This window comes from Ideonella sp., assembly GCF_044358605.1.
Lineage (GTDB): Bacteria > Pseudomonadota > Gammaproteobacteria > Burkholderiales > Burkholderiaceae_C > Ideonella.
The window spans coordinates 1-42,844 of record NZ_JBIKNQ010000048.1; the positions used below are offsets into that span (position 1 = coordinate 1).

At 64.2% G+C, this 42,844-nt stretch carries 36 protein-coding genes and 6 tRNA genes; 30 read left to right on the top strand and 12 right to left on the bottom strand.

The genetic code is table 11. The features are described from left to right. Positions 1 to 38: 38 nt before the first annotated feature. From leuC to ACIQ3Q_RS16195, 23 genes are all read left to right on the top strand, one after another. On the top strand, positions 39 to 1,451 hold the full coding sequence (gene leuC / locus ACIQ3Q_RS16085; protein WP_396270190.1) for a 3-isopropylmalate dehydratase large subunit: 1,413 nt from the start codon (positions 39 to 41) through the stop codon (positions 1,449 to 1,451). A 36-nt stretch (positions 1,452 to 1,487) separates the two neighbouring features. Further along, on the top strand, positions 1,488 to 1,619 hold the full coding sequence (locus ACIQ3Q_RS16090) for an entericidin A/B family lipoprotein (protein ID WP_396270191.1): 132 nt from the start codon (positions 1,488 to 1,490) through the stop codon (positions 1,617 to 1,619). A gap of 4 nt (positions 1,620 to 1,623) precedes the next feature. Beyond that, on the top strand, positions 1,624 to 2,274 hold the full coding sequence (gene leuD, locus ACIQ3Q_RS16095) for a 3-isopropylmalate dehydratase small subunit (RefSeq protein WP_396270192.1): 651 nt from the start codon (positions 1,624 to 1,626) through the stop codon (positions 2,272 to 2,274). A gap of 29 nt (positions 2,275 to 2,303) precedes the next feature. Beyond that, positions 2,304 to 3,395, top strand: coding sequence for a 3-isopropylmalate dehydrogenase (gene leuB / locus ACIQ3Q_RS16100; RefSeq protein WP_396270228.1), 1,092 nt, complete (start codon positions 2,304 to 2,306; stop codon positions 3,393 to 3,395). Positions 3,396 to 3,481: 86 nt separating this feature from the next. Then, positions 3,482 to 4,609 (top strand): aspartate-semialdehyde dehydrogenase, encoded by a 1,128-nt coding sequence (gene asd / locus ACIQ3Q_RS16105; RefSeq protein WP_396270193.1) that lies wholly within the window; start codon positions 3,482 to 3,484, stop codon positions 4,607 to 4,609. A 305-nt stretch (positions 4,610 to 4,914) separates the two neighbouring features. Then, positions 4,915 to 7,602, top strand: coding sequence for a FimV/HubP family polar landmark protein (locus ACIQ3Q_RS16110; RefSeq protein ID WP_396270194.1), 2,688 nt, complete (start codon positions 4,915 to 4,917; stop codon positions 7,600 to 7,602). Between the two features lie 106 nt (positions 7,603 to 7,708). Continuing rightward, positions 7,709 to 8,491 carry a tRNA pseudouridine(38-40) synthase TruA gene (gene truA, locus ACIQ3Q_RS16115; protein WP_396270195.1) on the top strand — a complete coding sequence of 261 codons (783 nt, stop codon included), beginning with the start codon at positions 7,709 to 7,711 and terminating at the stop codon, positions 8,489 to 8,491. Further along, positions 8,488 to 9,132: a phosphoribosylanthranilate isomerase gene (locus tag ACIQ3Q_RS16120; RefSeq protein ID WP_396270196.1), complete on the top strand. Its 645-nt coding sequence runs from the start codon at positions 8,488 to 8,490 to the stop codon at positions 9,130 to 9,132. The genes truA and ACIQ3Q_RS16120 overlap by 4 nt, the downstream gene beginning before the upstream one ends. Before the next feature lie 12 nt (positions 9,133 to 9,144). Beyond that, on the top strand, positions 9,145 to 10,431 hold the full coding sequence (trpB, locus tag ACIQ3Q_RS16125; protein ID WP_396270197.1) for a tryptophan synthase subunit beta: 1,287 nt from the start codon (positions 9,145 to 9,147) through the stop codon (positions 10,429 to 10,431). After that, positions 10,428 to 11,240, top strand: coding sequence for a tryptophan synthase subunit alpha (gene trpA, locus ACIQ3Q_RS16130; RefSeq protein WP_396270198.1), 813 nt, complete (start codon positions 10,428 to 10,430; stop codon positions 11,238 to 11,240). Before trpB ends, trpA begins: the two co-directional genes overlap by 4 nt. A 41-nt stretch (positions 11,241 to 11,281) precedes the next feature. Then, positions 11,282 to 12,154, top strand: a complete 873-nt coding sequence (gene accD / locus ACIQ3Q_RS16135) for an acetyl-CoA carboxylase, carboxyltransferase subunit beta (protein ID WP_396270199.1) — start codon at positions 11,282 to 11,284, stop codon at positions 12,152 to 12,154. A gap of 83 nt (positions 12,155 to 12,237) precedes the next feature. After that, positions 12,238 to 13,545: a bifunctional tetrahydrofolate synthase/dihydrofolate synthase gene (folC, locus tag ACIQ3Q_RS16140; protein WP_396270200.1), complete on the top strand. Its 1,308-nt coding sequence runs from the start codon at positions 12,238 to 12,240 to the stop codon at positions 13,543 to 13,545. Between the two features lie 154 nt (positions 13,546 to 13,699). Next, entirely contained in the window at positions 13,700 to 14,518 is an 819-nt protein-coding gene (locus ACIQ3Q_RS16145; RefSeq protein WP_396270201.1) for an SPOR domain-containing protein, read from the top strand. A 32-nt stretch (positions 14,519 to 14,550) separates the two neighbouring features. Beyond that, positions 14,551 to 15,078 carry a CvpA family protein gene (locus tag ACIQ3Q_RS16150; RefSeq protein WP_396270202.1) on the top strand — a complete coding sequence of 176 codons (528 nt, stop codon included), beginning with the start codon at positions 14,551 to 14,553 and terminating at the stop codon, positions 15,076 to 15,078. A gap of 34 nt (positions 15,079 to 15,112) precedes the next feature. Continuing rightward, positions 15,113 to 16,630, top strand: a complete 1,518-nt coding sequence (gene purF / locus ACIQ3Q_RS16155; RefSeq protein WP_396270203.1) for an amidophosphoribosyltransferase — start codon at positions 15,113 to 15,115, stop codon at positions 16,628 to 16,630. Between the two features lies 1 nt (position 16,631). Next, a complete protein-coding gene (locus tag ACIQ3Q_RS16160; RefSeq protein ID WP_396270205.1) occupies positions 16,632 to 17,876 on the top strand; it encodes an O-succinylhomoserine sulfhydrylase in 1,245 nt (414 codons plus the stop codon). Beyond that, on the top strand, positions 17,873 to 19,273 hold the full coding sequence (gltX, locus tag ACIQ3Q_RS16165; protein WP_396270206.1) for a glutamate--tRNA ligase: 1,401 nt from the start codon (positions 17,873 to 17,875) through the stop codon (positions 19,271 to 19,273). Before ACIQ3Q_RS16160 ends, gltX begins: the two co-directional genes overlap by 4 nt. An 89-nt stretch (positions 19,274 to 19,362) precedes the next feature. Further along, positions 19,363 to 19,438, top strand: a tRNA-Ala gene (locus ACIQ3Q_RS16170). 38 nt (positions 19,439 to 19,476) lie between these two features. Next, positions 19,477 to 19,552, top strand: a tRNA-Glu gene (locus tag ACIQ3Q_RS16175). Positions 19,553 to 19,640: 88 nt separating this feature from the next. Beyond that, positions 19,641 to 19,717 (top strand) — tRNA-Asp (locus ACIQ3Q_RS16180). 91 nt (positions 19,718 to 19,808) lie between these two features. After that, positions 19,809 to 19,884 (top strand) — tRNA-Glu (locus ACIQ3Q_RS16185). A 4-nt stretch (positions 19,885 to 19,888) separates the two neighbouring features. Continuing rightward, positions 19,889 to 19,965: transfer RNA gene (locus ACIQ3Q_RS16190), tRNA-Asp, on the top strand. Positions 19,966 to 20,123: 158 nt separating this feature from the next. Further along, positions 20,124 to 20,939 carry an HDOD domain-containing protein gene (locus tag ACIQ3Q_RS16195; RefSeq protein WP_396270207.1) on the top strand — a complete coding sequence of 272 codons (816 nt, stop codon included), beginning with the start codon at positions 20,124 to 20,126 and terminating at the stop codon, positions 20,937 to 20,939. On the opposite strand, the gene ACIQ3Q_RS16200 is transcribed toward ACIQ3Q_RS16195, so the two are convergent. The 5 genes from ACIQ3Q_RS16200 to ACIQ3Q_RS16220 all read right to left on the bottom strand — a co-directional run bounded on the left by ACIQ3Q_RS16200 (position 20,940) and on the right by ACIQ3Q_RS16220 (position 25,877). After that, positions 20,940 to 21,830 (bottom strand): DMT family transporter, encoded by an 891-nt coding sequence (locus ACIQ3Q_RS16200; protein ID WP_396270208.1) that lies wholly within the window; start codon positions 21,828 to 21,830, stop codon positions 20,940 to 20,942. It abuts the gene before it with no gap. Next, positions 21,827 to 22,366 carry a methylated-DNA--[protein]-cysteine S-methyltransferase gene (locus ACIQ3Q_RS16205; RefSeq protein ID WP_396270209.1) on the bottom strand — a complete coding sequence of 180 codons (540 nt, stop codon included), beginning with the start codon at positions 22,364 to 22,366 and terminating at the stop codon, positions 21,827 to 21,829. Before ACIQ3Q_RS16205 ends, ACIQ3Q_RS16200 begins: the two co-directional genes overlap by 4 nt. A 6-nt stretch (positions 22,367 to 22,372) precedes the next feature. Then, complete coding sequence (locus tag ACIQ3Q_RS16210; protein ID WP_396270211.1) at positions 22,373 to 23,887, bottom strand: DNA-3-methyladenine glycosylase 2 family protein; 1,515 nt, start codon at positions 23,885 to 23,887, stop codon at positions 22,373 to 22,375. 122 nt (positions 23,888 to 24,009) lie between these two features. Continuing rightward, positions 24,010 to 24,771: a LytR/AlgR family response regulator transcription factor gene (locus ACIQ3Q_RS16215; protein WP_396270212.1), complete on the bottom strand. Its 762-nt coding sequence runs from the start codon at positions 24,769 to 24,771 to the stop codon at positions 24,010 to 24,012. Next, positions 24,768 to 25,877 carry a sensor histidine kinase gene (locus ACIQ3Q_RS16220; RefSeq protein WP_396270213.1) on the bottom strand — a complete coding sequence of 370 codons (1,110 nt, stop codon included), beginning with the start codon at positions 25,875 to 25,877 and terminating at the stop codon, positions 24,768 to 24,770. The genes ACIQ3Q_RS16215 and ACIQ3Q_RS16220 overlap by 4 nt, the downstream gene beginning before the upstream one ends. A 213-nt stretch (positions 25,878 to 26,090) precedes the next feature. On the opposite strand from ACIQ3Q_RS16220, the gene ACIQ3Q_RS16225 reads away from it, so the two are divergent. Further along, on the top strand, positions 26,091 to 27,479 hold the full coding sequence (locus ACIQ3Q_RS16225) for a phosphomannomutase/phosphoglucomutase (RefSeq protein WP_396270214.1): 1,389 nt from the start codon (positions 26,091 to 26,093) through the stop codon (positions 27,477 to 27,479). Between the two features lie 24 nt (positions 27,480 to 27,503). Continuing rightward, a complete protein-coding gene (locus ACIQ3Q_RS16230) occupies positions 27,504 to 28,835 on the top strand; it encodes a 3-deoxy-D-manno-octulosonic acid transferase (RefSeq protein WP_396270215.1) in 1,332 nt (443 codons plus the stop codon). A 6-nt stretch (positions 28,836 to 28,841) separates the two neighbouring features. Here the strand turns inward: ACIQ3Q_RS16230 and ACIQ3Q_RS16235 are convergent, their stop codons facing one another. The 6 genes from ACIQ3Q_RS16235 to ACIQ3Q_RS16260 form a co-directional block, all read right to left on the bottom strand. Further along, positions 28,842 to 30,260: a TolC family outer membrane protein gene (locus ACIQ3Q_RS16235; protein WP_396270216.1), complete on the bottom strand. Its 1,419-nt coding sequence runs from the start codon at positions 30,258 to 30,260 to the stop codon at positions 28,842 to 28,844. 67 nt (positions 30,261 to 30,327) lie between these two features. After that, entirely contained in the window at positions 30,328 to 30,663 is a 336-nt protein-coding gene (locus tag ACIQ3Q_RS16240) for a rhodanese-like domain-containing protein (protein ID WP_396270218.1), read from the bottom strand. Next, positions 30,663 to 31,316, bottom strand: a complete 654-nt coding sequence (locus tag ACIQ3Q_RS16245) for a protein-L-isoaspartate O-methyltransferase (protein ID WP_396270219.1) — start codon at positions 31,314 to 31,316, stop codon at positions 30,663 to 30,665. Before ACIQ3Q_RS16245 ends, ACIQ3Q_RS16240 begins: the two co-directional genes overlap by 1 nt. Positions 31,317 to 31,367: 51 nt before the next feature. Beyond that, a complete protein-coding gene (locus ACIQ3Q_RS16250) occupies positions 31,368 to 34,520 on the bottom strand; it encodes an efflux RND transporter permease subunit (protein ID WP_396270220.1) in 3,153 nt (1,050 codons plus the stop codon). A 12-nt stretch (positions 34,521 to 34,532) separates the two neighbouring features. Then, positions 34,533 to 35,684, bottom strand: a complete 1,152-nt coding sequence (locus ACIQ3Q_RS16255; protein ID WP_396270221.1) for an efflux RND transporter periplasmic adaptor subunit — start codon at positions 35,682 to 35,684, stop codon at positions 34,533 to 34,535. Positions 35,685 to 35,686: 2 nt separating this feature from the next. Beyond that, positions 35,687 to 36,364 carry a TetR/AcrR family transcriptional regulator gene (locus ACIQ3Q_RS16260; RefSeq protein WP_396270222.1) on the bottom strand — a complete coding sequence of 226 codons (678 nt, stop codon included), beginning with the start codon at positions 36,362 to 36,364 and terminating at the stop codon, positions 35,687 to 35,689. Between the two features lie 115 nt (positions 36,365 to 36,479). Between ACIQ3Q_RS16260 and ACIQ3Q_RS16265 the strand changes: the two genes are divergently transcribed. Beyond that, positions 36,480 to 37,055, top strand: coding sequence for a hypothetical protein (locus ACIQ3Q_RS16265; RefSeq protein WP_396270223.1), 576 nt, complete (start codon positions 36,480 to 36,482; stop codon positions 37,053 to 37,055). A gap of 54 nt (positions 37,056 to 37,109) precedes the next feature. Beyond that, complete coding sequence (locus ACIQ3Q_RS16270) at positions 37,110 to 37,967, top strand: undecaprenyl-diphosphate phosphatase (RefSeq protein WP_396270224.1); 858 nt, start codon at positions 37,110 to 37,112, stop codon at positions 37,965 to 37,967. Here the strand turns inward: ACIQ3Q_RS16270 and trmB are convergent, their stop codons facing one another. Further along, the gene (trmB, locus tag ACIQ3Q_RS16275) at positions 37,968 to 38,597 is read right to left on the bottom strand and encodes a tRNA (guanosine(46)-N7)-methyltransferase TrmB (RefSeq protein ID WP_396270229.1); all 630 of its coding nucleotides are present in this window, start codon (positions 38,595 to 38,597) and stop codon (positions 37,968 to 37,970) included. 198 nt (positions 38,598 to 38,795) lie between these two features. On the opposite strand from trmB, the gene dacB reads away from it, so the two are divergent. From dacB to ACIQ3Q_RS16290, 3 genes are all read left to right on the top strand, one after another. Then, positions 38,796 to 40,253: a D-alanyl-D-alanine carboxypeptidase/D-alanyl-D-alanine-endopeptidase gene (gene dacB / locus ACIQ3Q_RS16280; RefSeq protein ID WP_396270225.1), complete on the top strand. Its 1,458-nt coding sequence runs from the start codon at positions 38,796 to 38,798 to the stop codon at positions 40,251 to 40,253. Continuing rightward, entirely contained in the window at positions 40,246 to 42,255 is a 2,010-nt protein-coding gene (locus tag ACIQ3Q_RS16285) for a putative bifunctional diguanylate cyclase/phosphodiesterase (RefSeq protein ID WP_396270226.1), read from the top strand. Before dacB ends, ACIQ3Q_RS16285 begins: the two co-directional genes overlap by 8 nt. A 57-nt stretch (positions 42,256 to 42,312) precedes the next feature. Next, positions 42,313 to 42,386: transfer RNA gene (locus tag ACIQ3Q_RS16290), tRNA-Gly, on the top strand. The last annotated feature ends 458 nt before the right edge of the window (positions 42,387 to 42,844 follow it).

A 42,844-nucleotide genomic window follows, 5' to 3' on the forward strand; every position in this document is an offset into this window, starting at 1 on the left:
GGGGCGCCCACCCCGATCACTGCAGACCATCTTCCGCCATGACCGCACGCACCCTTTACGACAAGCTGTGGGACGAGCACGTCGTCCACACCGAAGAAGACGGCACCGCCACGCTCTACATCGACCGCCATCTGGTGCATGAGGTCACCAGCCCACAGGCTTTTGAGGGCCTGGAGATGGCGGGGCGCAAGATCTGGCGCCTCTCGGCCAACTTGGCCGTCAGCGACCACAACGTGCCCACCACCGACCGCAGCCAAGGCATTGCTGACCCGATCTCCAAGCTGCAGGTGGACACCCTGGACGCCAACTGCGACCGCCACGGCGTGACCCAGTTCAAGATGACGGATGTGCGCCAAGGCATTGTTCACGTCATTGGCCCCGAGCAAGGCGCCACGCTGCCTGGCATGACGGTGGTCTGCGGAGATAGCCACACCTCGACGCACGGTGCGTTTGGTGCGCTGGCTCACGGCATCGGCACCTCGGAGGTCGAGCATGTTTTGGCCACCCAAACCCTGCTGGCCAAGAAGGCCAAGAACATGCTCGTCCGGGTCGAAGGGCAAGTCGCCAAAGGCGTAGGCGCCAAAGACATCGTGCTGGCCATCATCGGCAAGATCGGCACGGCGGGTGGCACGGGCTACACCATTGAATTTGCCGGTTCCGCCATCCGCGCCTTGAGCATGGAAGGCCGCATGACTGTGTGCAATATGGCCATCGAAGCCGGTGCACGCGCTGGCCTGGTGGCGGTGGACGAGACCACGCTACGCTATGTGCAGGGCCGCCCCTTCAGCCCGACCGGGGTGGAGTCGGAGCAAGCCTTGGCCTACTGGCGCACGCTGCACTCCGACGAAGGCGCCTTCTTCGACAAGGTGGTCGAATTGGATGCGGCGCAGATCAAGCCGCAAGTCACCTGGGGCACCAGCCCGGAGATGGTGCTGTCGATTGAAGACCGCGTGCCAGACCCTGACAAAGAGAAGGACGCCGTCAAGCGCGGTGCCATCGAGCGCGCGCTGCAGTACATGGCCTTGGAGCCCAACAAGGCGCTGGCCGATGTGCGTATCGACAAGGTCTTCATCGGCTCGTGCACCAACAGCCGCATTGAGGACATGCGCGAGGCCGCCGAGGTGGTCAAGCGCGTCGGCGGGCGCATTGCCGCCAACGTCAAGCTGGCGCTGGTGGTGCCGGGCTCAGGCTTGGTCAAGGCGCAGGCTGAAGCCGAAGGCTTGGACAAAGTCTTCAAGGCCGCAGGGTTTGAATGGCGTGAGCCGGGCTGCAGCATGTGCTTGGCCATGAACGCCGACCGCCTGGAGCCAGGCGAGCGCTGCGCCTCCACCAGCAACCGCAACTTTGAAGGCCGCCAAGGCGCGGGTGGTCGCACTCATCTGGTGAGCCCGGCCATGGCGGCCGCAGCGGCGATGGCCGGCCACTTTGTAGACGTTCGTCGCGTAGCCTGAACCAGGCCTCTTTCACGTTGATCAAGGAGTCTTTTCATGAGTAAGTTCACTGCATTGATCTTGACCGTGGTGCTGGCGGCTCTGGCCGGCTGCAACACCATGGAAGGCCTGGGCAAAGACATTCAAAAAGCTGGTGAGTCGCTGGAAGGCGCCGCCAAGAAGAAGTAAGACCATGCAAGCATTCACCCTGCACAAGGGCCTGGTGGCCCCGATGGACCGTGAGAACGTCGACACCGACGCCATCATCCCCAAGCAATTCTTGAAGTCGATCAAGCGCACGGGCTTTGGCCCCAACCTGTTTGACGAATGGCGCTATCTGGACGCGGGCGAGCCCGGCCAGGACCCCGCCACCCGCAAGCCCAACCCCGATTTCGTGCTGAACCAGCCGCGCTACCAAGGTGCCAGCGTGCTCTTGGCGCGCAACAACTTTGGCTGTGGCTCCAGCCGCGAGCACGCGCCCTGGGCGCTGGAGCAATATGGCTTTCGCGCCATCATTGCGCCCAGCTTCGCCGACATCTTCTTCAACAACTGCTTCAAGAACGGCGTGCTGCCCATCGCCTTGTCCGAGACGCAGGTGGCAGGGTTGTTCGATGAGGTGCATGCCTTCCCGGGCTACCAATTGACGATTGATCTGACGCGCCAAGTGGTCATCAAGGCCGACGGCAGCGAGTTGCCCTTTGAGGTGCAGGCCTTCCGCAAGTACTGCATGGTCAACGGTTTTGACGACATTGGCCTGACGCTGCGCCATGCCGACAAGATCAAGGCCTATGAGGCTGAGCGCTTGGCCAAGATGCCTTGGCTCGCCACGCGTCTGGTTGGTTAAACACTTTTCAAGAGATTCAAGTCATGGCGATGAAGATTGCAGTGCTGCCGGGTGACGGCATCGGGACCGAGATCGTGGCCGAGGCCGTGCGCGTGTTGAACGTGCTGGACCTGCCTTTTGAGATGGAAGAAGCCAAGGTTGGCGGTGCCGCTTACGAGGCATATGGCCACCCCCTGCCCGAGAGCACGCTGGCGCTGGCCAAAGCCGCAGACGCCATCCTCTTTGGCGCGGTGGGCGATTGGAAGTACGACACGCTGGAGCGCCGCCTGCGCCCCGAGCAGGCCATCCTGGGCCTGCGCAAGGAGCTGGGCCTGTTTGCCAACTTCCGCCCAGCGCTGTGCTACGAGCAGCTCACGCATGCGTCCAGCCTCAAGCCCGAGTTGGTCGCAGGTCTGGACATCCTGATCATCCGCGAGTTGACGGGCGACATCTACTTTGGCCAGCCGCGTGGCCGCCGCATCGCCACCGACGGGCACTTCCCCGGCGCCGAAGAGGCGTTTGACACCATGCGCTACAGCCGCCCGGAGATCGAGCGGATTGCCCACGTGGCCTTCCAAGCGGCTCGCAAGCGCAGCAAGAAGGTCACCAGCGTGGACAAGGCCAATGTGCTGGAGACCTTCCAGTTCTGGAAGGACGTGGTCACAGAGGTCCACAAAGAGTACCCCGACGTCGAGTTGGAGCACATGTACGTGGACAACGCCGCCATGCAGCTGGTGCGCGCTCCCAAGAAGTTCGACGTGGTCTTCACCGGCAATATGTTCGGCGACATCTTGTCGGACGAAGCGGCCATGCTGACAGGCTCTATCGGCATGCTGCCGTCGGCCTCACTGAACGCCCAAAACAAGGGCTTGTATGAGCCCAGCCACGGCAGCGCGCCCGACATCGCTGGTAAGGGTATTGCAAACCCACTGGCTACAATACTGTCTGCTGCCATGATGCTCCGTTTCTCACTCCAACAGCCTGAGGCTGCCGACCGTATCGAGTCGTCGGTTCGTGCTGTGCTGTCTGCGGGCTTGCGCACCGCTGATATTTGGAGCGACGGCACCCAGAAGGTGAGCACGCGCGAGATGGGTGATGCCGTGGTTGCGGCCATCACCGCTAAAACCATTACCAAGAGCTGATCGCTCGGTTTCGTCTCGTCCCAACCCCTGGACCCGGCGATACGAGCCGGGGATCAAGGGTCTGGGAATTTTCAAGGAATCTGAAAATGGCACTCGTAGGTTTGGTCGGCTGGCGCGGCATGGTCGGCTCTGTGTTGATGGACCGCATGGTCGCTGAGGGCGACTTCGATCTCATCGAACCCCTGTTCTTCTCTACGTCCAATTCGGGCGGCAAAGCGCCCGCCATGGCGAAGAACGAAACCACGCTGCAAGACGCGTATGACATCGCCGCCTTGAAGCGCTGCGACATCATCATCACCGCGCAAGGTGGCGACTACACCACCGCTGTCTTCCCCAAGCTGCGTGCTGAGGGCTGGAATGGCCACTGGATCGACGCCGCGTCGACCCTGCGCATGGAGAAGGATGCCGTCATCATTCTCGACCCAGTCAACATGCCGGTCATCAAGAATGCTTTGAGCGCTGGCGGCAAGAACTGGGTCGGCGGCAACTGCACCGTCAGCTGCATGCTGATGGGCGTGGGCGCGCTGTACAAGGCGGGCTTGGTCGAGTGGATGTCCACCCAAACCTACCAGGCGGCCTCTGGCGGCGGTGCCCAGCACATGCGGGAGTTGCTGACGCAGTACGGCACCCTGAATGCGTCGGTGCGGGCCTTGCTGGACGACCCCAAGAGCGCCATTTTGGAAATCGACCGCCAGGTCATCGCCAAGCAGCGCAGCTTGTCGGCCGAAGAGACGGCCAACTTTGGCGTGCCGCTGGGCGGCTCGCTCATCCCTTGGATCGACAAAGACCTGGGCAACGGCCAGTCCAAGGAAGAGTGGAAGGGCATGGCCGAGACCAACAAGATTCTGGGCCTGGGTGAAGGCTTTGGCTCGTCGCCCATCCCGGTCGATGGTTTCTGCGTGCGCGTGGGCGCCATGCGCTGCCACAGCCAAGCGCTGACCTTCAAGCTCAAGAAGGACGTGCCGGTGGCGGACATTGAAGCCATGATCGCCGCCGACAACCCCTGGGCCAAGGTCGTCCCCAACACCCGCGAGGCCACGATCAAAGATCTGACCCCCGTGGCGGTGACGGGCACCATGACCATTCCGGTCGGACGCATCCGCAAACTGGCCATGGGCCCAGAGTACATGGGTGCATTTACCATTGGTGACCAATTGCTCTGGGGTGCCGCTGAGCCTCTGCGCCGCATGCTGCGCATCCTGCTCAATGCCTGAAACTCCAATCCTGGCAAGCACTAGCGCCCGTTGTCCAAGGACAACAGGGCGCTGGTGAGCACTGCACAGAGTGACCGCTCCTCACGGGATCATGTGAAGCATGAGCTTGGCAGGCTATATGCTTGATGCTATGGTGTTTTCTTTGCATGCCGCCCCGAGGGTAGAGGCTGGTGTGCGTGGAAGACCGTTGTTGGCGAGTCTGAATCTCCATGTCGGATGATCAGCCTCGCCGGTCGCGTTTGGGAGACGCCTTGAAACACCCCTTGTTCCTGGCCAATAGGCCTACGCTTTCGGCAGTAGCCGCTGTGGCATTGCTGCTTGTTCATACGGGGGCCTCGGCACTGAGCCTCGGTAGGCTTTCAGTGCAATCGTCGCTGGGTGAACCCCTGCGCGCTGAAGTGGACATCACCAGCATTTCGCCGGATGAAGCCGCTTCACTGCGGGCCACCTTAGCCTCTCCTGATGCCTTCAAGGCTGCGGGCGTTGACTTCAACGCTGCCTTGGTAGGCGCTAAGGTCGCATTGGGCAAGCGAGCAGATGGGCGATCCGTGATCCGTATCAGGGGGGATCGCTCGATGTCCGAACCCTTTGTGGACATGGTGTTGGACTTCGCTTGGAACGGGGGGCGGCTGCAACGTTCCTACACCTTGTTGATCGACCCGCCCAGCCGTGTCAATGAAGCCCCTTCACCGGTCTTGACTTCGCCTGCGCTGTCTGCGGCGCCGGTGGCGGCTACGCCGCTGCCGCCGGTGGCCTCTTCACCCAGCCGTGTGCCAGCGCCTGCTGCGCTTGCGCCAGAGCCCGTGGATCCCCCTGCACCCAAGGCGCCAGCGAAAGCCAAGGCTAAGCCCGAGCCCAAGCCCACCCCGGTGCCCAAGGAAGTGGACGCTGCTGCGCCAGCCTCGGTCACGGCGGACAGCTATAAGGTCAAGCAGGGCGACACCTTGTCAGCCATTGCGGCTCGCCATGCCCAATCCGGCGTGTCTCTGGACCAAATGCTGGTGTCGCTGTATCGAGGCAACCCGCAAGCCTTTATGGGCAGCAACATGAACCGGCTGAAGTCTGGTGTGGTGTTGAACGTGCCCGATGCTGCGGCAGCGAACGAGGTGAGCCAGCCCGAAGCGCGCAAGGTCATCCAAGCGCACAGCGCTGATTTCGCGGCTTTCCGTCAGCAATTGGCTCAGTCGGTGCCCTCTGTGCCCGTCAAAGAGTCGCCCCGTCAAGCCAAGGGCAAGGTTGAGGCCGCGGTCGAAGACCGCAAGGTCACGGCGGCCCCAGCCACGCCTGACAAGCTGACTTTGTCGAGGGGCAATGTCGCCGCCTCTGCGGCTGAAGCCCAGCTGTCCAAAGAAGCCGAACGCAAGGCGGCCGCTGCTCGCATGGCTGAACTGGCCCGCAACGTCGATGAGCTCAAGAAGCTCTCCGAGAAGCCTGCGACACCCGTGGCGTCCAACACCGCCAAACCACCGGCCACACCCCCGGTGGCAGCACCTACTGCGCCCGTGCTGCCGCCAGTGGCGACGGTCACCCCAGGCATGACGGTGCCGAGTTCAAAGCCGACGGCTCCTGTGATGCCGCCTGTTGCTGCACCGGCTACAGTACCTACACCACCCAAGCCTGCGGTCGGCGCATCGGCGCCGGCATCCGCGCCTGTGGCCAGCAAGCCTGAGCCAGCGGCTTCTGCGCCCGCCGTAGCTGCCTCAGCGGCTTCAGTGCCCAGCGCGCCCGTGCCACCCGTGCCAGTTGTGGCGTCTGCGCCTGCGATGCCTGCTTCTGCCGCCGCATCCTCGGCTGTGGCAGCAGCGCCTGCCGCGCCTTCAGGCCTGTCTGAGCCCACCTTCTTGGAGTCTCTCACCAACAATGACTACGTGCTGCCTGGCGCGGTAGGCGTGGTGGCCTTGTTGGCTGGTTTGGGTCTGATGCGCCTGCGTCGGCGCTCGCAAGAAGGCAGCGAGACCTCCTTCTTGGAAAGCAAGCTCCAGCCTGACTCCTTCTTTGGTGTTTCTGGCGGGCAACGCGTTGATACGCGCGATGGCGCCAATAGCGCTGCATCCTCCTCGCTGAGCTATTCACTCAGCCAGTTGGATGCCATTGGCGATGTGGACCCGGTGGCCGAAGCCGATGTGTATTTGGCCTATGGCCGCGACCTGCAGGCCGAGGAGATCCTGAAGGAAGCGCTGCGTACCGACCCGAACCGCTCGGCCATTCGCCTCAAGCTTTTGGAGGTGTATGCCAAGCGTGCCGATGTGGCGGGCTTCGAGTCGCAAGCGCTCTTGCTGCGTGATGCGATTGGCGAGTCGGGCGACGACTGGCCCAAGGCCCAGGAGATGGGCCGCAGCATCGACCCAGGCAATCCGTTGTATGGTCATGAGGGCAGCGGTGCGGTCGATTTGGACACGTCCATGCGGGCCCCTGCGGACTTGCGCGACCCTGCACCAACCCAACCCGCGACCGATTTCATGCCTGTCGAGGAGCCGGCGGCACGCCTGTCCGATGACATGGATATCGATCTGGACATCGATCTGGATACGCCGCCTGAGAACACGGGCTTGGAGGCCACTCGTCCGGCTGACCCCGACATGATGTTGGGCCTCGACACCTCGGCCAGCAAGCCTGCCCCTGCCCCTGTCGTAGACACCAAGCCCGGCGACTTGCCCGATCTGGACTTGACGCTTGACTTGCCGGACGCGCCGGCCTCGGTGTCGCCGGCCCCAGATAGCGGTTTCGACTTTGGCGATATTTCGCTGGACCTCGATCCGGTCAAGGACGACGCTGCTGCGACGCCGTCGCAGTTGCCCGACGCCCCGCAAGCGCCTGAGGTCAGTGATAGCGAAGACGCCGACGACCCTCTGGCCCGCAAGCTTGAGTTGGCCGACGAATTCCGCCGCATCGGCGACATCGAGGGCGCCAGGGACTTGCTGGACGAGGTCATTGCCCAAGCCAGCGGCCCGATGAAGGCCCGGGCACAAACCATGTTGGGCGAGCTTGGCTGACGCCTCTGTGATGCCGCCGGGCGCTGACCCGGCGGTTGCTTCTCTCCCATCGCAGCCGGGCCAAGCCCCGGCTGCTGTCTTTTCTGCATCCGCTGCAGCGCCCACCATGCGCCTGGCCTTAGGCGTGGCCTATCGTGGCGAGGCCTATCACGGCTGGCAAAGCCAGCCCAGCGGCCGCACGGTGCAAGACCATTTGGAGAAGGCGCTCAGCGCCTTTGCGGCCATGCCGGTCAGCACCCTGTGTGCGGGCCGCACCGACACTGGTGTGCACGGCCTGAACCAGGTGGTGCACCTGGACACACCCTTGCAGCGCGAGCTGTTTTCGTGGGTGCGGGGCACGAACCGCTACCTGCCGTCAGACATTGCCGTGCAGTGGGCGCAGGTGGTGCCGCCAGATTTCCATGCCCGCAATTGGGCGCGTCGCCGCCGCTATGCCTACTTGCTGCTGGAATCGCCCGTCCGCCCGGCGCTGGAGCGCAACGCCTGCGGCTGGGTGTTCAAGCCCTTAGACGGCGAGGCTATGAGGGCCGCCGCCGCGTATTTGATCGGCGAGCACGACTTCTCATCATTCCGCTCCATCGACTGCCAGGCCTTGTCGCCCATCAAACGCCTGGATGCCATCACCATCACGCAGCGCGGTGCGTACTGGCGCTTTGATGTGGCGGGGGTCGCCTTTCTGCACCACATGGTGCGCAACATCATGGGCTGCTTGGTGGCCGTGGGCACGGGCAGCCGCCCGCCTGAGTGGATGGCCGAGGTGTTGGCTGCACGTTCACGTGACGCCGCCGCGCCCACCTTCGCAGCCGATGGCCTCTACTTCATGGGCCCAGGCTACGACGCTCACCTTCAACTGCCGGAACACACCCCGGCCATGGATTGGTTGCCATGACTCGAATCAAGATTTGCGGCCTGACCCGCGAGGCCGACATCGACGCTGCGGTGGCGGCGGGTGCAGATGCGCTGGGCTTTGTGCTCTACGCCAAGAGCGCTCGGGCCGTCACTGCGGATCGTGCCGCTGCCTTGGCTCGCCGCTTGCCACCCTTTGTAACGCCGGTGCTGCTCTTCGTCAACGCTACGCCCAGCGAGGTGGCGCAGGGCCTGCAGGCAGTGCCCAATGCCTTGCTGCAGTTTCATGGCGATGAGTCACCCGAAGACTGCGCGGCCGCAGGCCGACCCTACCTGCGGGCCGCACGCATGGCGCCGGGCTTTGATTTGCTAGACTTCGCCACTCGCTACCCCCAGGCCCAAGGCCTGCTGTTGGATGCCCATGTCGAGGGCTATGGTGGCGCTGGAAAGGTGTTCGATTGGTCGCTCATTCCCGCAAACGTGGGCTCTCCCCTCGTTTTATCTGGTGGGTTGAATCCTGCAAACGTGATCGATGGGATCACGCACGTCCGGCCCTGGGCCGTTGACGTGAGCTCTGGCGTGGAGCAGGCCAAAGGCATCAAGGATGCCGGCCAGATGCGCGAGTTCTGTGCTGCTGTGCGTGAGGCCGATGAACGGCTGGCGCGCGAGCCCAAACCCCATTGACAGGATAGACCTATGTTTGCTTATGACCAGCCCGATGCCTCGGGCCACTTTGGCCGCTACGGCGGCAGCTTTGTCTCTGAAACCCTGGTGCATGCGCTGGACGAGCTGAAGGCCGCCTACGCCCACTATCGCAAAGACCCGGCCTTTGTGGCCGAGTTCAAAAAGGAGCTGGCGCACTTCGTGGGGCGGCCCAGCCCGATCTATCACGCCGAGCGCATGAGCCGCGAGATTGGCGGCGCGCAGATCTTCTTGAAGCGCGAAGACTTAAACCACACCGGCGCGCACAAGGTCAACAACACCATCGGCCAAGCCCTGCTGGCCAAGCGCATGGGCAAGCCCCGCGTCATCGCCGAGACCGGTGCGGGCCAGCATGGCGTGGCCACGGCCACCATCTGTGCCCGTTATGGCTTGGAATGCATCGTTTACATGGGTGCCGAGGACGTGAAGCGCCAAAGCCCCAATGTCTATCGCATGCACCTGCTGGGCGCCACCGTGGTGCCGGTGGAGAGCGGCAGCAAGACCCTGAAAGACGCGCTTAACGAGGCTCTGCGTGACTGGGTCACCAACGTCGAGAACACCTTCTACATCATCGGCACGGTCGCGGGCCCAGCCCCCTATCCCGCCATGGTGCGCGACTTCCAGCGCGTGATCGGCGACGAGTGCCTGCTGCAAATGCCCGAGATGACGGGTAAGCAGCCCGACGCAGTGATCGCCTGCGTGGGCGGTGGCAGCAATGCCATGGGCATTTTCTACCCCTACATTCCGCACGAGGGGGTCCGCCTCATCGGCGTGGAAGCGGCGGGCTTGGGGCTGGAAAGCGGCAAGCACGCGGCCAGCATCTCGGCGGGCTCGCCCGGCGTGCTGCATGGCAATCGCACCTATTTACTCCAGGACGCCAACGGCCAAATCATCGAGACACACTCAGTCTCGGCGGGTCTGGACTACCCTGGCGTGGGCCCTGAGCATGCTTACTTGCACGACATCGGCCGTGCCGAATATGTGGGCATCACCGACGACGAAGCCCTGGCTGCGTTCCACCGGCTCTGCCGCACCGAAGGCATCATCCCCGCGCTGGAGTCCAGCCATGCCGTGGCCTATGCCATGAAGCTGGCCGCCACCATGCGCCCGGATCAGCAGTTGCTGGTCAACCTCTCGGGCCGTGGCGACAAAGACATCGGCACGGTGGCCGACCTCTCCCAGGCAGAGTTCTTCTGCCGCCCGTCCTGCAAAGGCCAGTCGGTCAAGGGCGGGGCCGAGCATGCCGTGAGCCTTCAAGCCTTGAAGGGGCAAACAGCATGAGCCGGATTCAAGCCACCTTCGCCGCATTGGCGGCGCAGCAGCGCAAGGCGCTGATCCCTTACGTCTGCGCGGGTGACCCGTTTGGCGATGCGACCGTCGAGATCATGCATGCCCTGGCCGCCGGTGGGGCCGATGTGATTGAGCTGGGCGTGCCCTTCTCTGACCCCATGGCCGATGGCCCAGTGATCCAAAAGGCCGCTGAACGCGCGCTGGCGCGCGGCGTGGGCATGGCGCAAGTGCTGTCCATGGTCAGCGAGTTCCGCCAGACCAACGCCAACACGCCCGTGGTGCTGATGGGCTATGCCAATCCGGTCGAGCGCTATGACGGCCAGCACGGTGCCGGTGCGTTCGTGCGCGACGCCGCTGCGGCCGGTGTGGATGGCGTCTTGATCGTCGACTATCCACCCGAAGAGTGCGTGGAGTTCGCGGCCCAGTTGCAGGCGCATCAGATGGACCTGATCTTCCTCTTGGCGCCGACCTCCACCGAGGCCCGCATGCGCCAAGTGGGCCAGATCGCCACCGGCTACGTCTACTACGTCTCACTCAAGGGTGTGACGGGCTCGGGCGCCCTGGATACCGATGCGGTGGCCCAGGCCATTCCCCGTATCCGTCAGCACGTCAAGGTGCCAGTGGGTGTAGGCTTCGGCATTCGCGACGCCGCTTCGGCGTCTGCTGTGGGCCGGGTCTCCGACGGGGTGGTGATAGGCTCGCGCCTGATCCAGATCCTGGAGGCCCAAACGCGCGACAATGCGGCTTCAGCGGCCCGCCAATTCATGGCGGAGATCCGCACCGCATTAGACGCGCTGTGAATGACAGTGCTGTGACTGACGCACCAGAAGGAGCTTGATCCATGAGTTGGCTGGAAAAACTGCTGCCCCCGAAGATTCAACACACCGACCCGGCGGACCGCCGCTCGGTGCCCGAGGGCTTGTGGATCAAATGCCCCTCTTGCGAGTCGGTGCTCTACAAGACCGACCTGGAAGAAAACCTCAACGTCTGCCCCAAGTGCGACCACCACCACCGCATTGGCGCACGGGCTCGGCTGAACACCTTCTTGGATGCCGAAGGCCGTTACGAGATCGGTCAAGAGGTGTTGCCCGTTGACGCCCTGAAGTTCAAGGACAGCAAGAAGTACCCCGAGCGGCTCAAAGGTGCCCTGGAGTCCACCGGCGAGACCGATGCCATGGTCGTCATGGGCGGTGCCGTGATGAGCGTGCCCGTGGTGGCCGCCTGCTTTGAGTTCGACTTCATGGGCGGCTCCATGGGCTCGGTGGTCGGTGAGCGTTTTGTGCGCGGCGTTGAAACTGCTGTTGAGCAAAAAGTGCCCTTCATCTGCTTCACCGCTTCAGGTGGCGCCCGCATGCAAGAGGGCTTGTTCAGCCTGTTGCAAATGGCCAAGACCAATGCTTCTTTGACCCGCCTGGCCAAGGCCAAGTTGCCCTACATCAGCGTGCTGACTGACCCCACCATGGGCGGTGTGTCGGCCAGCTTTGCCTTTGTGGGCGATGTGGTGATTGCCGAGCCCAAGGCCCTGGTGGGCTTTGCCGGGCCGCGCGTGATTGAAAACACCGTGCGCGAGAAGCTGCCCGAGGGCTTCCAGCGCGCTGAGTTCCTGATCACCAAGGGCGCCGTGGACATGATCCTGGACCGCCGCCAACTGCGCGAAAGCATTGCCCGCCAATTGGCCATCCTGCAGCGCCAGTCGGCTGACGCTGTCGCCTAAGAGGCGCTTAGTCTTCCGCGCTTGCCCTCGGGTGAGTTCACGCCCCACTGCTTGTTGGGGCGTTTTTATTGGAGAGGCACGACATGCCGACCACTCTGGCCGACTGGCTGGCCCATGCCGAAAAGGCGCACGCGGTGTCCATGGAGTTGACCCGCGACAAAGTGAACTTCACGCTGGAGCGCGTGCGAGCCGTCAAAGACCGCATGGGTCTGCGTTTTGATTGCCCCGTCATCAGCGTCGCGGGCACCAATGGCAAGGGCTCGACCTGCGCCATGCTCGACAGCATGGTGCGCGCCGCGGGCTACAAAGTGGGCTTGTTTTCCAAGCCGCACTTGGTGCACTTTGAAGAGCGCTGCCGGGTCAACGGCGAGATGGTGTCGGGCGAGAGCTTGACCGAGCACTTTGCGCGGGTCGAGGCTGCTCGCGGCGACACCGTGCTGTCCTACTTCGAGTTCACCTTCCTGGCCATCGTCAGCCGCCTGATCGCTGAGTCGCCGGACCTGGTCATTCTGGAAGTGGGCCTGGGCGGGCGCTTGGACGCCGTCAATATCTTTGATGCCGATGTGGCGGTGATCACCAGCATCGACCTGGACCACGTCGAGTACCTTGGCCCCGACCGCGAGAGCATCGGTCGCGAGAAGGCTGGCATTCTGCGGGCGGGCCGTCCCGCCATCGTGGCGGACCCCCTGCCGCCTGACAGTGTGGTGGCGGTAGCTGAGAGCCTGGGTGCTGACCTGTGGCTGGTGGGGCGCGACTTCAACCAGGCGGGGGACCGCCAGCAATGGTCCTGGAGCGGCCGGGGTCGGCGCTATCACAGCCTGGCCTATCCGGCCTTGCGAGGGGCCAACCAACTCCTCAACGCCGCAGGCGCCATTGCCGCGCTGGAGGCGCTGCGGGACCGCCTGCCCTTGACGGCGCAGGCGGTGCGGCTGGGGCTGGCCACGGTGGATTTGCCGGGGCGCTTTCAGATCGTGCCCGGTCAGCCGACCATGGTGTTGGACGTGGCGCACAACCCGCAAAGCGTCTCGGCGCTGGCGCTCAACTTGGATCAAATGGGTTTCTTCCCCCGCACCCGCGCGGTGTTTGGGGCCATGCACGATAAAGACTTGGCCGGGGTGCTGGCCCGCATCGCTCCTTTGGTGGACGGCTGGTACCTGAGCGACCTGCCGCTGGCGCGTGCCGCCAAGGCTAAGGATTTGGCTGCCATGGTGCGCGGCTTGACGCCTGCGCCGCAGTGGGTGAGCACCCACCCCAACCCCCCGGATGCCCTCTATGCTGCGCTCTTGGCCTCTGACCCGGCTGATAGAATCGTGGTCTTCGGCTCGTTCTATACCGTGGGCGGCGTGCTGGAGAAGGGCCTGCCACGGCTCAGTGCCCCACATCAGGCCTGAGCCGCAGTCGCGCTGCAAGCACATGTCAGCTTTGCGGGCGCTTTGGCGGCCTTCAGTGGGTCTTTTTGAAAGGCTTGCTGGTCCGTGTGGGTGACCAGGCTGATCGCTCAGCCTAGACACTTGCGGTGTTAGCCCCAAACGCACGCTGCCACGCATGGGATTCCTCTCCAAATTCGGCTTTAGCACTTCCTCCAGCCCTGCGGCTTCACACGGGGCTGACCCTGCGGAAGTGGTTCGCGTGGCGCGTGTCAGCGCGCGCCGTCGCCTTATCGGTGCGGCGCTGCTCTTGGGCGTGGGCATCGTGGGCTTCCCGCTGCTGTTTGAAACTCAGCCCCGGCCCATTCCGGTCGACATCCCCATCGATATTCCCTCGCGTGAGTCGGCCGCCCCCTTGGTGACGCCAGCCAGCCGCACAGCGTCTGCGCGTACCGATGTAGTGCGTGTTCCGGTGGTCGAACCGGCTGCCAGTCCGGCCGTCAGAGCGGCGTCCACGCCAGCCGCCGCCCGGCCACTGCCGGTGGCCCCGGCCCCCACGGTGCCCGTCCGCGCCAGCGAGACCAAGCCTGAGCCTAAGCCGGTGCCCAAACCGGAAGTCAAGCCTGAGCCCAAGCCTACCCCTAAGCCCGAGCCAAAGCCTGACCCCAAGCCAGTCAGCAAGCCTGAGCCCAAACCCGAGCCTAAACCTGCCCCTAAACCCGCCGACACCAAGCCCGCGCCCAAGCCCACAGAAGTCGCGGCTGACAATGGCCGCTTTGTGGTTCAGGTCGGGGCATATCTGGAAGTGCAAGCCGCCCGTGATGCACGCCAGAAGCTCGAGGGCATGGGCTACAAGACCTACACGCAAGTGATTGAGTCGGACACCGGGCGCCGCATTCGCGTGCGTGTTGGCCCCTATCCGACCAAGGCTGAGGCGGACAAGATCGCCACGCGCATCAAGTCCAGTGGCATGCAAGCGGCTGTGCTGCTCCTCTGAAGGCCTCATTGATGCAGGAGGCACTGCCCCCTTTGACGAACTTGGATTGGGCGGTGCTCGCAGGCTTGCTGCTGTCCGTGCTGATCGGGTTGTGGCGCGGCCTGGTGTTCGAGGTGCTGTCTTTGCTGAGTTGGCTGCTCGCTTGGTGGGCGGCGCAGTCCTTCAGCGGTTGGGCGGCGGCACAACTGCCTTGGGGCGCAGCGGATTCCGCTTGGCGCGCCATGGGCGCTTATGGTCTCGTCTTCACCGTCACGCTGCTGGCCTGCGGTTTGGTGGCCCGGCTGGTGCGGCTCTTGGTGGCCGCCACACCGCTCTCGGTGCCTGATCGTTTTTTCGGTGCCGTCTTTGGCGCGCTGCGCGCCGTGCTCATCGCACTGGTCATCACCACCTTGGTGCTATGGACGCCGCTGGCCAAGACAGACGTTTGGATGGCCTCCTGGGTGGCCAACACCTTGACCGAGTGGGCCCGCCAGCTGCAACCGTTTTTTCCTCAGTGGCCGGGCCTTGAAGCTTGGCTGCCTGAAAAGTTGGAGGTGCCCGGCGCACCTTCCTTGTTCTGACCTCGTGTTCTCTCTTTAGAAACGGAATTTCCCCATGTGCGGCATCGTCGGCGTGATCTCTCCGCAGCCCGTCAACCAGCTCATTTATGACGCGCTGCTGCTCTTGCAGCACCGTGGTCAGGACGCAGCAGGCATCGTCACCATGCAAGGCACCAAGTGCTTTATGCACAAAGCCCGCGGCATGGTGCGCGATGTGTTCCGCACCCGCAATATGCGTGCGCTGCCCGGCAATGTGGGCCTGGGGCAGGTCCGCTACCCTACCGCTGGCAATGCCTACAGTGAAGAAGAGGCGCAGCCTTTTTATGTGAACGCACCCTTTGGCATTGTGTTGGTGCACAACGGCAACCTCACCAACGCCCATGCGCTCAAGGCTGAGCTGTTTGACATCGATCGCCGCCACATCAACACCGAGAGCGACACCGAGGTCTTGATCAACATCCTGGCCCACGAGATCGAAATGGCCGCGCGGGACCTGCCACTCAGCCCCGCCGAAATCTTCAAGGCCGTGGCGGCCGTGCACAAGCGCATCAAGGGCTCTTACGCGGTGGTGGCGCTGATTGCGGGTTACGGCTTGTTGGCCTTCCGCGACCCCTATGGCATTCGCCCGCTGTGCTTTGGCGAGGCCAATGCCAGCGGTGAGGTCATGGTGGCGAGTGAGTCTGTCGCCCTGGAAGGCACGGGCCACAAGTTTGTGCGCGACGTGGCGCCTGGCGAGGCCATCTTCATCGACATGCAAGGCCAACTCCATGCCCAGCAATGCGCCGAGTCGCCCATGCTGGCGCCGTGCATGTTCGAGTTCGTCTACCTGGCGCGCCCTGATTCGGTCATCGACGGCATCTCCGTCTACCAAGCGCGCCTGAACATGGGCGAGACCCTGGCTCAGCGCCTGATCTCGACCATGCCGCCCAGCGACATCGATGTGGTCATCCCCATTCCGGAATCCAGCCGCCCCAGTGCCATGCAACTGGCTCACAAAATCGGCAAGCCTTATCGCGAGGGCTTTGTGAAGAACCGCTATGTCGGCCGCACCTTCATCATGCCGGGCCAGAGCGTGCGCAAGAAAAGCGTGCGCCAAAAGCTCAATGCCATTGGCGTGGAATTCAAGGGCCGCAACGTGCTGCTGGTGGATGACTCCATCGTGCGCGGCACCACCTCCAAAGAGATCGTGCAAATGGCCCGCGAAGCCGGCGCGCGCAAGGTCTATATGGCCTCGGCCGCGCCCCCGGTGAAGTACCCGAACGTCTACGGCATCGACATGCCGACGCAAGAAGAGCTGATTGCCCACGACCGCAGCTTGGAAGAGATCCGTGCCTACATCGGTGCCGACGCGCTGATTTATCAAGATGTCGATGCCATGAAGCGCGTGGTCAAGGCGCTCAACCCGGCCTTGCAGGGCTTCGAGGCGTCTTGCTTTGACGGCAGCTACATCACCGGCGACGTGAGCTTGGCCGACTTTGCCGCCATCAAGGCGCAACGTGCCAGCCAGCCGCAGGACGAGGAGGGCGCTGACCGCACGCGCTTGGCCTTGCAATCCGGCCAAGAGGGTTCTTGAGATGAGCCTGGACGATGAAGCACGCCGCTTGGCGCGTGCACAACTGCCTGCTGGCCTGAGGCCCCAGACCCTGGCCGTGCGCACGGCCTTGGCGCCCAGCCAACATGGTGAGAACTCCGAAGGCCTGTTCCTGACCAGCGCCTATGTGCAGCCCGACGCCGAAACCTCGGCACGGCGCTTTGCCGACATGGAGGACTTCACCTACAGCCGCACCAGCAACCCCACGGTGCGCACGCTGGAGTCCCGCTTAGCCGCCATGGAAGGCGCTGAGGCTGCGGTGGCCACGTCCACCGGCATGAGTGCGATCCTGATGATCATCATGGGCCTGCTCAAGTCGGGTGATCACGTCATCTGCTCGCGCTCGGTGTTTGGCTCCACCATCAGCCTGTTCGCCAAAGAGTTCGGCAAGTTCGGGGTCGAGACCACCTTTGTCTCCCAGACCGATGTGCAAGCCTGGCGCGACGCGGTCAAGCCCACCACCAAGCTGCTGTTTGCCGAAACCCCCACCAACCCGCTGACCGATGTCTGCGACATTGCCGCCTTGGCCGAGGTGGCGCACACGACAGGCGCCGTGCTGGTGGTAGACAACACCTTCTGCACCTCGGTGTTGCAACGCCCGCTGGACCTGGGGGCCGACCTCAGCCTGTATTCGGGCACCAAGTTCCTCGATGGCCAAGGCCGCGTGATGGCCGGCGCCGTGTGCGGTGCCAAGCGTTTGATCCAAGACGTGTTTGGCCCGGTGGTGCGCTCAGCTGGCATGACGCTGTCGCCCTTCAATGCCTGGGTGCTGATCAAGGGGCTGGAGACCTTGAACCTGCGCATGGCTGCGCAAAGCGCCAACGCCCTAGCGGTGGCCCGTTGGCTGGAGACGCAGCCCGAGGTGGCGCGGGTGTACTACCCGGGCCTGGCCTCGCACCCCCAGCATGAGTTGGCCATGCGCCAGCAGTCCGGTGTGGGCGGTGCCGTGGTGTCGTTTGACCTGCGCGGCGACACGCCCGAGGCTGCCAAGGCCGCCGCCTTCCATGTCATCAACAGCACCCAGGTGCTGAGCGTGGCCACCAACTTGGGCGACACCAAGTCCATCATCACCCATCCTGCCACCACCTCCCATGGCCGCTTGACCCCGGCGCAACGCCAAGCCGCAGGCATTGGCGAAGGCCTGATCCGCCTGGCGGTGGGCCTGGAGCACGTGGACGACATCACTGACGACCTGCAACGCGGTCTGAGCACTTTGAGAACCCAATGACCATTCGCACCCGTATCGCCCCGTCCCCGACGGGCTTTCTGCACCTGGGCACGGCCCGCACGGCTTTGTATTCCTGGGCCTATGCACGCCATCACGGCGGGCAGTTCGTGCTGCGCATTGAAGACACTGACGTGGCCCGCTCCACCCAAGACTCGGTGGACCAGATTCTCGAGTCCATGAAGTGGCTGGGGCTGGACTATGACGAAGGCCCGATCTATCAGATGCAGCGTCTGGACCGCTATCAGGCCGTGATCGACCAGATGTTGGCGGCGGGCACCGCCTACCGCTGCTATTGCAGCCCGGCAGAGCTGGACGCCATGAAGGCGGCGCAAGAGTCACGGGGCGAGAAACGCCGTTACGACGGCACTTGGCGGCCTGCGGCTGGCAAAGTGCTGCCGCCCGTGCCTGAAGGCGTGAAGCCGGTGATCCGCTTTGCCAACCCGGTGGATGGCGTGGTGACTTGGGATGACTTGGTCAAGGGTCCGATCAGCATCAGCAACACCGAGATCGACGACCTGATCATTCAGCGCGCCGACGGCGTGCCCACCTACAACTTTGCGGTGGTAGTGGACGACTGGGACATGGCCATCAGCCATGTGTTCCGGGGCGACGAGCACATCAACAACACGCCTTGGCAGATCAACATCTACCGTGCCCTGGGCGCTACGCTGCCGCAGTTTGGCCACTTGCCGGTGATCTTGGGGGACGATGGGCAGAAGCTCTCCAAGCGCCGCGGCGCCGTGGCGGTGTCGAACTACGACGAAGCGGGTTACCTGCCCGAGGCCATGAACAACTACCTGGCCCGCCTGGGCTGGAGCCACGGCGACGACGAACTCTTCAGCCGCGAACAACTGGTGAGCTGGTTCGACGGCACCCACCTCAACAAGAGCCCCGCGCAGTGGGACCCAGCCAAGCTCGCTTGGGTCAACGCCCAGTACCTGAAGCAAGCGGATGACGCCCGCTTGGCGATGTTAGTGCGCCAGCAATTGCAGCGCAAGGGCATTGCCGTGCCCGAGGGTGAGTCGGCTGACGCGCACCTGGCGCGCGCTTGCGCCCTGTTCAAAGACCGTTGCAGCACAACCGTGGAGTTGGCCGACTGGCTGGCCATGTTCTTTGTGCCCGCCGTGCCCAGCGACGCGGACCGCGCCCAGCACCTGACCGAGGCGGCACGCGCAGCCTTGAAGACCCTGGCCGAGAAGCTGTCTGTGGTGACCTGGGACGCCCCCACCATCAACGCCACCATCAAGCAGACCTGCACCGAGCTGGGCCTGAAGATGCCGCAATTGGCCATCCCCGTGCGCGTGGCCGTGTGTGGCCGTGCTCAGACGCCTTCAGTCGACGCCGTGCTCGCGCTCTTTCCTCAAGAAAAAATTCTGGCCCTCTTGCAAAGCGCATAAAAAGCGGTCTATACTCTTGGTCTTGCTTGAACGGCATCGCGAATCAGCAAAGAGGCAGCAAACGCTGCAGCCAAGTTGAAAAGTGATATGGGGGTATAGCTCAGCTGGGAGAGCGCTTGCATGGCATGCAAGAGGTCAGCGGTTCGATCCCGCTTACCTCCACCAATCATTCTGGTGGCGCCGTTCAGGTAGTGAAGGATAAAGTCCCCTTCGTCTAGAGGCCTAGGACACGACCCTTTCACGGTTGTAACAGGGGTTCGAATCCCCTAGGGGACGCCAATTCATCAAGGTGCAAACCGAGATTAAATGGCACAGGCTGTTGAAGCCTGGGATTATTGAGTGATAATCCGAAATTCAGCACCACTGCGGAGTGGTAGTTCAGTTGGTTAGAATACCGGCCTGTCACGCCGGGGGTCGCGGGTTCGAGTCCCGTCCACTCCGCCAAAGAACAGTCAACGCCTGCTCGGTGAATATCTTGCAGGCGTTTTTAATTCGAGTTCGCTCGAATATAGGCAGGCGGCTGTGCGCCTGTTTTGTCCCCTTCGTCTAGAGGCCTAGGACACGACCCTTTCACGGTTGTAACAGGGGTTCGAATCCCCTAGGGGACGCCACTGCGGAGTGGTAGTTCAGTTGGTTAGAATACCGGCCTGTCACGCCGGGGGTCGCGGGTTCGAGTCCCGTCCACTCCGCCACTCATTCAAACGCCTGCTTGGGGTCCCCCAGCAGGCGTTTCGCTTTGTGCGACCGACCATCGACCAAACAAGCGGGCCGCAGTCCCCCCTTTCTGGGCCTCTCCGCAAGCCGTAAGGCCCAGAATCAGACCACTTCAACGCTTGGCCTCAGACGCGTCATGTCGGTCGACCCCTCTCTGCGAACCCTAGATGTTCAACTCCCCGCAAGCCCTCGGGCGCTGATGGAGGTCGCGTCACTGATGGCGCTGGACGATGTCAGCGTGCAATCCTTGGCCACTGTCATTGAGACCGACATGGCCTTGGCCGCTGCTGTGGTGCGCACGGTGAACTCCGCCATGTTTGGGGTGTTGCGCCGCGTAGAGACGGTGGCCGAAGCGGTGATGCTGCTGGGTTTACGTGACGTGGCCGCCATCACCCTAGAGGCGGGCCTGCGCGACAAGTTCCCTGCCACACCGGCCATCACCCAGTTGTGGGACGCCGCCCGGGTGCGCGGGGTGTTGATGGGGCGGGCCGCCAAGACGCTGAACGTCCATGCTTGGCGGGCGCAATCGGCTGGACTGTTCGCCCAGGTGGGGCAGGCTGTTCTGATGGCTCACAAGCCCGAAGCCTACCAGTCCTTGAGCCAAAGCCTCACTCCCCTGGTCTTGCCCGCAGAACGCGCCGCTGCAGAGATGAAGGCCTTCGGCCTGGACCATGCGGTGCTGGGCTCGGCGCTGTGCCGAGCCTGGGGTTTGGCTGCCGATGTGGCTGATTTCGTGCGGGACCGCCCCTTGCCCAAGGAGCGCTGGCAAACACGCCCCTTGCCCATCAAAGCCTTGCTATGCCTGGGCGCTGTCGCCGACGCCTGCATGACGGCCCAGGACCCAGAGCCCGTGGCCGCACTCTACGCCGGCCCTGCCAGCTTGGATGCAGCGCAGGTCTGCGAAGAAATGCAGGCGCAATGGTTGCGCCTGAGCGAAACCGCTGAGGCCTGATCAGGCGGCCTCACGCCGCCCTGGTTGCCACAAGCCGGTCACCAAGCTGGTGCCCAGCAAAATCAGCGCACAGGCGCTGAGCATCGTGCCCGTCACGGGCTCGTTCATCCAGAGCGCGCCCCACAGCATGGCGAAGGCAGGGATCAAAAACGTCACGCTGATGGCCTTGGTCGCACCCAGGTGGCTGATCAAGCGAAAGAACAAGAGATATGCCAAACCCGTGCAGACCACGGCCAAGGCGAGCACCGCCCACCAAGCCGCAGGGCTGGGGGTGGCGGCAGGCCAGGCCCACAGCATGGGCAGACCCAGGGCGACTGAAGCGCTGAGTTGGCTACCGGCCGCCAAGGCCATGGGTGGCACCCCTACCAAGTAGCGCTTGGTGAAGTTGGCGGAGAAGCCGTAGAGCAAGGTCGCCCCCAAGCAAGCCAAGATGGCCCAGAGCGTGCCGGTATCCAGCCCGCCCGGCAGGTTCACCTTGCGGCCCGCCAGCCACAACACACCCGCAAAGCCCAAGGCCAGGCCGAGCACGCGCCAGCGGTCGAGGCGGTCTTTGAGCCACAGATAGCCAATCAGAGCACCCCACAAGGGGGCCGTGGCATTCAAGATGCCAGACATGCCGCCCGGGATCAGCGTGGCCGCCATCGCAAAGCCCACAAAGGGCAGGGCGGAGTTGGTGAGGCCGACCAAAGCGATGGGCCGCCAGTGCTGGCGCAGCGCACCCCCATGCCCCTGCCACCACAGCAGTGGCAATAAACACACCGCCGCACCCATGACCCGCAAGCCCGCCAGCGCCACCGCTCCAAACTCTGCGGCGCCCAGGCGCATGAACAAGAATGAGCTGCCCCAAATGGCGGCCAGCAAAATCAACTCCAAGAGATCGCGGGTCTTCATAGGCCCCACGCTAACAGAGCCTGCTGCCCCAGCTCGACTCCTGGCGCACCTTCGGCCCTCAACAAGGCCTGCTTTCTTTCCAAGCCGCCGGCATAGCCCGTCAAGCTGCCATCACGCCCCACCACGCGGTGGCAGGGAATAAAAATACTCAAGGGGTTGCGCCCCACCGCCGCGCCCACAGCGCGCGAGGCCTGCGGCTTGCCCAGCGCTTGCGCGATGGCGCCGTAGTGCGTGGTCTGTCCCGGCGCAATTCGCAGCAACTGTTGCCAGACGGCCTGTTGAAATGCCGTGCCCTGCGGGTCTAAGGCCAGCGTGAATGCGGTCGCTTGCGGTGCCTCAAAATAATCGTTAAGAGCGCGTGAGGCGGCTTGAAACACCGGCCAGTCAGGCCGCTGTGGCAGCTCCAATTCACCGGGGTGATGGGCCTGGCCTTCAAACCAAGCGCCAGCCAAGCCTTTGGCCGTCGCCACGAGGTTCAGGCGACCCAAGGGCGTCAGCGCTTCGCTCTGGGCGATCCAAGCACGGGGGTGTGTCATCGCGGGCTACTCTCTGGTGGGGTTCAGGGTCAGGCCGTGCCAGAGGCGCAGCGTGGCATAGCCGCGCCAGGGCTGCCAAGCCTGCGCTTTAGCCAGTGCTTCGGGGGCCTTGATGCCCCCCAGTGCTTTGAGCACACCGGCGTCACTGGCCGGAAAAGCGTCCGGCCAGGCCAGCACTCTCAGCGCGACCAGCTGCGCCGTCCATTCGCCAATGCCCGGCAGGGCTTTGAGAGCGGCCAAGGTGGGGGCCAAGGGCTGCCCCGGCGCCAAGACCAACTGTTGGCTCAAGACGGCTTCGGCCAAGGCCTTGATGGCCGTGGTGCGTGTGCGGATCACCCCCAGCGCGCCCATCTCATCCGCCGATGCTGCCAGCAGCGCCTCTGGGCTGGGAAAGAGCTTGTCCAGGCCCGACAGGGGCGTCTGCACCGCGTCACCCCATCGGCCCACCAAGCGGGCGGTCAAGGTGCAGGCCGCGGCCACCGTGATCTGCTGGCCCAAGATGATGCGCACCGTGGTCTCAAATCCGTCCACACAGCCGGGAATGCGCAGGCCGGGCAGGCGGGGTAGCAAGGCCTCTTGGCCCAAAGCTTCATCAATGGCCTGTGTGTCGGTATCCACGTCCAGCAAATGTCGCAGCCGCTGCGCCACCTGACCGAGGGCTGGTGCCAAGGACGCAGAAACCTCGGCCCGACACTCGCCGCGCACGCTGTCAAAGCTCAGCGCCAACCAGCCGACATGAACCTGGCCCGCAGCGTGCAGGCGCAGAGTGCGCCACCAGCGCTCCTGGGCCCAGGCCTCGACCCCCGCCAAGGGCCGGGCCGCCAAGAAGGACTGCATGGCCTGGGCGTCATAGGGCGGGCGCCAAGGCAGGCGCAACAGCGCTGCGCCTGAGCCGTTGGCGGCGCCGCGGTCCGGGGCCGCACGCTCCCGCCGTCGTATCGCGCTGGGCGTCAAGTGGTAGTGCTCGGCCAAGGCCGCATTGAAGCGCCGCACGCTGCCAAACCCGCTGGACTGGGCCACTTCGGCCATGCCCAGGTCCGTGTCGGTCAGCAGGCGCTTGGCCCACAGCAGGCGTTGGGTGGTGGCCCAGGCCAGTGGGCTCACGCCATGCACCTCGTCAAAGATGCGCCGCACATGCCGCTCGCTCACTCCCAAATGGCCTGCCAAAGCAGGCAGGCTGGTGGCTTGGCCTTGGGCAATTTGCTGGGCGATCCAATGCGCGCCTGCGTGGGCGAGAGAACGCACGCTGTCGCTGAGCGCCAAGCCCGGTGCCAGCTCTGGGCGGCAGCGCAGGCAGGGTCGGAAGCCTCCTTGCTCGGCGGCGGCTGCATTGCCAAAGAATCGGCAGTTGGCCTGTTTTGGCAGCTTGACCCGGCAGACTGGGCGGCAATAAATGCCGGTGCTCGTCACCCCGACAAATAACTTGCCATCAAAGCGTGGGTCATGAGACTTCAGGGCCTCATAGGCTTGGTCGGCGCTGAGTGAGTGGGCTGTCGGGTGGGATGCTGAGTTGAAGGGCATGGACGGCATGATAGGCCGCACGGCTCAGCAGTGCTGGCCGTTTTCGGACATGCGCTGAAGCTGCTCAATGCGAGACGAATCAGCTCAGCGGGTGAGCGCCCGCATGCACCGCTGCTGCTGAGTCACATGGCCTTGAACAAGTGCACATAGGCTCGGCTGACAGGGAGCTCAGACTCGTGCCCACGCATGCGCAGCCACAGACGGCTGGCTTCGTCGCGGCGCGTGCCTTGGAGTTGGGCGAGGTTGATCACCGTGCTGCGGTGGACTTGCCAAAACAACTCGGGGTCGAGTTGAGCCACCAATTCGGCGATCGGTGTGCGGATCAGGTACTCCTTCTGGGCGGTCTGCACGCAGGTGTATTTGTCGTCCGCCTGGAAGAACAGCACCTCGTCGACCGGAACTTGGTGGGTCAGCTCGCCTTGGCTGGCACGCACCCAGCGCAGCTTGGGCACGGCAGAGGTGGCGGGGCGCTGCAATTGGTGCAGCGCCTGAGCCATGTCGGCTTGCGGCTCTGCGGGCGTGGACAAGGCGGTTTTGAGGCGCGCTATGGTGCGGGTCAAACGATCGGCGGTTACGGGCTTGAGCAGATAGTCCAAGGCGGCGGCCTCAAAGGCCTGCACCGCAAACTCGTCATAAGCCGTCACAAAGACCACGCGGGTCAGGCCTTCAATGCCTTGGGCCACTTCCAGGCCTGTCAGGCCCGGCATGCGGATGTCCAGAAACGCCAGGTCAGGCTGCAAGGCGGCGATTTGCTCAGCGGCTTCCAGCCCATGGCGGGCGACGCTGACGATCTGCAATTCGGGCCAGAGCTTGGCCAACTGGGCTTGAAGGTGACGCGCCAACGCGGGTTCGTCGTCGGCAATCAGTGCGGTAGGCAGAGTCATGATGCGTTCAGAGGCAGCACAATGCGGGCGACGGTACCACCATCGGTGGCGTCGGACAGGCTCAGCTCAGCTTGCTGGCCCCACTGCTCGGCCAAGCGGGCCCGGATATTGGCCAGCGCCGAGCCTTGGCCTTGGGTGCTGAGCTTGGCCTGGCTGAGGCCGAGACCCGTGTCGCTGACGGTAATGACCAGCATGGCGCCTTCTCGCCGGGCCTGAAGGGTGATGCGCCCGCCCTCGATTTTGGGCTCCAGGCCATGGGTGATGGCGTTCTCGACCAGCGGCTGCAGCAGCAAGGGCGGCAGCGCCAGCGTGGCCAAATCGGCAGGCACGTCGATCTGCCACTGCAGGCGGTCTTCCATGCGCAGGGCCAGCACTTGCAGATAGGCCTGGATCAGGCCGACCTCTTGCCCAAGCGTCTGCTGGGGTGAGCGCAGGCCGCCAAAGCTGCTGCGCAGATAGGACACAAAAGCCTCCAGCATCTGCTGCGCTTTGGCGGGGTCGACTTCGATCAAGGTCTGCACATGGGCCAGGGAGTTGAACAAAAAGTGCGGCTCGATTTGGCCCTGCAACAGGCGCAACTGCGCTTCAGCGGCGCGGCGCTCGGCGATCTCAGCCCGGGCTTGGCCGCTGTAGTAGAGGTTGGACACCAACAACCCCAACACCGTCAGCAGGCCAAAACCCAGCCAGGCATTGGGGCTGAGCTTGAGAAGTTGACCCTGGATCAGCCAGAAGCCGATGACCCAGCCGATCAGCACGCCCAGAATCGGAATGGCCATGAAGAACAGGCGTTGACGCGCCACCGACCACCGCCGAATGGTGGGTCGCCCGAAGTGGCGAATGCACAGCGCGAAAAGCAGCTGAATGACGGTGGTCACCGACAAGGCAATCACCAGATTGCGGCTGAAGGCATAAGCCCAAAACGAGGGGTCGCCCCAGTGCTCGGGCTTGGCATAGAGCGCAAAGCCAAACAAGGTGAATCCCAGGGCCCAGGGCAGGGCCAACAGGGTTGACCAAACCCAAGGCAGCCAGGCGGGGCCTACGGGCTCCAGGCTGAGGTTGTAGGTCGCTCGCCAAGAGCGCTTGAGATCATCGGCAATGAGGGTCATGGTGTGAGCCGTCCGACTAGGGGATGAAAGGGAATGGACGCAGTGTAGAAAGACCTGGCGAGCCAACGGGGCGCGCTGCGACCAATCGACAGCGAGGGCGACGAATGGCAAGACCTCAAGCGTGGGGATGCTGAGATCAAGGTTACGGCAAGGTACCTCTCTACAATGCCTGCATCGCCCTCGCACTGCGGCCGCAAGGCCCTTCTACAGACCATGCAAGTCAGCACCTCCATCTTCAAGGCCTATGACATCCGCGGCATCGTCGGCAAAACGCTGGACGAAGACCTGGCCTATCACCTGGGCCGCGCCTTTGGCACCGAAGCCCGCGCCGCCGGCGAAAAGGCCGTGGTGGTGGGCCGCGACGGCCGCCTGTCCGGCCCCGGCTTGGCCGCTGCGCTGATGCGCGGCTTGGCCGACTGCGGCCTGGATGTGGTGGACCTGGGCGCGGTGACCACGCCCATGGTCTATTACGTGGCGGCTACCCGCAAGAAGCACCGCTGCCAGAGCGGCATTCAGGTGACCGGCAGCCACAACCCCAAGGATTACAACGGTTTCAAGATGGTGCTGGCGGGCCGTGCCATCTATGGCGAAGAGATTCAGGCCTTGCGTCGCCGCATCGAAGCCGAAGACTATGCCCAGGGCACCGGCCGCATCGCTGCCATGGACATCGTGCCCGAGTACACCCACCGCATCGTCAAAGACTGCAAGCTCAAGCGCCCGATGAAGATCGTGGTTGATTCGGGCAATGGCATTCCCGGCGCCACTGGCCCCGCCATCCTCAAGGCCTTGGGCTGCGAGGTGATCGACCTCTACTCCACCGTGGACGGCGATTTCCCCAACCACCACCCGGACCCCTCCAAGCCCGAAAACCTGGCCGACCTGATCAAGGTGGTGCATGCCACGGGCGCCGAACTGGGCCTGGCCTTTGACGGCGACGGCGACCGCTTGGGTGTGGTCACCAAAGATGGGCAGATCATCTACCCCGACCGTCAGTTGATGCTGTTCGCGCGCGACATCCTGACCCGCGTCAAGGGCGGCACCATCATTTATGACGTGAAGTGCAGCCAGCGTCTGGCGCCGGACATTCGCGCCGCAGGCGGCGTGCCGCTGATGTGGAAGACGGGCCACTCCCTGGTCAAGGCCAAGCTCAAAGAAACCGGCGCTCCCATCGCAGGCGAGATGAGCGGCCACATCTTCTTCTCGGAGCGCTGGTACGGCTTTGACGATGCCATGTACACCGCGGCTCGTTTGCTGGAGATCCTCTCCCGCTCGGCCGACCCGAGTGCGGTGCTCAATGCCTTGCCCACCAGCTTCAGCACACCGGAGCTGAACGTGCCTTGCGCCGAGGGTGAGCCGCATGAGGTGATTGCGAAGCTGCTGGAGGTAGCGAAGTTCCCTGGTGCCGAGATCTGCACGACGGACGGCTTGCGGGCCGACTGGGCCGATGGTTTTGGCCTGGTGCGCGCCTCCAACACCACGCCGGTGTTGGTGATCCGCTTTGAAGGCCAGACCCAAGAAGCCCTGGAGCGCATTGAGCACGACATGATGGCCGTTCTGCGCCAAGTCAAGCCGGATGCACAGTTCGCGGCGGCAGCGCACTGAGCGCCCGCAGCTGAGTTGTCGCGCATGACGACCTGGCGAGAGTCGGCCGCCCGCTGGGCCTGGGCCGCGGTGCTGGGGCTGCTCACGCCGGTCTATCTGCTCAAGCTCTGGTGGCGGGGGCGTGCCGAGCCCGGCTATCGCCAAGCGCTGCCGCAACGCCTGGGCTGGGCTTATGGGGCAGCGCAGCCGCAGCGGCCTATTTGGGTTCATGCTGTCTCCTTGGGCGAGACCAAGGCTGCTGCCGCCCTGATCGCCACGCTGCGCCAGCAGCACCCTGGCGTGCCGCTGCTGCTGACCCACAGCACAGCCACCGGGCGCGAAGCCGGCCTGGCCTTGCTCCAGCCGGGCGATGCTCAGACCTGGCTGCCCTGGGACACCGCCGGGGCCACGCGCCGATTCATGGCGCATTGGCGGCCGCAAGTCGGTGTGCTGATGGAAACCGAAATTTGGCCCTCGCTCTTGCACGCGGCTACCCGGGCAAAGGTGCCCTTGGTTTTGGCCAATGCCCGCCTCTCTGAGCGCAGTGCCCGCAAAGGCCAGCGCCTCTCAGTGTTGCTGCGGCCTGCGGCGCAAGCGCTCCATCTCGCGTTGGCACAAACCGAAGACGACGCCCAGCGCCTGCGCGCTGGAGGTGTGGCCAACGTGGTGGTGGTGGGTAACCTGAAATATGAGTTGCAGCCTGACCCGTCAGAGTTGACCCTGGGCGCGCAATGGCAAGCCCAGTGGGCTGCAGCCGGACGCCAGGTGGTGGTGGCCGCCAACACGCGGGATGGCGAAGAAGCCTTGCTGCTGGCTGCCTGGCAAGCCTGGCTGGCCAGCCTGCCTGAGCAGCAAGCTGCCGGGCTGGTGCTGGCGCTGGTGCCCCGGCACCCGCAGCGTTTTGACGAGGTGGCCGCGCTGGTGCACGCCCAGGGCTTCACCCTGTGGCGGCGCTCGCAGTGGCAGGGCGGGGCTTTACCCGAGCAAGCCTTGCAAGCCCAGGTGGTGGTGGGCGACTCCCTGGGCGAGATGCCCCGCTATTACGGTATGGCGCAGGTGTCACTCTTGGGGGGCAGCTTTGCGCCCTTGGGCGGCCACAACCTGATTGAATCTCTGGCTTGTGGGTGCCCCATGGTGCTGGGGCCGTCGACCTTTAACTTTGCCGAGGCCGCCGAGCTGGCTCTGGCTGCCGGTGCGGCCTGGCAAGTCGCCGATGCGCCCAGTGCCATGCAGCAAGTCGGGCGCGTGCTGGCCGACCCAGCTTCAAGGCAGCAGGCACAAGCCGCCGCGTTGGCCTTCACGGCTCAGCACACCGGGGCTGCTGCGCGCATGGCGCAGCATCTAGGCCCCTTGATCAGCGCGCCAGCAGCGCGATGAAGTGGGTCAACGCGCCAACAGGGCGTTGATCGCTTCCACGTCACCAGCCGTGAGCGTGCCGGTCACTTGGCGCAGCTTCAAGCCGCCCATCACCACGTCATAGCGGGCACGGGCCAGGTCGCGCTGGGTTTGGTAGAGCTGAGTCTGGGCATTGAGCACGTCCAAGTTCACCCGCACGCCCACCTTGTAGCCCAGTTGGGTGGCCTCCAGGGCCAGCTTGCTGGAGCTCTCGGCGGCTTCAAGGGCCTTGACCTGGGCTTGGCCCGACTGCACGCCATAGAAAGCGCTGCGCGTGCCTTGGGCAATGGCGCGACGGGCGCCCTCCAGATCGTTACGCGCCTTGTCTTCCAGGGACAAGGTTTCCTTGATGCGGTTCTGCACCGAGTAGCCCGAGAACAAGGGAACATTCAAGGTCAGGCCAATGGCGGCCGCGCCGCTGTTGCCACTGCGGCTGTTGGTGAACATGGTGCCGTTGGTGGTGGAGTCCGTCGAGCCACCCGGGTAAGTGCGGCTGTAGCTGGCGCCCAGGCTCAAAGTGGGCAGATGGCCTGCGCGGGCTTTCTCGGTTTCCAGCTTGGCCACATCCATCGCCAGGCGGCTTTGGGCCACGGCCGTGCTGTTGCCTTCGGCACGGGTCAGCCATTCATCGACGAGGCTGGGTTGCAGCGGGGGTAGCACCACCGGGGCGGCCAGCGGGCGGGGGCTCAGGCCCGCCTTGCCCACCTGTTGCTCCAAGGCCAGCAACTTCACGCGCAGGTCGTTGTCCGCGGCCAGCTCTTGGGCGGTGGCCAAGTCGAACTTGGCCTGGGCTTCACGGGTGTCGGTGATGGTGGCCGTGCCGACTTCGAAATTGCGCTTGGCCGAGGCCAATTGCTCTGAAATGGCCTTCTTGCTGGCTTGCACTGTGCTCAGCACATCTTTGGCCGCCAACACATCAAAGTAGGCCTGTGACAGGCGCACGATCAGGTCTTGTTCTGCTGCTTTCAACTGGGCCTGGGACACCGCCAGAGCGCGCTCTGCCTGGGCAATCGTGGCCGCATTCGCCGGGTTGTAAAGCGATTGCTGGGCTTGCAGGGCCAGCTTTGTGTCTCGCGTATTGATGTCGTCTTCTCTAGACGACACAGAAGTGTTTGCGCCAGAGGTGGTGGTCGAGGTGGTCTGTCCATCAGCCTTCACCACATTGGCCGTGGCCGTGAAGCTGGCTGTAGGGCGATTGAGCGCTTTGGCTTGTTCGGCTCGGAAGACCGCCGACTCGGCCTGTGCACGCGCGCCCAAATAGGTGGCGTCGTAATTGCGGGCGGCTTCGTAAAGCTCGGACAGGCTCTGAGCGGAGGCCCCGGCGCTGAGGCTCAGCAGGCCCAGAGCAATGGCGACACTCAGCGTGTGGCGGGGGGCAGCAGGGGTAAAGGGGCGCGATGGCGTCATGGAGAGGTCCTCGGTATGCATGATGGCGTCGTCTCAGGGAAAATAGCTTGTGGCTGTGTCCGGCAACTCAATAGCACGGCACGCTGGGGTCCACCAGGGTAGACCAAGCGTGCGTGCCACCGGCAAGGTTGTACACCTCGGGGTAGCCGTGCTGCGACAGGAATGCGACGACCTGCGCGCTGCGCATGCCGTGATGACAGAAAGCGATGATGGGCTGCGGGGTGGGTAACTCAGCCAAACGCGCAGGGATCTCACCCATGGGCATATGCAGCGTGCTCACCCCCGGTAGCGCCAAGGGGGCAAGGGCCACTTCCCAGGCTTCGCGCACGTCCAGCAGCACCGGCTGGCGGGCTGCTTGCGCTTCCAGAAAAGGGATCAGCTCGTGGACGTGCAGGGCATTCATCAGAAAGTAAAGCGGGTCGGCTCGGGGAAGCCGTCGAGGCGCTGGGCCACAGTGTCAAACAAGGTTTCGCGGGAGACCGCTTGCTCGGATTGGCGGGTGTAGAGCACCGCGCACATCACCGGCTCATGCCCTTCAATGGCGATCAGGCGGCCGCCGACCTTGAGCTGGTCCAGCAGCACTTGCGGCACCGCAGGCACAGAGCCCGACAGCATGATGGCGTCAAACGGGCCTTCTTCGGCCAAGCCTGCGCTGCCACATTGCTCGCGCACTTCGACGTTAGATAAGCCAGCGCGTTGCAGATTCGTGCGGGCCTGGGCGGCCAAGGCCGGGCGGCATTCCAGGCTGATGACGCGCTGGGCGCGGTGGCCCAAGAGCGCCGCCACAAAGCCCGAGCCCGTGCCCACTTCCAGCACGGTTTCGTGGCGCTGCACCTTCAGCTCCTGCAGCATGCGTGCCTCTACGCGCGGTGCCAGCATCACTTGGCCTTCACCCAGGGGTACTTCGGTGTCCACAAAGGCCAGGGCCTTCATGGCGGTGGGCACAAAGTCTTCCCGGCGCACAGCGGCCAGCAGGCTCAGCACGGCGCCATCCAGCACATCCCAGGGGCGGATTTGCTGCTCAATCATGTTGAAGCGGGCTTGTTCGATGTTCATGGCGAATCCTCGGGGGGCTGTCTGCGGACGGGTTCAGGAAAACCCGCGATTTTAGGCGGCTTCGCCCCCATTTGTGCTGACAGCGCCGTGGCCCAACTTGCGCGAAACCCATTGTTTGAGGTCATCCAACGCACAGTAGATGACCGGCACCACCACCAGCGTCAGGATAGAGGAGGTGATGACACCGCCAATCACCGCCTGGCCCATGGGGGCGCGCTGCTCCGAGCCTTCGGTCAGGGCAAACGCCAGCGGCACCATGCCAAAGACCATGGCCAGGGTCGTCATCAGAATGGGCCGCAACCGGACGTGAGCGGCCTGCAGCAGGGCGGCGGTGCGCTCCACGCCTTGCTCGCGCAGGCGGATGGCAAAGTCCAACAACAAAATGGCGTTCTTGGTCACCAGGCCCATCAACATCACCACGCCGATGATGGAGAACATATTGAGGGTCGAGCGCCACAACAGCAGTGCACCCACCACACCAATCAAGGTGAGGGGCAGGGAACTCATCAAGGCAATCGGCTGCAAATAGCTCTTGAACTGGCTGGCCAAGATCATGTAGATGAAGATCACGCCCATGGCCAAGGCTGAGATGGCGTAGACAAAGGACTCCTGCATGTCCTTGGTCGAGCCGCCAAAGCGGAACTGATACCCCGGCGGCAGTGGCATGGCTTCTAGCGCCTTTCTCATGTCCGCCGAGACTTCGCCCAGTGCGCGGCCGTTGGTGTTGGCGGTGAACTCCACTTCGCGGTTCAGGTCACGCCGGTTGATCTGGTTGGGCAGGGTGGCATCACGCAGCTCAGCCACTTGGCTCAGGGCGATCAGCTTGGGTGTGCCATCGGCGTTGGTTCCAGCCAGCAGTGAGATGCGCTGCAGGTCGGGGCTATCTTGTCGCGCCTCGGGGCTGAGCCGCACTTTGACGTCGTAGTTCTGGCCATCCGGCGCCCGCCAAGTGCTGACGGTGTTACCGGCCATCAGGGCACGCAGATGGTTGGTGATGGCACCCACTGACAAGCCCACGTCAGAGGCCGCGTCCCGCTTGACATCGACCGCCACAGTGGGCTTCTCCGGCTTCATGCTGGTGTCCAGGTCTGAGAGTCCGGGCACGGCGCGGAGCTTGTCGCTGGCTTGTTGCGATAAGCGCTTCAATTCGCCCAGGTCAGGCCCTTGCAGAGACACGGAGATGGGCTTGGTGCCTCCCACCGCGTCGAGCAAGCCCACGTGGGTCACCGTGATGCCGGGCACCTGAGCCAACTGCGCGCGCAGCGGTGCGGACATGGCGTCGGCCGAACGGCTGCGCAGGTGTCTGTCCACCAAGCGCACATAGATGCCGACCTGGTTGTGCCCCTGAGCAGAGCCGGTGTTGATGGTGGCCAAGGTGTAGCGCACTTCGGGCATGGCGCGCAGGATCTGATCCACCTGCACGGCGCGCTGCTGGGTCACTTCCAGGCTGCTGCCCACGGGAGTGTAGAAGGTGACGGAGGTTTCAGAGAAGTCGGCCTTGGGCACGAACTCGGTGCCCAGGAATCGCACCATCACCACCGAGGCCACCAGCGTGCTGAGGGCCACCAGGACCGTGATCAGTTTGTGCCGCAGCGACCAGTCCAGCAGCGACTCATAGCCTGAGGCCAAGCGGCGCGACCATTGGTCTACGCCATGCGTCAGACGACCCAGCGTGTGGTCGTACCAGCCCTTGGGCTCGAAGGGCTTGCCTTCGCGGTCGATGGCCGGGTCGTGCCAGATGGAGGACAGCATCGGGTCCAGCGTGAAGCTCACGAACATCGAGATCAGCACCGCGGCCACGATGGTGATGCCGAACTCGTGGAAGAACTTGCCGATGATGCCGCCCATGAAGCCAATGGGCAGGAAAACCGCCACGATGGACAGCGTGGTGGCCAGCACGGCCAGGCCAATCTCCGAGGTGCCCTCTAGTGCCGCGTCGCGCGGTGACTTGCCCATCTGCACATGGCGCACGATGTTCTCTCGCACCACGATGGCGTCGTCAATCAGCAAGCCCACGCACAGCGACAGCGCCATCAGCGTCACCATATTGATGGAGAAGCCGAACAGGTGCATGAACAAGAAGGTGCCCACCAGCGCAATGGGCAGGGTCAGCCCGGTGATCAGGGTGGAGCGCCAGGAGTTCAGGAACAGAAAGACGATGCCCACGGTCAGCAGGGCGCCTTCAATCAGGGTTCGTGTCACGTTGTTGACCGAGACGCGAATAGGCCGTGAGTTGTCGCGCACCACTTCCACCTGCATGCCCGGCGGCAGGCGGGGTTTGAGTTCTTCAGCCGCACGGTTCAGACCGTCCACGACATCGATGGTGTTTTCACCCTGGGCCTTGAGCACCTCCATGGCCAAGGTGCGCTGGCCGTTGTAGAGCGCGAGGCTGTCGGTTTCTTGCGGGCCATCCACGATGTCTGCCACTTGGCCCAGCCTCACCGGCTGCCCACCGCGCCGCGCCACGATCAACTGCTTCATCTCCTGCGGGTTGGTGAAGCGGCCGTCGATCTGCACGATGCGTTCATTGGCCGCATTGCGCAGCGTGCCCGCCGGCAGATTGCGTGTTTCACTGCGCACCGCAGCCATCACCAAGTCGGCCGAGAGTCCCCAGGCTTCCAGGGCTTGGGGCTTGAGGTAGATGTTGATCTCGCGCTTGGCCCCGCCCACCAGCGTGACCGAGCCCACGCCGCGCACGTTCTCAAGCCGCTTCTTGATGACTTGGTCGCCAAAGGCTGTTAGCTCGCTCGGGCTGCGGCTGTTGTCAGGGCTGGTCAGGGCCAGCGTCCAGATGGGCCGCGAGGCCGGGTCAAAGCGCGAGATCTTGGGCTCATCCACATCATCGGGCAGCGCAGCGCGGATCTGCGACACCTTCTCCCGCACATCGTCGGCCGCTTTGCGCCCATCCATGTTCAGGTTGAACTGGACGATGACGACGGCCGTGCCTTCATAGCTGCGCGAATAAAGCTGGCTGATGCCAGCAATGGTGTTGACGGCCTCTTCGACCTTGATGGTGATCTCGTTCTCCACCACCTCGGCCGAGGCGCCGGGGTAGGCGACCGACACCACCACGGTGGGGAAGTCGATATTGGGGAACTGGTCAACCTTGAGCTTCTGCAGCGCAAAGCCGCCCAGCACCACAAACGCCAGCATGACCATCACGGCCATGACGGGGTTGGCAATCGAGACGCGGGTGAACCACATGGTGTCGGGCGCTCAGCGTGTGGCCGAAGCGCTGGCGGCGGGCCGCTGCACCAAGGTGCCGCTGCGCACGGCACCGGCTTGGGCGGTCAAGATCTGCTCGCCTGCCTTGACGCCGCTGAGCACCTCCGTCATGGCCTGGCCTTGGGCATCCCCGGTGGTGCCCAGCTTGACCTTGCGTTGCACCGCGCGCTCGCCCTCCAGCGCCAACACGCTGGGTTCCGGCAAATCCAGCCGCACAGCGCTGCTGGGCACGACCACGCTGGTGGTGCCGGGCAGGGTGATGCGGCCGGTGGCAAACAAGCCCTGGCGCAAGCTCGGGTGGGGGGCCACGCTGAGGTAAGCCGCGACCGTACGGGTACCGCTGCTGGCGCTGGGGTTGATGCGCACCACCTGGGCTGTCACCGGCTCGGTCAGGCCCTCCATCTGCAAGCTCGCGCTGGCGCCGACACGCACTTGAGCCACGGCCTGGGGCGGCAGGGCGGCTTCCAGCTCCAGCCGGGTCAAATCCACCACTTCCAGCACCCGGGCATCCAGCGCCACGCGCTCGCCCGGTTGAGCCAGTCGTTGCGAGACCAGGCCGTTGATCGGCGCCACCAGGGTAGCGTCTGCCAGCGATTTGCGGGCCAGGGCTGCTGCAGCCAGGGCGGCTTGCAGCGTGGCCCGCGCACCGTTGGCATTGGCTTGAGAGGTGTCCAAGGCCGTGGGCGAGATAAAGCCCTGGCTGACCAGCGCACGGTTGTTGGCCAGAGCGCGTTCCGTCACATCGGCTTGGGCTTTGGCCGCCTCGGCCTGCTGCTCTGCTTGACGCAAGCGCCACTCCAACTCGGTGGTGTCGATTTGTCCCAGCACTTGCCCGGCCCGCACGGTGTCGCCTTCGCGGACCGTCAGGCTTTTGAGCTCGCCCGCCACCTTGGCTTTGACCAGGGCGGTGCTCACTGCGCGCAGCGGCCCCGAGATCTCGATGTGCCGCTCCAGCTCGGCGGTGCGCACCGTCCACACATCTTGCGCGGTGAGCAGCAAGGGGGCTGGGGCCGATGCGGCGGCTTGGGCGGCCGATGCGGCGGTGGCCTCGCTCGCGGTGCGGGCTCGCTTCATCCACACCAGCCCGCCGACCACGACGAGCGCAAGGACTGAGACGACAACAGTGCGAAGAGAAATGGCCATGCTCAGACTGGTGTTGGGGGCGTAAGGGGCTCGCGGGCCGCGTCAGGCCGGTGGCGCAAGCCGTCCAGCACCAAGGCAACGTGGTGGCGAATGAAGGGGTCTGGGTCGGCCAGCATGGGCTCCACCATGCCGCAAGCGCCCAGCGAGTGCTTGTGCAGGCACAGCATGATCAAGGGCATCACGATGGAATAGACGGTGGACATCACGTCATGGCGTCTGAACTCACCGCAGGCCATGCCGGCTTCCAAGTGTTCAGCCACCAAGGCGCTGCCAGGTTCGATCACTTCCCGGGCATAGAACTGCGCCAGTTCGGGGAAGTTGCACATCTCGGTGATCACCAGCTTGAACACGCCTGAAGCCGGGCTGCGATAAACCTCTCCCCACCAATGCGGCAGCACGGTCAAGAGTTTGTCGCCGGGCGAGCCTTGCAGACCTTGGGCCATGGCCCGCCCTTCCGCAATCTTGGCCGCCAGGGCTTGCTGGATCACCGCCTTGAGCAGCTCTTCTTTGCTGGGGTAGTAAAGGTAGAGCGTACCCTTGGAGACGCCAGCGCGCACGGCCACTTCTTCAGAGCGGGTGGCGGCAAAGCCTTTTTCGACGAACAACTCCAGCGCCGCGTCCAGCAGTTCTTGCGGGCGGGCGTCTTTGCGGCGTTGGCGGGCGGTGAAAGCGGCAGGCATCTTAATGACTAATTGGTCAGTAATGCTAACACCGGCCCTCGGGCGTGCAAAGGCCCTGTCAGCCACGCGGCCCCCGCCCGCGTTGCACCTGCTGTTCAATGCAGTCGCGAATCACATGGCTATAACTCGTCGTAGGGTGCTGGGAGGGCTGGTGCTGGCCACCGCCGGGGGGCTGGGCGCCTGCGCCAGCGTGCTGGGGCCGCGCCGGGTGGTCTACAGCGAGGCCGAGTTGGCTGCTTTGCTGGCCCAGCGTTTTCCGGTGGACCGGCGTCTCATGGAGTGGCTGGACGTGGAGGTGAGCCGTCCGCAAGTTCGGCTGCTGCCCGAAGACAACCGTCTGGAGTTGGCCTTGGGCGTGGCGCTGCGCGATCGCTTGTTCACCGCCCGCTTGCAGGGGCGGCTGCGCCTGAGCACTGCCTTGGCCGTTCGGGCAGAAGACCGCAGCTTGCGCATGCGTCAGGTGCGCGTGCACGACTGGGCGGTAGAGGGGCTGGAGGACACCCAGCGCTGGCCCAGCCGCTTGCAGGGGCAGCGCCTGGGCGGCTTGCTCGTGGAGCGCGTACTGGAAGACCTGAGCCTCTACACCTTCAAAGACAGCGACTGGCAGCGCTTGAGCGATGCGGGCTATGCCCCGCCCCAGGTGCGCATTCAGCCGCAAGGGCTGGAGTTGCTGGCCCTGCCTAGAAGTTAAGCGGCTGCCCGCGCCCGCTATCATGAGCGGCTTTGCTGCCCTGCGGACACGACTGTGGATCTGATTCTTTTGCTCAAGGCGGCCATCCTCGGGGTGGTTGAAGGCCTGACTGAATTCCTGCCCATTTCCTCGACCGGCCACTTGATCTTGGCCGGCTCGCTGCTGGACTTCACCGGCCCGACCGCCAAGGTGTTCGAGATCGCCATTCAAACCGGCGCCATGATCGCCGTGATTTGGGAGTACCGCGAACGGGTGTTTGGCACGATCAAAGGTTTGCGCACCGAGGTGCAGGCCCAGCGCTTTGCACTCAATGTGCTGGTGGCCTTCATTCCTGCCGTGGTGCTGGGTTTGGCCTTGGGCTCGGCCATCAAGGCCACGCTGTTCCATCCGGTGCCGGTGGCCCTGTCCTTTGTCGTGGGTGGCTTGATCATCCTCTGGGTCGAGCGCCGCCACCGCGACAAGTTCGGCGTGATGGACCTCGAAGGCAGCCGCCGCGCACGGGTTGAAACCGTGGACGACATGACCGTGATGGATGCGCTCAAGGTGGGCTTGGTGCAGTGTGCGGCCTTGATTCCGGGCACCAGCCGCTCAGGCGCCACCATCATTGGCGCCATGTTGTTTGGCTTCTCGCGCAAGGCGGCCACCGAGTTCAGCTTCTTCCTGGGCATCCCCACCCTGATTGGGGCGGGCGCCTATTCGCTGATCAAGAACCGTCAAGACCTGCAACTCAGCGACTGGCCTCTGTTCGCGGTGGGCACTGTGTTTGCCTTCCTCAGCGCCTTGGTGTGCATTCGCTGGCTCATTCGCTATGTGGCCACCCATGACTTCACGATCTTCGCCTGGTACCGCATCGTCTTTGGCGGCTTGGTCCTGCTGACGGCCTACACCGGCTGGGTGGACTGGAAAGCTTGATCAGTCGTCGTTTCGTCTGAACACCAAGTCCCACACCCCGTGGCCCAGCTTGAGGCCACGGGCCTCGAACTTGGTCAGCGGGCGATAGTCAGGCCGGGGCGCATAGCCCTCAGTGGTGTTCTTTAGCAGCGGCTCGGCCGACAGCACCTCCAGCATTTGCTCGGCATAAGGCTGCCAATCGGTGGCGCAGTGCAGCACGCCGCTTGGCCTCAAGCGCGAGGCCAACAAAGCCACCAGCGGCGGCTGGATCAAGCGCCGCTTGTTGTGCTTTTTCTTGTGCCACGGGTCGGGAAAGAACACATGCACACCGGCCAAGGAGGCGGGCTGCACCATGTGCTCCAGCACCTGCACAGCGTCATGCTGAATGATGCGCAGGTTGCTCAAGCCTTCTTCGGCAATGCGCTTGAGCAGGGCACCCACGCCCGGCGTGTGCACCTCTACGCCCACAAAGTCGGTGTCAGGCCGCACCGCTGCGATCTGGGCTGTCGCCGCGCCCATGCCAAAGCCAATTTCCAAGACCAAGGGCGCTTGGCGGCCAAAGCTGGCCGCCCAGTCTTGCGGCTGGGCTTGATAGGGCAGCACAAAGCGCGGGCTCAACTCGGCCAAGGCCTTTTGCTGGCCGGTGCCCATGCGGCCGGCGCGCACCACATAGCTGCGGATGCTGCGTTGCGGCTTGCCCGTGGGCTCCTCGGTGCTTGAAAGGGCAGGCGGCGTGGGTTGGTCGGTGGAGGAGGGGGTGGTCATGCTGGCGTGCAAGCGCTTATCTGGCAGGGGAAGCGGGTTTACCTTCGGCGCTTGGGCCGCAGTGCTTGGCCCCATGCTGCAGGGATGTGGAAAAGTGTTCCGGATTGTGCCCCAGCCCACCCTGAAGCCTCAGGCAAGGTGGGCCGGCGCCAGTGCCTCGCCGCCTTGGCGGCGGGCCTGTGCTGGCCGTCTGCGGCCAGCTTGGCGGCGGTGGGCGACGCCCTGCAAACCCTGCCCGAGCGCTGTGGCCTGCCGGCCAGCAGCGTGGGCCTCTATGCCCGTGTCGTGGGGCAGGCTCAGCCTTTGGTGGCCATCAATGCCGAGCAACCCTTTCAGATGGCGTCCACCGCCAAGCTGGTCACCTCCATGGCGGCCCTGGATGTGCTGGGGCCGGAGTTCCGCTGGCGCACTGCCGCTTACCTGGATGGTGAGTTGCGCGATGGCACCTTATGGGGCGACCTGTGGCTGGTGGGAGGGGGTGATGCCACGCTGGACCACGACACCTTGCAAGCCTGGATGGCGCAATGGCGGGCCCAAGGCCTGCACCGCATCCAAGGCCACTTGGTGCTGGACCGTCGCGCCTTTGCGCTGACGGCCAAAGACCATGCCTTCACCCCCACGCCTTCTGCCAGCCGACCGCACCATCTGTGGCCCGATGCGTTGATGGTCGACCAAGGCCGGGTGCGCGTCAGCCTCAAGGCCGATGCCGACGGACGCCCGCTGGCCATGCTGGCAGGCGCCAAGGTGGATACGGCGTTTGCCGGCCAGCGCGCTTGCCAGCCCGTGCCGCAGTGGGCGCGCGATGAAGGCCGCCCTCAAGCCGCGCCCAGCTTGCAATTGCAAGGCGACTGGACAGCAGCCTGTGGGCCGATGTCGGTGGAGGCTGTGCTGCCGCCTGGCCAAGTGGCCCGCTTGGCCGTGGCCCAGGCCTGGGCCCGCGCTGGTGGCCGCCTGACCGGCTCGGTGCTGGACCAGCCCGCCGTGCCCCGTGCCCCCAAGCTCTTCTCCGTGCACCAGTCTGAGCGCCTGCCAGCCCTGCTGCGCGACATCAACAAAACCAGTGACAACCTAGCCGCCCGGCATCTCATGCTGGCCATGTCGCCCGGCTTTCCCAGCCAAGCGGCCACCTTGGCGGGGGCCCAGCGCCGCCTGCTGCAATGGCTGGCGCAACAGGGCCTGGCGCGGGGCGATATTGAGGTGGATTCGGGCTCGGGCCTCTCGCGCCAAGAGCGCGCCAAACCTCGTGCCTTGGCCAGCCTGCTCGAGCGCTTTGCCTACCACCCACAGGGCATGGCCTTGCTCAGCTCTTTGCCCCTGGCTGGGGTAGACGGCACGATGCAGCATCGCCTGCGCGGTGGCGCGGCGCAGGGGCAGGCCTATCTCAAGACCGGCACGCTGCTGGACACCCGTGCTTTGGCCGGCTACATCAAAACCCGCTCGGGCCATGTGGTGGTGGTGACGGCCCTGATCAACCACCCCCAAGCCGACCGGGCCACGCCCCAGATGGACGGCTGCATCGAATGGCTGGCGCGCCATGCCTGAAGTCCGGCGCTGGCCCACACTCTCCATCCGTGCCTCGGTGCTGATAGGCATCGCCCTGGCCGTGATCGTGCCCACCGTGGCGCTGTGGAAGATGGAAGAGCGCTGGACGCGGCAGGCGCAGGAACCCCTGGTGGCCCAGAACCGCCAAGCCGTGCTGGGGCTGATGGCGGCTGATCTGGTCACACCCCTGTGGACCATGGACGAATCGGCCTTGCTCTATCGCCTGCAGCGGGGGCTGCTGGAGCCTTCAGTCAACAGCCTGCGCCTGACCGAAAGCCGGCCCCTGAGCAAGCCGGTGGAGTTGAGCAAGGCGGGGGCGGTGGTGGGGCAAGGGGTGCTGTACAAGGCCGAAGTGCTGCACGAAGGTGAGCGCCTGGGCGAGTTGGAGATTTGGTTCGACCCGCAGCAAATTGAACATGCTTTGGCCGAACGCCGCACGGGCACCATCCAGCTCGCCGCCTTGCAGGTTTTGCTGAGTGGCTTGGTCTTGGTCGTGATCTTGACCCGCCGCCTCTTAGGTCCCATTCAGCGCTTGAAGCAACAGGCGAGTCAGATGGCGTCTCGCGGCACCGTGGTGCCCACAGAGTGGAACCGCCGGGATGAGCTCGGCGAGCTGGGCAGCCACCTCAATGAGGTTCACACGCAAGTCGCCGAGCTGTTCGACCAGCTGGAGGGCCAAAAGGCCGAGCTGCAACGCATGGCCTTGCAAGACACCCTCACGGGTTTGCCGAACCGCGCGCTGTTCACCGAGCTGACGCGCGCCTCGGTGGCCGCAGCCCACCGAGACGGCAAATGCTTGGCCTTGCTCTTTATCGACTTGGACCGCTTCAAGCCCGTCAACGACACCTACGGCCATGCGGCAGGTGATGTGCTGCTGATGACCCTGGCCAAGCGCCTGCGCGCTGTGGTGCGCTCGTCCGACGTGGTGGCACGCCTCAGTGGCGACGAGTTCACCGTGCTGCTGCACGATGCCAGCCAATGGGACCAAGTCAGCGCCACGGCTGATCGCGTGCTCAAAGAGCTGGAGATGCCGGTGCACTTGCCAGTGGGCGACATCAGCGTCTCGGCCAGCATTGGCGTGGCCTTCTACCCGGCCGATGCCAGCGACCATGAAACCTTGGTCAGCTATGCCGACACGGCCATGTATGCGGCCAAAAACCTGGGCGGCTCGCGCACCAGCTTCTTCCGCGAAGAATTCAACCACCAGCTTCAGGCCGCCCTGCAGCTAGAGGCCGAGATGCGCCAGGCGCTGGAGCGCAATGAGTTTGTGCTGCACTACCAACCACTGGTGGATGCGCGCAGTGGCGCCTTGTTAGGTTGCGAGGCGCTGATGCGCTGGCAGCATCCGATGCGCGGCTTGTTGTCGCCTTTCCATTTCATCCCGGTTGCTGAGCAATGCGGCCTGATCAGCGAGCTAGGCGCCTGGACCATCCGCACCGCCTGCCAACAAATTGCCCGCTGGAAGCAGGCTGGCCTTCAGGTGGGCACCGTGGCTGTCAATGTGTCAGCCCTGGAGTTCCGTCACCACCGTCTCCTGGACACCCTGACCACCGCCATCGCGGCCTCAGGGGTGCGCCCCGGAGAGCTGGAGATCGAGTTGACCGAGAGCGTGCTGATGACCGACATTCAGACCACGCAACTCATCATCGAGCGCCTGCATGCCCTGGGCCTGCCCTTGTCGGTGGACGACTTTGGCACCGGCTATTCCTCGCTGTCCTACCTCAAGCACCTGCGCCCCGCCAAGCTCAAGATCGACCGCAGCTTTGTCAAGGACCTGCCTGGTGACGAAGGCGACCAAGTGCTGGTCCGCGCCATCGTCCAACTCGCGCATTCCTTGGGTATCAAAGTGGTGGCCGAAGGCGTAGAGACCGAGGCTCAACAAGCCTTCTTGCGCGACATCGGCTGCGAGATCCTGCAGGGCTATCTCCTCAGCCGCCCGCAAGACGCGGAAGCCTTTGAAGCCTTCGCCCGCCGAGTGTCGGACACCTTGGTGGACGCCTGAACCGGCGGCACACACTTCGCTGCAGTGCTTGCGGTTAGAATCCGCAGCTGCACCTCAGCGGGTGTAGTTCAATGGTAGAACGCTAGCTTCCCAAGCTCGATACGTGGGTTCGATTCCCATCACCCGCTCCAAACGAAGACGCCTCAGACCGCAAGGTCTGGGGCGTCGCCGTTTGGAGCGTGCGTTTGGGATGAGACCGACCGTGGTTCGCTCAAGACAGTCCGGCGGACTGTCTTGGACGCTGCGCAGCAGCGGGCCGAGGGCGTAGCCAGAGGCCGAGCAACAGGCCTGAGCCTGTTGCGAGCATTCCCATCTGTTCCTCCAACAACTTCCGGGAATCATCAAAGATTTCAAGCCGCAATGGCCAACCGCACTGGCCGTTCTTTTGCTGTCATCGTTGCAGATCAATCGTCGCACCATGCTTTGTGTATCGACGATCACGCCTCTTCTGGATTTTGCGGGCGTTCGAACCCGCTCTACGGCGTTGCCAGCGCAATCACTTGATAGACTGAGGAGGGCTTGGTACGACTTAGCAGGCTGCTGAAAAACCGCCTTGATCATGCAGCTTTGGCGCCCGACTTAAAGTCTG

Excerpts from the sequence above, each read along its gene's own strand:
- ACIQ3Q_RS16090 (WP_396270191.1), top strand. The coding sequence starts at position 1,488 with ATGAGTAAGTTCACTGCATTGATCTTGACCGTGGTGCTGGCGGCTCTG.
- trmB (WP_396270229.1), bottom strand. The coding sequence starts at position 38,597 with ATGGGCACCGGCCAGCAAAAGGCCTTGGCCGAGTTGAGCCCGCGCTTT.
- dacB (WP_396270225.1), top strand. The coding sequence starts at position 38,796 with ATGTGGAAAAGTGTTCCGGATTGTGCCCCAGCCCACCCTGAAGCCTCA.
- ACIQ3Q_RS16160 (WP_396270205.1), top strand. The coding sequence starts at position 16,632 with ATGAGCCTGGACGATGAAGCACGCCGCTTGGCGCGTGCACAACTGCCT.
- leuD (WP_396270192.1), top strand. The coding sequence starts at position 1,624 with ATGCAAGCATTCACCCTGCACAAGGGCCTGGTGGCCCCGATGGACCGT.
- folC (WP_396270200.1), top strand. The coding sequence starts at position 12,238 with ATGCCGACCACTCTGGCCGACTGGCTGGCCCATGCCGAAAAGGCGCAC.
- ACIQ3Q_RS16220 (WP_396270213.1), bottom strand. The coding sequence starts at position 25,877 with ATGACCCTCATTGCCGATGATCTCAAGCGCTCTTGGCGAGCGACCTAC.
- trpB (WP_396270197.1), top strand. The coding sequence starts at position 9,145 with ATGTTTGCTTATGACCAGCCCGATGCCTCGGGCCACTTTGGCCGCTAC.
- ACIQ3Q_RS16265 (WP_396270223.1), top strand. The coding sequence starts at position 36,480 with ATGGCTATAACTCGTCGTAGGGTGCTGGGAGGGCTGGTGCTGGCCACC.
- ACIQ3Q_RS16195 (WP_396270207.1), top strand. The coding sequence starts at position 20,124 with ATGTCGGTCGACCCCTCTCTGCGAACCCTAGATGTTCAACTCCCCGCA.
- gltX (WP_396270206.1), top strand. The coding sequence starts at position 17,873 with ATGACCATTCGCACCCGTATCGCCCCGTCCCCGACGGGCTTTCTGCAC.
- ACIQ3Q_RS16245 (WP_396270219.1), bottom strand. The coding sequence starts at position 31,316 with ATGAACATCGAACAAGCCCGCTTCAACATGATTGAGCAGCAAATCCGC.
- trpA (WP_396270198.1), top strand. The coding sequence starts at position 10,428 with ATGAGCCGGATTCAAGCCACCTTCGCCGCATTGGCGGCGCAGCAGCGC.
- purF (WP_396270203.1), top strand. The coding sequence starts at position 15,113 with ATGTGCGGCATCGTCGGCGTGATCTCTCCGCAGCCCGTCAACCAGCTC.
- ACIQ3Q_RS16240 (WP_396270218.1), bottom strand. The coding sequence starts at position 30,663 with ATGAATGCCCTGCACGTCCACGAGCTGATCCCTTTTCTGGAAGCGCAA.
- leuB (WP_396270228.1), top strand. The coding sequence starts at position 2,304 with ATGAAGATTGCAGTGCTGCCGGGTGACGGCATCGGGACCGAGATCGTG.
- ACIQ3Q_RS16205 (WP_396270209.1), bottom strand. The coding sequence starts at position 22,366 with ATGACACACCCCCGTGCTTGGATCGCCCAGAGCGAAGCGCTGACGCCC.
- ACIQ3Q_RS16210 (WP_396270211.1), bottom strand. The coding sequence starts at position 23,887 with ATGCCCTTCAACTCAGCATCCCACCCGACAGCCCACTCACTCAGCGCC.
- ACIQ3Q_RS16260 (WP_396270222.1), bottom strand. The coding sequence starts at position 36,364 with ATGCCTGCCGCTTTCACCGCCCGCCAACGCCGCAAAGACGCCCGCCCG.
- asd (WP_396270193.1), top strand. The coding sequence starts at position 3,482 with ATGGCACTCGTAGGTTTGGTCGGCTGGCGCGGCATGGTCGGCTCTGTG.
- accD (WP_396270199.1), top strand. The coding sequence starts at position 11,282 with ATGAGTTGGCTGGAAAAACTGCTGCCCCCGAAGATTCAACACACCGAC.
- ACIQ3Q_RS16285 (WP_396270226.1), top strand. The coding sequence starts at position 40,246 with ATGCCTGAAGTCCGGCGCTGGCCCACACTCTCCATCCGTGCCTCGGTG.
- leuC (WP_396270190.1), top strand. The coding sequence starts at position 39 with ATGACCGCACGCACCCTTTACGACAAGCTGTGGGACGAGCACGTCGTC.
- ACIQ3Q_RS16255 (WP_396270221.1), bottom strand. The coding sequence starts at position 35,684 with ATGGCCATTTCTCTTCGCACTGTTGTCGTCTCAGTCCTTGCGCTCGTC.
- ACIQ3Q_RS16120 (WP_396270196.1), top strand. The coding sequence starts at position 8,488 with ATGACTCGAATCAAGATTTGCGGCCTGACCCGCGAGGCCGACATCGAC.
- ACIQ3Q_RS16230 (WP_396270215.1), top strand. The coding sequence starts at position 27,504 with ATGACGACCTGGCGAGAGTCGGCCGCCCGCTGGGCCTGGGCCGCGGTG.
- ACIQ3Q_RS16250 (WP_396270220.1), bottom strand. The coding sequence starts at position 34,520 with ATGTGGTTCACCCGCGTCTCGATTGCCAACCCCGTCATGGCCGTGATG.
- ACIQ3Q_RS16200 (WP_396270208.1), bottom strand. The coding sequence starts at position 21,830 with ATGAAGACCCGCGATCTCTTGGAGTTGATTTTGCTGGCCGCCATTTGG.
- ACIQ3Q_RS16235 (WP_396270216.1), bottom strand. The coding sequence starts at position 30,260 with ATGACGCCATCGCGCCCCTTTACCCCTGCTGCCCCCCGCCACACGCTG.
- ACIQ3Q_RS16215 (WP_396270212.1), bottom strand. The coding sequence starts at position 24,771 with ATGACTCTGCCTACCGCACTGATTGCCGACGACGAACCCGCGTTGGCG.
- truA (WP_396270195.1), top strand. The coding sequence starts at position 7,709 with ATGCGCCTGGCCTTAGGCGTGGCCTATCGTGGCGAGGCCTATCACGGC.
- ACIQ3Q_RS16145 (WP_396270201.1), top strand. The coding sequence starts at position 13,700 with ATGGGATTCCTCTCCAAATTCGGCTTTAGCACTTCCTCCAGCCCTGCG.
- ACIQ3Q_RS16225 (WP_396270214.1), top strand. The coding sequence starts at position 26,091 with ATGCAAGTCAGCACCTCCATCTTCAAGGCCTATGACATCCGCGGCATC.